Annotated in this window: 50 protein-coding genes and 3 tRNA genes (1 of these 53 running past the window's edge); 29 read left to right on the top strand and 24 right to left on the bottom strand. The window is 69.7% G+C overall.

The window, feature by feature from the left end; translation table 11 throughout:
• Positions 1-137: the 5' end (the start) of an N-acetylglucosamine kinase gene (locus ACFV9G_RS17625; protein ID WP_378728791.1), read on the bottom strand. It extends 826 nt beyond the left edge of the window; the window shows 137 of its 963 coding nt (coding positions 1-137); the start codon lies at positions 135-137; its stop codon lies beyond the left edge, outside the window.
• A 112-nt stretch (positions 138-249) separates the two neighbouring features.
• On the opposite strand from ACFV9G_RS17625, the gene ACFV9G_RS17620 reads away from it, so the two are divergent.
• The 6 genes from ACFV9G_RS17620 (at position 250) to ACFV9G_RS17595 (ending at position 6320) form a co-directional block, all read left to right on the top strand.
• Positions 250-1014: a sugar isomerase domain-containing protein gene (locus tag ACFV9G_RS17620; RefSeq protein WP_378728790.1), complete on the top strand. Its 765-nt coding sequence runs from the start codon at positions 250-252 to the stop codon at positions 1012-1014.
• A 51-nt stretch (positions 1015-1065) separates the two neighbouring features.
• On the top strand, positions 1066-2475 hold the full coding sequence (ngcE, locus tag ACFV9G_RS17615) for an N-acetylglucosamine/diacetylchitobiose ABC transporter substrate-binding protein (RefSeq protein WP_378728789.1): 1410 nt from the start codon (positions 1066-1068) through the stop codon (positions 2473-2475).
• A gap of 4 nt (positions 2476-2479) precedes the next feature.
• A complete protein-coding gene (locus tag ACFV9G_RS17610) occupies positions 2480-3505 on the top strand; it encodes a carbohydrate ABC transporter permease (RefSeq protein WP_378728788.1) in 1026 nt (341 codons plus the stop codon).
• Complete coding sequence (locus ACFV9G_RS17605; RefSeq protein ID WP_378728787.1) at positions 3502-4389, top strand: carbohydrate ABC transporter permease; 888 nt, start codon at positions 3502-3504, stop codon at positions 4387-4389. The genes ACFV9G_RS17610 and ACFV9G_RS17605 overlap by 4 nt, the downstream gene beginning before the upstream one ends.
• Before the next feature lie 66 nt (positions 4390-4455).
• Positions 4456-5634, top strand: coding sequence for an acyl-CoA dehydrogenase family protein (locus ACFV9G_RS17600; protein WP_378728786.1), 1179 nt, complete (start codon positions 4456-4458; stop codon positions 5632-5634).
• 80 nt (positions 5635-5714) lie between these two features.
• On the top strand, positions 5715-6320 hold the full coding sequence (locus ACFV9G_RS17595) for a GtrA family protein (protein WP_378728785.1): 606 nt from the start codon (positions 5715-5717) through the stop codon (positions 6318-6320).
• Here ACFV9G_RS17595 and ACFV9G_RS17590 read toward each other — a convergent pair.
• On the bottom strand, positions 6277-6876 hold the full coding sequence (locus ACFV9G_RS17590; RefSeq protein WP_378728784.1) for a Maf family protein: 600 nt from the start codon (positions 6874-6876) through the stop codon (positions 6277-6279). The two genes, ACFV9G_RS17595 and ACFV9G_RS17590, sit on opposite strands and share 44 nt — an antisense overlap.
• A gap of 143 nt (positions 6877-7019) precedes the next feature.
• On the opposite strand from ACFV9G_RS17590, the gene ACFV9G_RS17585 reads away from it, so the two are divergent.
• The 3 genes from ACFV9G_RS17585 (at position 7020) to ACFV9G_RS17575 (ending at position 8050) form a co-directional block, all read left to right on the top strand.
• Positions 7020-7403, top strand: coding sequence for a DUF805 domain-containing protein (locus tag ACFV9G_RS17585; RefSeq protein ID WP_378728783.1), 384 nt, complete (start codon positions 7020-7022; stop codon positions 7401-7403).
• Between the two features lie 50 nt (positions 7404-7453).
• Positions 7454-7535 (top strand) — tRNA-Leu (locus ACFV9G_RS17580).
• A gap of 110 nt (positions 7536-7645) precedes the next feature.
• Positions 7646-8050, top strand: a complete 405-nt coding sequence (locus ACFV9G_RS17575; RefSeq protein ID WP_378728781.1) for a hypothetical protein — start codon at positions 7646-7648, stop codon at positions 8048-8050.
• Positions 8051-8053: 3 nt separating this feature from the next.
• On the opposite strand, the gene bcp is transcribed toward ACFV9G_RS17575, so the two are convergent.
• Positions 8054-8524 (bottom strand): thioredoxin-dependent thiol peroxidase, encoded by a 471-nt coding sequence (gene bcp, locus ACFV9G_RS17570; RefSeq protein ID WP_141806014.1) that lies wholly within the window; start codon positions 8522-8524, stop codon positions 8054-8056.
• An 81-nt stretch (positions 8525-8605) separates the two neighbouring features.
• Here bcp and ACFV9G_RS17565 point away from each other — a divergent pair, with 81 nt between their 5' ends.
• Together ACFV9G_RS17565 and ACFV9G_RS17560 are read left to right on the top strand one after the other, a co-directional pair.
• Positions 8606-8863 (top strand): DUF3618 domain-containing protein, encoded by a 258-nt coding sequence (locus ACFV9G_RS17565; protein WP_378728780.1) that lies wholly within the window; start codon positions 8606-8608, stop codon positions 8861-8863.
• Between the two features lie 54 nt (positions 8864-8917).
• On the top strand, positions 8918-9220 hold the full coding sequence (locus ACFV9G_RS17560; protein WP_045549525.1) for a co-chaperone GroES: 303 nt from the start codon (positions 8918-8920) through the stop codon (positions 9218-9220).
• Between the two features lie 70 nt (positions 9221-9290).
• On the opposite strand, the gene ACFV9G_RS17555 is transcribed toward ACFV9G_RS17560, so the two are convergent.
• From ACFV9G_RS17555 to ACFV9G_RS17520, 8 genes are all read right to left on the bottom strand, one after another.
• On the bottom strand, positions 9291-9890 hold the full coding sequence (locus ACFV9G_RS17555) for a class F sortase (RefSeq protein WP_378728779.1): 600 nt from the start codon (positions 9888-9890) through the stop codon (positions 9291-9293).
• Positions 9883-11124 carry a hypothetical protein gene (locus ACFV9G_RS17550; RefSeq protein ID WP_378728778.1) on the bottom strand — a complete coding sequence of 414 codons (1242 nt, stop codon included), beginning with the start codon at positions 11122-11124 and terminating at the stop codon, positions 9883-9885. Before ACFV9G_RS17550 ends, ACFV9G_RS17555 begins: the two co-directional genes overlap by 8 nt.
• Positions 11125-11227: 103 nt before the next feature.
• On the bottom strand, positions 11228-12070 hold the full coding sequence (locus ACFV9G_RS17545) for a DUF1524 domain-containing protein (protein ID WP_378728777.1): 843 nt from the start codon (positions 12068-12070) through the stop codon (positions 11228-11230).
• A gap of 187 nt (positions 12071-12257) precedes the next feature.
• A complete protein-coding gene (locus tag ACFV9G_RS17540) occupies positions 12258-13514 on the bottom strand; it encodes a hypothetical protein (protein ID WP_378728776.1) in 1257 nt (418 codons plus the stop codon).
• A 361-nt stretch (positions 13515-13875) separates the two neighbouring features.
• Positions 13876-14949 (bottom strand): hypothetical protein, encoded by a 1074-nt coding sequence (locus ACFV9G_RS17535; protein ID WP_378728775.1) that lies wholly within the window; start codon positions 14947-14949, stop codon positions 13876-13878.
• 19 nt (positions 14950-14968) lie between these two features.
• Positions 14969-15733 (bottom strand): heme ABC transporter ATP-binding protein, encoded by a 765-nt coding sequence (locus ACFV9G_RS17530; RefSeq protein WP_378728774.1) that lies wholly within the window; start codon positions 15731-15733, stop codon positions 14969-14971.
• On the bottom strand, positions 15733-16767 hold the full coding sequence (locus tag ACFV9G_RS17525) for a FecCD family ABC transporter permease (RefSeq protein ID WP_378728773.1): 1035 nt from the start codon (positions 16765-16767) through the stop codon (positions 15733-15735). Before ACFV9G_RS17525 ends, ACFV9G_RS17530 begins: the two co-directional genes overlap by 1 nt.
• Positions 16764-17903, bottom strand: a complete 1140-nt coding sequence (locus ACFV9G_RS17520) for a hemin ABC transporter substrate-binding protein (protein WP_378728772.1) — start codon at positions 17901-17903, stop codon at positions 16764-16766. Before ACFV9G_RS17520 ends, ACFV9G_RS17525 begins: the two co-directional genes overlap by 4 nt.
• 149 nt (positions 17904-18052) lie before the next feature.
• Here ACFV9G_RS17520 and ACFV9G_RS17515 point away from each other — a divergent pair, with 149 nt between their 5' ends.
• The 4 genes from ACFV9G_RS17515 to ACFV9G_RS17500 all read left to right on the top strand — a co-directional run bounded on the left by ACFV9G_RS17515 (position 18053) and on the right by ACFV9G_RS17500 (position 23796).
• Positions 18053-18718, top strand: coding sequence for a heme oxygenase (biliverdin-producing) (locus ACFV9G_RS17515; RefSeq protein ID WP_378728771.1), 666 nt, complete (start codon positions 18053-18055; stop codon positions 18716-18718).
• 31 nt (positions 18719-18749) lie between these two features.
• Positions 18750-20798, top strand: coding sequence for a hypothetical protein (locus tag ACFV9G_RS17510; RefSeq protein WP_378728770.1), 2049 nt, complete (start codon positions 18750-18752; stop codon positions 20796-20798).
• A gap of 148 nt (positions 20799-20946) precedes the next feature.
• The gene (locus ACFV9G_RS17505) at positions 20947-23160 is read left to right on the top strand and encodes an Ig-like domain-containing protein (RefSeq protein ID WP_378728768.1); all 2214 of its coding nucleotides are present in this window, start codon (positions 20947-20949) and stop codon (positions 23158-23160) included.
• A 72-nt stretch (positions 23161-23232) separates the two neighbouring features.
• On the top strand, positions 23233-23796 hold the full coding sequence (locus ACFV9G_RS17500) for a TetR/AcrR family transcriptional regulator (protein ID WP_378728767.1): 564 nt from the start codon (positions 23233-23235) through the stop codon (positions 23794-23796).
• An 18-nt stretch (positions 23797-23814) separates the two neighbouring features.
• Here ACFV9G_RS17500 and ACFV9G_RS17495 read toward each other — a convergent pair whose 3' ends face one another.
• Positions 23815-25563: an ABC transporter ATP-binding protein gene (locus ACFV9G_RS17495; RefSeq protein WP_378728765.1), complete on the bottom strand. Its 1749-nt coding sequence runs from the start codon at positions 25561-25563 to the stop codon at positions 23815-23817.
• On the bottom strand, positions 25560-27329 hold the full coding sequence (locus tag ACFV9G_RS17490; protein WP_378728764.1) for an ABC transporter ATP-binding protein: 1770 nt from the start codon (positions 27327-27329) through the stop codon (positions 25560-25562). Before ACFV9G_RS17490 ends, ACFV9G_RS17495 begins: the two co-directional genes overlap by 4 nt.
• Positions 27330-27540: 211 nt before the next feature.
• Between ACFV9G_RS17490 and ilvD the strand changes: the two genes are divergently transcribed.
• Complete coding sequence (ilvD, locus tag ACFV9G_RS17485) at positions 27541-29223, top strand: dihydroxy-acid dehydratase (protein ID WP_378728763.1); 1683 nt, start codon at positions 27541-27543, stop codon at positions 29221-29223.
• 336 nt (positions 29224-29559) lie between these two features.
• On the top strand, positions 29560-29991 hold the full coding sequence (locus ACFV9G_RS17480; protein WP_378728762.1) for an Ltp family lipoprotein: 432 nt from the start codon (positions 29560-29562) through the stop codon (positions 29989-29991).
• On the opposite strand, the gene ACFV9G_RS17475 is transcribed toward ACFV9G_RS17480, so the two are convergent.
• From ACFV9G_RS17475 to ACFV9G_RS17455, 5 genes are all read right to left on the bottom strand, one after another.
• Entirely contained in the window at positions 29975-30193 is a 219-nt protein-coding gene (locus tag ACFV9G_RS17475) for a hypothetical protein (RefSeq protein ID WP_378728761.1), read from the bottom strand. The genes ACFV9G_RS17480 and ACFV9G_RS17475 overlap by 17 nt on opposite strands.
• Before the next feature lie 418 nt (positions 30194-30611).
• Positions 30612-30687, bottom strand: a tRNA-Lys gene (locus ACFV9G_RS17470).
• A gap of 83 nt (positions 30688-30770) precedes the next feature.
• Entirely contained in the window at positions 30771-32345 is a 1575-nt protein-coding gene (locus tag ACFV9G_RS17465) for a phytoene desaturase family protein (RefSeq protein ID WP_378728760.1), read from the bottom strand.
• A gap of 10 nt (positions 32346-32355) precedes the next feature.
• Entirely contained in the window at positions 32356-32778 is a 423-nt protein-coding gene (locus ACFV9G_RS17460) for a hypothetical protein (RefSeq protein ID WP_378728758.1), read from the bottom strand.
• Entirely contained in the window at positions 32775-33239 is a 465-nt protein-coding gene (locus ACFV9G_RS17455) for a MarR family winged helix-turn-helix transcriptional regulator (protein WP_378728757.1), read from the bottom strand. Before ACFV9G_RS17455 ends, ACFV9G_RS17460 begins: the two co-directional genes overlap by 4 nt.
• A gap of 76 nt (positions 33240-33315) precedes the next feature.
• Between ACFV9G_RS17455 and ACFV9G_RS17450 the strand changes: the two genes are divergently transcribed.
• From ACFV9G_RS17450 to ACFV9G_RS17440, 3 genes are all read left to right on the top strand, one after another.
• The gene (locus ACFV9G_RS17450) at positions 33316-33696 is read left to right on the top strand and encodes an MmcQ/YjbR family DNA-binding protein (protein ID WP_378728756.1); all 381 of its coding nucleotides are present in this window, start codon (positions 33316-33318) and stop codon (positions 33694-33696) included.
• A 285-nt stretch (positions 33697-33981) separates the two neighbouring features.
• Positions 33982-34566, top strand: a complete 585-nt coding sequence (locus tag ACFV9G_RS17445) for a hypothetical protein (protein WP_378728755.1) — start codon at positions 33982-33984, stop codon at positions 34564-34566.
• 133 nt (positions 34567-34699) lie between these two features.
• Positions 34700-37438 (top strand): BTAD domain-containing putative transcriptional regulator, encoded by a 2739-nt coding sequence (locus ACFV9G_RS17440; protein ID WP_378728754.1) that lies wholly within the window; start codon positions 34700-34702, stop codon positions 37436-37438.
• An 8-nt stretch (positions 37439-37446) separates the two neighbouring features.
• Here ACFV9G_RS17440 and ACFV9G_RS17435 read toward each other — a convergent pair whose 3' ends face one another.
• Positions 37447-39072, bottom strand: coding sequence for a long-chain fatty acid--CoA ligase (locus ACFV9G_RS17435; protein ID WP_378728753.1), 1626 nt, complete (start codon positions 39070-39072; stop codon positions 37447-37449).
• Between the two features lie 115 nt (positions 39073-39187).
• Between ACFV9G_RS17435 and ACFV9G_RS17430 the strand changes: the two genes are divergently transcribed.
• Positions 39188-40252 (top strand): DUF1152 domain-containing protein, encoded by a 1065-nt coding sequence (locus ACFV9G_RS17430; protein ID WP_378728752.1) that lies wholly within the window; start codon positions 39188-39190, stop codon positions 40250-40252.
• Between the two features lie 123 nt (positions 40253-40375).
• Here the strand turns inward: ACFV9G_RS17430 and ACFV9G_RS17425 are convergent, their stop codons facing one another.
• On the bottom strand, positions 40376-41806 hold the full coding sequence (locus ACFV9G_RS17425) for a PLP-dependent aminotransferase family protein (protein WP_378728751.1): 1431 nt from the start codon (positions 41804-41806) through the stop codon (positions 40376-40378).
• 78 nt (positions 41807-41884) lie between these two features.
• Here ACFV9G_RS17425 and ACFV9G_RS17420 point away from each other — a divergent pair, with 78 nt between their 5' ends.
• Positions 41885-42508, top strand: a complete 624-nt coding sequence (locus ACFV9G_RS17420; protein ID WP_378728750.1) for a YitT family protein — start codon at positions 41885-41887, stop codon at positions 42506-42508.
• Positions 42509-42530: 22 nt separating this feature from the next.
• On the opposite strand, the gene ACFV9G_RS17415 is transcribed toward ACFV9G_RS17420, so the two are convergent.
• Positions 42531-42607, bottom strand: a tRNA-Arg gene (locus tag ACFV9G_RS17415).
• A gap of 467 nt (positions 42608-43074) precedes the next feature.
• On the opposite strand from ACFV9G_RS17415, the gene ACFV9G_RS17410 reads away from it, so the two are divergent.
• Entirely contained in the window at positions 43075-44856 is a 1782-nt protein-coding gene (locus ACFV9G_RS17410) for a hypothetical protein (RefSeq protein WP_378728749.1), read from the top strand.
• Positions 44857-44863: 7 nt separating this feature from the next.
• Here ACFV9G_RS17410 and ACFV9G_RS17405 read toward each other — a convergent pair whose 3' ends face one another.
• Together ACFV9G_RS17405 and ACFV9G_RS17400 are read right to left on the bottom strand one after the other, a co-directional pair.
• Positions 44864-45739 carry an N-acetylmuramoyl-L-alanine amidase gene (locus tag ACFV9G_RS17405; protein ID WP_378728748.1) on the bottom strand — a complete coding sequence of 292 codons (876 nt, stop codon included), beginning with the start codon at positions 45737-45739 and terminating at the stop codon, positions 44864-44866.
• Between the two features lie 26 nt (positions 45740-45765).
• On the bottom strand, positions 45766-47190 hold the full coding sequence (locus ACFV9G_RS17400) for an aminopeptidase P family protein (RefSeq protein ID WP_378728747.1): 1425 nt from the start codon (positions 47188-47190) through the stop codon (positions 45766-45768).
• A 124-nt stretch (positions 47191-47314) separates the two neighbouring features.
• On the opposite strand from ACFV9G_RS17400, the gene ACFV9G_RS17395 reads away from it, so the two are divergent.
• From ACFV9G_RS17395 to ettA, 5 genes are all read left to right on the top strand, one after another.
• Positions 47315-48481 carry a PrsW family intramembrane metalloprotease gene (locus ACFV9G_RS17395; protein ID WP_378728746.1) on the top strand — a complete coding sequence of 389 codons (1167 nt, stop codon included), beginning with the start codon at positions 47315-47317 and terminating at the stop codon, positions 48479-48481.
• Complete coding sequence (locus tag ACFV9G_RS17390) at positions 48478-50328, top strand: dynamin family protein (protein WP_378728745.1); 1851 nt, start codon at positions 48478-48480, stop codon at positions 50326-50328. Before ACFV9G_RS17395 ends, ACFV9G_RS17390 begins: the two co-directional genes overlap by 4 nt.
• Before the next feature lie 42 nt (positions 50329-50370).
• Entirely contained in the window at positions 50371-52023 is a 1653-nt protein-coding gene (locus ACFV9G_RS17385) for a GTP-binding protein (protein WP_378728744.1), read from the top strand.
• 148 nt (positions 52024-52171) lie between these two features.
• A complete protein-coding gene (locus tag ACFV9G_RS17380) occupies positions 52172-52699 on the top strand; it encodes a single-stranded DNA-binding protein (RefSeq protein ID WP_378728743.1) in 528 nt (175 codons plus the stop codon).
• 59 nt (positions 52700-52758) lie between these two features.
• On the top strand, positions 52759-54441 hold the full coding sequence (gene ettA / locus ACFV9G_RS17375; RefSeq protein ID WP_378728741.1) for an energy-dependent translational throttle protein EttA: 1683 nt from the start codon (positions 52759-52761) through the stop codon (positions 54439-54441).
• 53 nt (positions 54442-54494) lie between these two features.
• On the opposite strand, the gene ACFV9G_RS17370 is transcribed toward ettA, so the two are convergent.
• Positions 54495-55820: an MFS transporter gene (locus ACFV9G_RS17370; RefSeq protein WP_378728740.1), complete on the bottom strand. Its 1326-nt coding sequence runs from the start codon at positions 55818-55820 to the stop codon at positions 54495-54497.
• A gap of 227 nt (positions 55821-56047) precedes the next feature.
• On the opposite strand from ACFV9G_RS17370, the gene ACFV9G_RS17365 reads away from it, so the two are divergent.
• Positions 56048-56527 (top strand): MarR family winged helix-turn-helix transcriptional regulator, encoded by a 480-nt coding sequence (locus tag ACFV9G_RS17365; protein WP_378728739.1) that lies wholly within the window; start codon positions 56048-56050, stop codon positions 56525-56527.
• Positions 56528-56567: the final 40 nt, after the last annotated feature.

The raw sequence follows: 56567 nt of genomic DNA, 5'->3' as shown, positions 1-56567 counted from the left end.
GTGGCAGCGTCGATTCCGGCGGAGGTCGGGTTGCCGCTGCCGGCCTTCCCGATGCCTCCGCAACGTCCGTCGGAGGAGACCACGACGGCGCGAGTGCTGGTGCCTCCCGCGTCGAGTCCCAGATAGTTGTGAGTCATTGACACCGTTTCGTAACAGAAAACCATTGCCAGGCGTACTCTCTCCAAATAGTTTTCGTGCGCAGGGCTCGGCATACGGTCGCGGCCCGAGTTTGCAAAGTGGGTGGACTAATTGACCAGTGACGTGTTCGCGACCTTCGATGAGCAGGTTCGCACACGCCTGTCCGAGCTGCAGTCCGTGGCCCAGTCCGGCGGCCTCGACAAGGCGGTCGAGGCGATGGTCGGCAGCATCCGCAACGGTGGTGTGCTGCAGGCCTTCGGCACCGGTCACTCCCAGGCGTTCGCGATGGAGATCGCCGGGCGCGCCGGTGGCCTGATCCCCACCCACGCCATCGCTCTGCGCGACACGGTCCTCAAGGGCGACCGGCCGGCGAGCGATCTCAAGGGCGGCCTCCTCGAGCGTGACACCAACATCGCCAACGAGCTCTGGGAGCTCCACGAGTTCCACCCCGAGGACGTCTTCCTCATCGCGTCCAACTCCGGTGTCAACGGCTCCATCGTCGGCATCGCGCTGCGCGCGAAGGAGGAGGGCCACACGGTGATCGCGGTGACCAGCCTCGAGCACACCAACGCGGTCACCCCCAAGCACCCGAGTGGTAAGCGCCTGGCCGAGATCGCCGACGTGGTGATCGACAACCTGGCTCCGTTCGGCGACGCCACGGTCCCGCTCGCCGACGCCGACGGCGTCGCCGCCGGTGCCGTCTCCTCCATCACGGCGGCTTACATCGCCCAGCTCCTGACCCTCGCCACCGCCGCGAGGATCCAGGAGGCAGGCGAGACGCCGCCCCTCTATCTCTCCGCCAATATCCCGGGTGGCGATGAGCACAACGATGCGTTGAAGGCTCGCTACGGCGAGCGCATCGGAAGCATGGCCTGAACACCCGTAATGAAGAAGTAACGAGGAACCCACCCGAAAGAAGGCAGCACGATGTCCCAGCAGCTTCACCGGCTCGACCGCCGGACCCTTCTGCGCGGCACCCTCGCCGGCGCGGCGCTCGTGTCGTTCTCCGGAGCGCTCGCCGCGTGTGGCGCGCCCGGTAGCGACAGTGACAACTCCGGCGGCGGCACCAAGTCCGACACCAACCCGTTCGGGATGCCCAAGGACGGCACCGTCGACGCGGTCATCTTCGACGGCGGCTACGGCTACGACTACGTCGAGTTCGCCGCCGGCATCGTCGGCAAGGAGTTCGCGGACGCCGACCTCAAGGTCAGCGCCACGACCAAGATCGCCACGGAGCTGCAGCCGCGCTTCGTCGGTGGCACGCCCCCGGACCTGATCGACAACTCGGGTGCGGACCTGATCGGTTTCAGCTCGATCGCCGCCCAGCTCGAGGAGCTCGACGACGTCTTCGCGGCCGACAGCTACGAGGGTGTCAAGATCGAGGACACCCTCTACCCGAACGTGAAGGTGCCCGGCACCTACAGCGACCGGTTCGTGGCGATCAACTACGTCATGACCCTCTACGGCGTGTGGTACTCCGCCTCGCTCTTCGAGGAGAACGGCTGGACCGCGCCGAAGACCTGGGACGAGGCGCTCGAGCTCGGGGCCAAGGCCAAGGCCAAGAAGAAGTACCTCTGGACCTGGGGCAAGGAGGCGGCGACCTACTACCGCACCCTGGTCATCGACTCGGCGGCCAAGGAGGGCGGCGACGAGGTGCGCCTCGGCCTCGAGAACCTCGAGAAGGGCATCTGGTCCCACCAGGTCATCCAGGACATCCTCGGCAAGCTCGGTGAGATGGTCAGCCAGGACATGTTCATCCCGGGCGGCGCCGGCACCCAGTTCACCGCCGCGCAGGCCAAGTGGTCCAACGACCAGCAGGCGCTCCTCTACCCCAGCGGTGGCTGGATCGAGAACGAGATGAAGGACGCCACCAAGGCAGGCTTCGAGATGACCGGCATCCCGGAGTTCGTGCTCAGCGACAGCCCGGCACTGCCGTACGAGGCCGTCCGCGCCGCGGCCGGCGAGGCGTTCATCGTCCCGAGCAAGGCGAAGAACCCCGCCGGCGGCAAGGAGATCCTCCGCGCCATGCTGTCGAAGGAGGCCGCGACCAACTTCGCCAAGACGAAGCTCGCGCCGACCATCGTCAAGGACACCATCCCTGCCGACGGGTTCGGCTCGGCGGCGCTGAAGTCGCAGAGCGCGATGCTCGACGCCGCCGGTGAGAACACCTTCAACTTCCAGTTCTACGACTACTACGGCACCAACGCCGACGAGCTCGTCGTGTGGAACTCGTTCCTCTCCGGTGACCTCGACGTCAAGGGCCTGACCAAGGCCGTCCAGGGCATCTTCGACAAGGTCGCCGACGACTCATCGATCGAGAAGCTCAAGGTTTCCTGACACCATGCCAGACCCATCCACCACGATGGCCGTGACGGCCGGCGGCCCCTCCGAGGAGAATCCTTGGGGGGCCGCCCCCGGCCGGCGCCGCCGCAAGCTCACCCTCGACCGGGCACTGTTCATGACGGTCTTCCTCGGCCTCCCGGTCGCGGTCTTCGTCATCTTCGTCGTGGTCCCGATCGGGCAGGCCCTCTTCTACTCGCTGACCGACTGGACCGGCTTCTCGCCGGTGATGAACTTCGTCGGCCTGGACAACTACGCCAAGCTGCTCGACGACGAGACCTTCCTCAAGGCGCTGCGCAACAACATACTGCTCACCCTCGTGGTGCCGCTGGTGACTCTGGTCGCGGCACTGGCGATCGCGGTGGTCGTGACCACCGCCGGTCCCAGCACCGGGCAGGTCCGCGGTCTGAACGGGTCCGGCTTCTACCGGGTCGTCTCGTTCTTCCCCTACGCCGTCCCGGCCGTCGTCATCGGTCTCCTCTGGGCGCAGGTCTACGACCCTGCCGCCGGCCTGCTCAACGGCATGCTCACCGGCATCGGCCTCGACGGGTTCAAGGACTACGCCTGGCTCGGGGAGGTGCGTGCGGCGATGCCGGCCTCGATGTTCGTGATCATCTGGGCGAGCATCGGCTTCTACACGGTGCTCTTCGTGGCCGCCATCAAGGGCGTACCCGCGGAGATCTACGAGGCCGCCCGCATCGACGGCGCCGGCCGCTTCCGCACGGCCATCTCGATCACGCTCCCCTCGATCCGCGACAACGTGCAGACGGCCTACATCTACCTGGGGATCCTCACCCTCGATGCGTACGTCTTCATGGCGGCCCTCGCCCCCGGCGGCGGCCCTGCCAACAGCACGCTGACGATGAGCCAGCACCTGATGAACACCGCTTTCAAGAAGAGCCAGTTCGGCTACGCCACCTCGATGGGCGTGGTGCTCGCCCTGGTCACGCTGCTCTTCGCCGCCCTGGTCTTCGTCGTCTTCCACTTCGCTGGCGGACGGGACAAGAAGGGAGAGGTAGGCCGATGAGCGCCGTCACTCTCGACAAGCCGGTCGCCACCCACTCCGACGGGCAGCGACGTACCCCCGGCGACGCACTGGTCGCAGGCACCTCGCACACGATGCTGATCATCTGGTCGGTGATCGTCATCGTGCCGTTCTGCTGGGTGGTGCTCTCCTCGTTCAAGACGTCGAAGGAGATCCTGTCCTCGCCGTTCTCGCTGCCCGCGGAGTGGAGCTTCGACAACTACGCCAGCGCCTGGACCAAGGCCGGCATCGGGACCTACTTCTTCAACACGGTCATCGTCGTCGGCACCGCACTGGTGCTGGTGATGCTGCTGGGGGCGATGTGCGCCTACGTGCTGGCCCGGTTCGAGTTCTTCGGCCGCAGGGTCATCTACTACACGATGCTCGCGGGGCTGACCTTCCCGGTCTTCCTGGTCATCGTGCCGCTGTTCTTCGTGCTCCAGGGCTTTGGGCTGCTCAACACGCTGCCCGGGCTGATCCTGACCTACGTCGCCTATGCGCTGCCGTTCACCGTCTTCTTCCTCTACGCCTTCTTCAAGACGCTGCCCGACGACGTCTACGAGGCGGCGATGATGGACGGTGCGGGCGAGTGGCGCACGTTCTTCCAGATCATGCTGCCGATGGCCGCACCCGGGATGGCCGGGGTGGCGATCTTCAACTTCCTGGGGCTGTGGAACCAGTTCCTGCTCCCTGTGGCGCTCAACACCGACCGGGACAACTACGTGCTCACCCAGGGGATGGCCTCGTTCTCGTCCCAGGCTGGCTACAACGTCGACTTCGGCGCGCTCTTCGCCGGGGTGGTGCTGACCGTGCTTCCGGTGCTGGTCGTCTACCTGATCTTCCAGCGGAGGATCGCGGGAACGGTCTCGACGGGCACGTTCCGCTGACCCTGATCTGATTCGGATGTGACGCGGATCTCGCGCCCTAGGTTAATAAGCGCTAACCTAGGGCGCGTGACCGCCTTTCTCCAGCCCGAGCACGAAGAGTTGCGTGCTGTCGTCCGTGACTTCGCCCAGAAGGAGATCGCGCCCCATGCCTCGCAGTGGGACCGCGACCATCACTTCCCCGTCGATGTGGTCCATAAGATGGGTGAGCTGGGCCTGTTCGGCCTGACCGCCCCCGAGGCGTACGGCGGGGGCGAGGGTGACCTCGTCGCGCTCTGCGTCGCGATCGAGGAGCTCGGCCGCGTCGACCAGTCGATCGGGATCACGCTCGAGGCCGCCGTCGGCCTGGGCATCAACCCGATCCTCACCTACGGCACCGACGAGCAGAAGGAGCGCTGGCTCCCCGACCTCGTCGCGGGCAAGAAGCTCGCTGGGTTCGGCCTGACCGAGCCGGGTGCCGGCTCGGATGCCGGCGCGACCGCCACCAAGGCCGTCCTCGACGGCGACGAGTGGGTCGTCGACGGCTCGAAGCAGTTCATCACCAACTCCGGCTCCTCGATCACCTCGGTGGTGACCGTGACCGCCCGCACCGGCGAGCGCGCCGGCGGCAAGCCCGAGATCAGCACCATCATGATCCCCTCGGGCACGCCCGGGTTCACCGCGGAGAAGGCGTACGACAAGCTCGGCTGGCACGCCTCGGACACCCACCCGCTCTCCTTCGACGGTGCCCGGGTGCCGGCCGACCACCTCCTCGGCGAGCGTGGCCGTGGCTACGCCCAGTTCCTGGCCACCCTCGACGACGGCCGCGTCGCGATCGCCGCGCTCGCGGTCGGCTGCATCCAGGCCTGCCTCGACATGGCGCTCGAGTACGCGGGGGAGCGGCAGACCTTCGGCGGCCCGATCGGCCGCAAGCAGGGCGTCGCCTTCCAGATCGCCGACCTCGAGGTCATGCTGCGAGCCTCACGCCTGCTGACGTACGAGGCCGCGGCCATGAAGTCCGGGCTCGACTCGGGTGCCGTGACGATGAAGGAGTTCAAGCAGGCGGCCGCGGCCGCCAAGCTGTACGCCACCGAGTCGGCCGTCACCGCGACTCGCATCGCCACCCAGGTCTTCGGCGGCTACGGGTTCATGGAGGAGTACCCGGTGGCCCGTTTCTACCGCGACGCGAAGATCCTGGAGATCGGCGAGGGCACCTCCGAGGTGCAGCGCATGCTGATCGCGAGAGGTCTCGGCCTTCCCGTCGAATAGGCGCGAATCCTACGGCACGCTGAACGAAACCCGCGAAGTAATCAAGAGCCATCTCACCATTCACCGTTTACTCTGGCCACATGGTGTTCGGGGGACAGCTGCTGGGACGGCTGCGTCGCACCCGCGTCTTCGGTGAAGCGGTCCGCTTCATGATGGTCGGCGGAATCGCGACAGCAGTCGCCTTCGTGCTGTTCAACGGACTGGTCCACGGCTTCTTCCTGGGTGCGGGGCCGATGAACGGTCAGCCGATCCCGGCCTACATCATCGCCAACACGGTCGGCATGCTGATCAGCTACGACCTGAGCCGCCGCTGGACGTTCCGTCACCGTGTCTCCGACCACCCCGACGGCGGGTTCACGGCCTACGTCGTGATCAACGCGGTCACGATGGTGCTGCCGGTCGCCTGCCTGTACGTCACCCGCAGCGTGATCGGCTGGGACAGCGCCATCGCCGACAACCTCTCGGCCAACGTAGTCGGCGTGCTGATGGGTCAGGTCGCCCGGTTCTTCCTGTTCCGGAAGTTCGTCTTCGGTCGCCCGATCCGCTACACGCAGGTCTACGGCAGCGTCGAGGAGGAGGCGGCAGCGCTCAGGGCTGCCGAGGGCGGGCCGCTCCTGGTGGCCCCGGAGCCTCGCGAACGGGTCAGCGGTTCCACAGATCGGGCCAGGCGTGACCGAGCCGGCTGAGCAGGTCGCGTAGCAGCGGCAGGCTCAACCCGACCACGTTGTGGTGGTCGCCCTCGATCCCGGTCACGAACGCTCCGCCGAGCCCGTCGATCGTGAACGCACCGGCGACGTGCAGCGGCTCACCGGTCGCGACGTACGCAGCGATCTCCTCGTCGCTCACATCGGCGAAGTGCACCGTCGTGGCAGCTGTCTGCGACACCTGCTGACCGGTCGCGGTGTCGATCAGCGCGTGCCCGGAGACGAGTACGCCGCTGCGCCCCCGCATCTCCCGCCAGCGCTGGGTCGCCTCCTCGGGATCGTGCGGCTTCCCCAACGGCTTCCCGTCCAGCTCGAGGACGCTGTCGCACCCCAGCACGAGCGCCCCCTCGGGCACCTCAGGTCGGCCGGCGACCGCGTCCCTCTTGAGCTCGGCGAGCCCGAGCGCCAGCTCTGTCGGTGGCAGCCCGTCGAGCCTGCTCTCGTCGACACCGGAGACGATCACCACAGGCTCGACACCTGCGCTGCGCAGCGTCTGCAGCCGGGCGGGGGACTTGGAGGCAAGGACCAGCGTGGTCATGGCTCAACCCTAGGGGTAGCGGTCCTTTACCCCGGAGTCCGTCCCGACTAGGTTTCGCACATCCAACCCATCTCAATGAGGAGAAATCCGAAGTGACGGATTACCCGCCGCCCCCGCCCCAGCAGCCGTACGGTGCTGGCCCCGTGGGCGAAGTTACGCTGAGCCAGCCGCTCCGCGGCGCGTCGCCCCGCGACGCCATCGTGCGCTTCTTCAAGAAGTACGCCTCCTTCGAGGGCCGCGCCAGCCGGTCCGAGTTCTGGTGGCCCTGGGGTGCTGCTGTGGTCGTCAACATGGCGATCAACCTGCTCCTCGGCGCGGACTCGACCGCCGGCTCCATCATCGGCGGCATCTTCGCGCTCGCCATCCTGGTCCCGTCCCTCGCGGTCGGCGCCCGACGCCTGCACGACACCGGCCGCTCCGGCTGGTGGCAGCTGCTCTGGCTCCTCCCGTGCATCGGCTGGATCGCGCTGATCGTCTTCTGGGTCCTCCCGGAGAAGCCCGAGGGCGACAAGTACAACGTCGCCTGACCGGCGGCTAACCACGAGCGACGATCAGTCCCTAGACTGATCGTCGCTCGGCCGAAGTGGTGGAATTGGCAGACACGCAGCACTTAGGATGCTGTGCTCTAGGGCGTGCGGGTTCAAGTCCCGCCTTCGGCACACAGAGTCCGGGTCCGACCCGGGGCGTCCCAGGGTCGATCCTGATGGACAACAGACCCTTGACCCTCAAGGATGGAAGCACAACACCCCATCTGAGGAGAGATGAAGTCATGTCGTTCAAGGACAACGCGGCAAACTGGCGCGATGGCGTCCAGAAGGGCGTCGAAGGCGCCAAGCCCGCCGTCGAGGACGCCAAGGTGAAGTCAGCACCTCACCTTGTCACCGGCGGCGAGAAGACGATCGAGAAGGCCGGCGAGTTCCGGGCTCAGATCGAGGCCAAGCGGGCCGCGATGGCGTCCGCACCTGACGCCGAATCGCCGCGCAACCAGGCCCTGTCGGGCCTGCTTCAGGTCGGCGCCGCCGCGACCGATGTCGCCGCCCAGGCGGGCGAGTGGCTGAAGGAGACCGGTTCCAAGTGGGGCACCGACACCGGCCCCGTGGTCGTCGAGCCCAAGGAGATCCCGGGGGACGTACCTCCCCCGCCGGACTTCAAGAAGCCCGACGACCAGCAGTAAGGACTACGAGGCGAGGCCGAGGTCGCGGCGGAGCTTGGCGACGTGTCCGGTCGCCTTGACGTTGTACTGCGCGACCTCGATCTTGCCCTCCTCGTCGACCACGAACGTCGAGCGGATGACGCCCTCGACGACCTTGCCGTAGAGCTTCTTCTCGCCGTAGGCGTCGTACGCCTTGTGCACCGAGAGGTCCTCGTCGGAGGCCAGGGTGATGGTGAGCCCGTCACGCTCGCGGAACTTCGCGAGCTTGGCGGGCTTGTCCTTGGATACGCCGACGACCTCGTAACCGGCGGCCTTCAGCGAGTCGATCGAGTCGGTGAAGTCGCAGGCCTGCTTGGTGCAGCCGGGGGTCATCGCGGCGGGGTAGAAGTAGACGATCACCTTGCGGCCGCGGAGGCTGCTGAGCGAGACCTCCGCGCCGGTGTCGTCGGGAAGAGTGAAGTCGGGGGCCACATCGCCCGGCTCGAGACGCGTCATGACGCCAACCTACCCAACTGATCCGGCGAACCGCAGCGGTGGAGCACGCAGTGGACGTACGCCGGTTGCTAAGGTCTGCGCATGTCCAAGGACCAGACTTCCTCGCTCGAGTCCGAGATCGAAGAGATCCGCGACCGGCTCGCAGGCACTATCGACGAGCTGATCTACCGGGGCAGCCCCAAGACGATCGTCCAGCGCCAGGTGGCGGCCTTCAAGGCGGTCTATGTCGACCCGGTATCCGGGGAGCCGAGGATGGGCAACATCGCCAAGACCGTCGGCGGGGTGGTGGGCACGGTCGTGCTCATGGCCACGCTGCGTAAGATCTCCAAGGCCAACTGACCACTCCCCACCGGCAAGGCAACGACGGACGTGACCGACAAGACCCCCATCAAGATGCTCCACGACCGGGTGCTGGTCGAGGTCGGGTCCGACGCCGGTGAGCGTCGTTCCTCGGGCGGCATCGTCATCCCGGCGACGGCCGCCATGGGCGCGGCCCGGCGGCTCACCTGGTCACGCGTGGTCGCGGTCGGTCCGCACGCGCGCGCCGTCGAGATCGGTGACCGGGTCCTCTTCGACGCCGACGACAAGCCGGAGGTCGAGGTCGCCGGAGAGGTCTACATCCTGATGCGTGAGCGTGACGTGCATGCTGTCGCCGCCGAGCGGATCGCTGACGAGTCGACCGGGTTGTATCTGTAGTCATGCCGAGTCGGCTCGTTCTAACGAGCCGACTCGGCACGGATTTTGGTCACGATGAGCCGACTCGGCGCTACTTCTGGTGCTTGGGCAAGCTATTGAAGCGGTGTGCTCGCACGACGATGTTGCTGTCGTAGCTCGAGCCGTTCCAGTCGGTGCAGGTGATGATCACCAGCCGGCCGTCGCCGTGGTCCTGTCCGAAGATGCGCTGGGCCTGCTCGGCCAGCTCCTTGCGGCCGAGCACCTCGACGGAGTCGACCTGGTGCTGGAAGGTCCCGTCCTTGGTGACGACGTCGACCTCTTGCCCCTTCTCGATGTGGTCGAGCTTGTTGAGGCTGCCGCCGCCGGTGTGCACGGTGTGGCCGGTGACCACGGTCTGGCCCTGCGCCGAGCCGGGCTTGGCGCTGCCGACCCACCAGCCGATCTCGCGTGGGTTGCGCGGCGGGTCGAGCACCTCGCCCTTGAGCCGGATCGGGACGACCTTCGCCTTCGTGTTCAGCCCGGGCAGCTCGAGGCGCTGCGGAGCCCCGGGTGGCACCTCCACCGCGGCGCTGCCACTGGGCCACAACAGCCCGGCCAGCACCATCGCGACGGCGAGCACGACCAGCGCGGTCCAGAGGCCGCTCGCCGCCGCGGCGAGCCGCGGCGGCGAGTCAACAGGAGTGTCAGCCACGCCGCAACATGCGGACGTACGTCGCCGCACCGGCGCCCGCGGCCGCGAGGAGCAGCAGGGTGACGAGGGCGATGCGTCCGGCGCTGCCGTCGTCGTAGCTCTCCACGCCGGCGGTCACGACGGTCGGGACCGAAGCCGGCGGGTTGTCGGCCTTGGGCGGGTTGTTGACGACCGTCTTCGTGGCCGGGCTGTTCGGGCCACAGCTGCTGGTGCCGATGGTCAGGTGCGCCAGGCTGCCGCCGACGAACGCCTCGGCTGCCGGGAGAACCTTCGCGTCGAGCGCGGTCACCGTGATCGCGCCCGGGGAGCGGTCCTGGGCGTTGAGGGTGATGTCGAGGACGTTCTCTTCCAGCGGCGCGAGCTGCTCTTGGAGCGAGGTGAGCAGCGTGTTGAGCACCTGCTTCTGCAGCTGGTCGACCACGGGGTCGATCGGGCTGAGCGCACCGTCGAGCCCATTGGTCAGCTGCGTGCGTAGGCCCTTGAGAACGGCATCGGTCACGCCCGAGAGGTCGGTGACGACCTTCTGGTTCACGCCGGGCTCTACCGGCAGGTCGACCAGGGTGATGCGGTCACCACCGGGCACGACCACGTAGACGGAGGAGTTCGCGATCGTGCTGTCGCCGCTCGCGGTGTCGTCGTCGGCGGTGCAGCTGCTCTGCACGGCGCCGAGGTCGACGTAGAGACCAGCGCCGTCCAGCCCCTCGATCGCGGGCGCCAGGAGCTGCATGAGGCCGGCGGTGATCTGGTCCTGGAACGGCTTCAGCGCGTCCTGGACCTCGGTGTCCATCCCCTGGAACAGGTCGGACTGGATCACCCGCAGGTCGCTGAAGTCGAGGCTGGCCGCGTCGAGCGAGACATTGTCGCCGCCGCTGAGGCAGTCGCCGGACCCGGCAGCGACCAGGGTCGCGCCGTCTCCGGCGATGCCGGAGCAGGCCGCCGAGGTGGCGTCCTTGTTGGCCACCGCGTTCTGGGCCAGCGTGCCGACCTGAATCGCGTCCTGGCCTCCGAGCGCGGTGATGAGCGGCTCGTTGGTGCCTTCGGCGGACTCGGTGGTGCCGTCGTTGGTGACGGCATAGGTGCCCGAGTCGGTCGCCCCGGTGCCGGCGAGCTCGAGGCTGAGCGCGGTTGCGGACGCCTGCGACACCGTGGCGGCGCTCGCAGGTGCGGCTGACAAGGCAACCATGGCGGCCGCGGCCGCCACCGCGGCTCCCCGCGCGATGAGTGTTGTGCGCACGTGAACTTCCCTCCCTTTGACGTTCGTCACACTCAACGGAGGAGGAGCCGCGTACGTTACGGGCTGGGGTATCGCTTCTGACCTGCGGAATCCGGGTGTCAGGTCAGCTGTCGCAGACCGTGCCGTCCTTGTCGCCGTCGCGGTACCACTCGTACTCGGCGTCGCGGCCCTTGCGGTAGGGCCCGTAGCCCTTCGCGGTCGCCTTGGCGCAGGTGTCGAAACGGGGGTCCTCACCCGAGCCGTCCTCGGGAGGATCGCTCGGGGCCGGCCCGGCCAGCCGCACGGTTATCTCGGGGTTGTCGCAGTCGGCCGCGATGTCCTCGAGCGCGGCCTTCTCCGCCCGATCGACGAAGAGGCTCCAGCGGATCTTCACGGCGACCCAGTCGGCGATGTACGTGCAGTGGTAGCTCGTGGCGTCGGGCATCCAGTCGGCCGGGTCCTGGTCGCTCTTGCTGCGGTTGCTCGCGGCGGTCACGGCGATGAGCGCGCGCGGGTCACCGAGGTCGTTGGCGTAAGCCTCCCGCTGCTCGTCGTTCCACGCGTCGGCGCCGGACTCCCAGCTCTCCTTGAGCGGGACCATGTGGTCGATGTCGAGGCCACCGGGACGCTTGAGGTTGACGCCGTCGTACGCGGAGAGCCAGGCACCGCTGGTCACGTCGCACTTGCCACGCGACTTCTTCCGAGACTCCTCGAGGAGCACCTCGGTGCGGGCGTCCTGGCAGTCGCCGTCGGCGTCGACCCAGTGGTTGAACTTCTCCCGCTCGTAGCCGGAGGCGACCTCCTTGGCGACGGGGAGCTTCGCGATGGCCTCGGTCAACGGAAGGCTGACCTCCTCGCCGCTGTCGGCGCCGTATCCGGCTTGGACGGCGGTGTCGGGCTGGGAGACCTCGGCGCAGCCGGAGCAGAGGAGTACGACGGCGAGCAGGGTCGCCAGCGGGCGCAGCATGGGGGACTCCAGAGAGTTGGGGGAAGAGCTCTGGGGAGCATCGGGGGCGGCTCAACTTTCCCGGATCTCGCGGCGGGTGGCACGCAGGCGCGCCGCCCAGGACCAGCGACAAAACCGAACCCGGGCCAAGGCACGAAGCCTTGGCCCGGGGTACGGGTATTGCGGGTGTTGCGGGTGCTACAGCGGATCAGGCGTGCGCGCGGCGCAGCAGGAACCACCGGGTGGCGGCAGCAGCGGCGACGAGCAGCACGAGTGCGCCGGCGGCGAACCCGCCCTTGGCGGCCGGGGACGAGAGCAGGTTGAGCTCGGCGTTGGCCGGGGCGTTGTCGGGCTTGACCTGGACGCTCGTGTCCGGGTCGGACTTGTCGCCGGAGACGACGACGTCGACGTTCTTCTTGTCACCGCTGGCCGCAGCCTTCTCCTCGGAGGAGGTGAGCCCGTTGGTGCCGCAGGTGCTGGTGCCGATGGCGACCTTGGCGGCGGTCGGGGCGCCGACCTTCTTCACGGCGTCGAGGACGTTGATGTCCAGGGCGGACACCTCGAGCGACTTGGCGGTCTTGTCCTGCTTGTTCATGGTGAGCTTGACCAGGTCGGTCTCGAGGCCCTTGAGCAGGACGGCGAGCTGCTCCTTGATGTGCTCGATCAGGTCGACGCGGATCGAGACGTCCAGGACGCCCGGCGCGATCTTGCTCTTCAGGCCCGACTGGAGCAGCGTGTCGACGCGGCCGAGGACGGCGTCGGTCACCGGGGAGAGGTCGGGGACGACCGTCGTGTTCTTCTTGGGGTTGGTCGGCAGGTCGGCGACCTTGATGTCGCCCTTGCCGGGGACGTTCACGGTGACGGCGGCGTTCTTGAGCTGGGTCTTGCCCTTGAAGTCGGAGCCCTGCGCCATGCAGGTGCTCTCCGCGGCGTCGAGGTCGACACCGACCGAGAGACCGCCGACCTTGGTGAGCACGCCGGAGACGATGGTCTGGACCAGGTCGTTGACCGGGCCGAGCTTCACGTGGACGGACTTGCTCTGGTCGTTGAGCAGGTAGTCGGTGGTGGCGCCCAGCTTCTGGAGGTTGAGCTCGGCGAGGTTCACGGTGACGGCCTCGCCCGGCTTCACGCAGCTGGAGCCGTCGCCGATGGCGACCAGGGTCGCGCCCTTGCCGGCGAGGGCCGAGCAGGCGCCGGAGTAGACGTTGCCGTTCTGGAGGGCGGCAGCCGCGTCCTGGGCGAAGACGCCGACCGAGAGCAGCTGCTGGTCGCCCGCGAGGAGCGGCAGGGCGGGCTTGTTGGTGCCCGAGTTGACGGTCTTCTTGCCGTTGTAGGTGGCCGTGTAGCGACCGGTGTCCACCTTGACCTTGTCAGACACGTTGACGGTCAGTGCGACCGACGAGGCCTTGGCCTGGGGCTTCTCCGCCGCAGTCGCCGGGGCCGCGGTCACGGAAAGACCGATCATCGCGGTCGCCGCAACAAGGGCGGCTCCGCGGACCGAGAGTGGGGAGCGCAAGTGACTTCTCCAATGGTGTTGATAACTGTCGATGACAGGGCACGACGAGTGGAAGTCAGCCTCTGCAGCCCCCCGGTTGCTGTGACTCGCCGTGACGAAGCGGGGAGTCTAGCCAGGTAGATTCGTCGTCGCCTAGCGCTGAACCGATGCCCGAGGTCACACAATTTCGCCCGTAACTTCGGCGGTAACAGGTCGTGACGGGGGCCGATTTCGGGGTGGATTTTACGAAGGCCCCAGTGCCGGTCCCCGCTATGGACCGGGCGTTTGAAGTCTGTGCCCGATCTGTTCCACTGGGTCCGGATCGCAAAGATTAGGACTCAATCGCCGAGGCCGCCGCCCGCCGCCTCCGCGAGACCACGATCGAGAAGGTCACTGCGCCGATCAGCACCAGCAGACCACCGCCCGCGAAGGCGTACGCAGGGAGGTTCTGCTCCAGCCACGGCTCAGCGGTCGTGGCGGCGACGGGGTTCGCCACCCCGAAGGAGACCTCCGGCTGCGCACCGGAGGCGGCGCCGCTGAGGCGGAGGGTGTGGGTGCCGGCGACGGTGCCTGCGGGCAGCTGCAGCACGCCGGCGACCTCGCCGGCGGCGCCCGCCTGCAGTGGTCCGACCGCGGCGACGCCGTCGTCGAAGGTCGCGGTGACCTGCTCACCGGGGGTGAACCCGGCACCGGTGAAGGAGAGGACCCGTCCGATGACCGCGGTGGTGCGGTCGACCTCGGCTTTCGGCTTCCCGTTCGCGGCCGGCGCGGCGGAGGGGGCCGGGGACGCCGAGGCTCCCGGGGCGGTCGGGGTCGCGGAGGCCTGCGGGGTGGCCGGGGTCGCGCCGCTGCCCCGGAACGACACCGGGGTGAAGGTCTCGTTGTTGGCGTTGGCGACCCCGTGGGCCCCGACGGTGATCACGCCGCAGGTGACCTCCAGGCAGTCGATGGTGGCCGCCCGGCCGGCTCGGTCGACGGCCTGGAACCTCGCGCCGGGGATGACCAGCGAGGTCGACCAGCTGCCGTCGGCGCTCATCCTCCCGCCGTTGGCGGCCGAGCCGGTGTCGGAGCCGGGGAACGCTACGTACCGCTGGTAGCCGGCGTTGTTCTTCGCCTCGCTGTCGGGCACGTAGAAGTAGTCGCGGCCGGTCTGGCCGCCTCGGGAGGGCTGCCAGCTGCCCTTGACGGTCCCGAAGAAGACGTAGACACCGCCGTGGCCGTTCCGGATCGACTGGAACCCGTTGCCCGAGACGGTGACCGTGGTCGCTCGGGCGCTGTCGGCCACCGCCTGCCCCGAGGAGCCGGTGATGGTGACGCGGGCCATGGCCGAGGCGGGTGCAACCGGCAGGGTGACGAGGGCGAGGCAGGCGGCCGCCGCGGAGGCGGCGAGGAGGCGGGAGGTCATGGGATGTCCTGATCGGGAGTTACGGATGGATGCGGCTGGGGACGACCAGCAACCGGCCGTCGTGCTCGATGACGTCGACCGGATGCTCGTAGACCGTGCCGATGAGGTCTGCGTCCAAGACGTCACGGGGCGGTCCGTCGGCGACGATCTCGCCGGCGGCGAGGACGACGATGCGATCGGCGTACGCCGCGGCGACGGACAGGTCGTGCAGCACCGCCACGACGGCCGAGCCGGTGGTGGCGAGCCGGCGGGCCTCGGCCAGCACCTGGTCCTGGTGCCGCAGGTCGAGGGCCGCGGTGGGCTCGTCGAGCAGGACCAGCGGCGTGCTCTGGGCGAGCACCCGCGCGAACGACGTACGTCCCTTCTCACCGCCCGACAGCGTCGGGAACGTCCGTGAGGCGAGCGGCTCGATGTCGGTGCGGGCCATCGCCGAGGCGACGACCTCGTCGTCCGCCGCCTCGGCGGCGGTGCGTGCCCAGGGCGCCCGGCCCATGCGTACGACCTCGGCGGCCCGGAACCCGAAGGCGAGCCGGTGCTCCTGGGGGAGCACCGCGCGGCGGCGGGCCAGGGGAAGCTGCTTCCAGGCGCTCAGGTCGGTCCCGTCGAGCGTGACGCTCCCGGCAGAGGGGGCGAGGTCGCCGGCCATCACCGAGAGCAGGGTGGTCTTGCCGGCGCCGTTCGGACCGACGAGCGCGACCACCTCGCCGGCGGAGACCGAGGTCGAGACGCGGTGCAGGATCGGGTGGCCGGCGAGGCCGACCGACACCTCGGAGAGCGACAGCATCAGGCCCAGCCTCCTGCCGAGCGGCGGCTGCGGCGCAGCAGCCAGAAGAAGAACGGTCCGCCGACCAGCGAGGTGAGCATGCCGATCGGCAGCTCGGCGTAGGGGACGGCCGTGCGGGCGAAGAGGTCGGCCAGCGAGAGCAGCAGCGCACCGCCGAGCGCGGAGGCCGGCACCAGCACCCGGTGGCCGGGCCCGACGACCATCCTGACCAGGTGCGGCACGACCAGCCCGACGAAGGCGATGATCCCGGCGAAGGAGACCGCGGCCGCGGTCAGCATGGCCACGAGCACGATCGAGAACATCCGCAGCCGTTCGACGTTGACGCCGACGTGCCGGGCGGCCCGGTCGCCGAGTGCGAGCAGGTCCAGGCTCTGGGCCACGAGAAGAGCACCGAGCACTCCGACCCCGACGAACGGCGCAACGACGGCGACGTAGATCCAGCGGGTGCCGTTGAGCGAGCCGAGCTGCCAGAAGACGATCTCCTCGCGGGCCTGGGTGTCGCCCAGGAAGAGCATCAGTGCGAGCCCGGCGCCGGCGAGGGCGTTGACCGCGATCCCGGTCAGGACCAGGGTGACGACCTCGGTGCGGCCGTCGGCGCGGGAGAGCAGGTAGACCGACACCGTGGTCACCAGGCCGCCGAGGAAGGCGAGGACCGGGATGGTCCAGGCGCCGAAGAAGGTGAGCTGGTAGACGATCGCGATCGCGGCCGCGAAGGCCGCACCGCTGGAGACTCCGACGACGCCGGGCTCGGCCAGCGGGTTGCCGAAGACGCCCTGCATCAGCGCCCCGGCGGCCGAGAGCGCCGCCCCGACCAGCACCGCGAGCACGACCCGCGGGAAGCGCACCTGCCACAGGGTGACATCGCCCTGCGGGTGCTCGGGCAGCGGACCGAGCGGCAGCCCGATGCCGTGCAGGAAGGAGCCCACCACCTCGGCCGGCGGGATCGCGAGCTGTCCGCGTCCGGCGGCGACGACCACGGTGGCCACGAGCGCGACGGTGAGACCGCCGATCAGCGCGCCGGCGCGCAGGCTCACTCGGCCTCGTCCTCACCGAAGGAGGGCTCGGCGGACTCCGGCGCGTAGATGGCCACCGCGAGCGAGTTGAGCACCTCGGCCGTACGCGGTCCGTAGCCCAGGATCGCCGAGTCGGTCATGTCCACGAACCGCCGGTTCTGGCCGGCGGGGGTCTGGTCCAGCGCGGGCAGCCGCTCCAGCAGCCCGTCGACGCCGCCGGCCGACTCCAGCCCCTTGGTCATCATCAGCACCAGCTCGGGCTGGGCGGAGATGATGCCTTCGTCGGTGACCGGCTTCATCCCGTTCCAGTTGATCTCGGCCGCCACGTCGTAGCCGCCCAGTGCGGTGATCAGCGAGTCCGCTCCCGACTCCTCACCGAACATGTAGTAGACACCGGCCTGGCCGCGTACATAGAGAAAGACCGTACGCAGCCGGGTCTGCTCCGAGGCCGGCGCGACCTTCGCGATCTCGGCCTCGACCTCGTCGATCTCGGTCTCGGTGCGCTCGGCGAGCCGCTCGCCCTGCTCGGGGACGCCGAGCGCGGTGGCGATCTCCATGGTGAGCGGGCCGACGTTGGCGAGCGAGCGCTCGGAGTCCACGACCACGACCGGGATCCCGGCGTCGCGCATCTGCAGCACCACGTCCCAGGGCCCGAGGGAGGTGTCGGTGAGGATCACGGTCGGGTCCAGCTCGAGGATCTTCTCGGCGACCAGCTCGTGGCCCGTGCCGGTGACCAGCGGCAGGTCGGCCGCCTCGGTGAACTGTGTGGAGACGTCGCGACCGACCACCGAAGAGCCGAGGCCGAGGTTGAAGACCGTGGTCGAGATGGTGCCGTAGATGTCCATCGCCAGGATCCGGGAGGTGTCCTCGACGGTCACCTTCGTGCCCTGGGAGTCGGTCACGGTGACGGGGAGCTTCGGCTCGGGCGCGGAGTCGCTGATCGGATCGACGGCCTGCTCGGTGAGCGAGGCGTGGGTCGCACCGCTCCAGGCGCGCGGGTCGTCGAGCACCTCGGCCTCGGCCAGCGGGATCGCGGAGGTCGCGTCCGCATTCGTGTGGGAGCCGGTGCCCGGGAGTCCGGAGCAGGCGGTGGCCAGCAGCGCGATGGTGGCGACCAGGCCGACCGCGCGCACCAGGGCGCGAGGGGAGTGAAGCACGGGGGGAGGTCCTCTCGAGGCGTTACCAAACCTGGTAAGGGTAACCTTATTTAGGCTAGCCTAAGCAAAGTCTTGCTGACTTTCTGACAATGTGTCAATATCCTTGCCGGAACGCCATCGCTTTGCCGCCCGACCTGACTGGAGCACACATGTCCGCCCTCCTCGTCGACGAGACCTCCGCCGCCCCGCTCTCCGCGCTGATGCGTGAGGGCTCCCGGATCCAGCACACCGCCGCCGAGAGCTCCTCCTTCATGGAGGAGCTGTTGGCCGGCCGCGTCAACGAGCAGGGGTACGCCGACTACCTGCTGCGCCTGCGCAAGGTCTACGTCGCGCTCGAGTCGGTGGGCCGCGATCTCGCTGCCGCCGACCCGGTCGCCGCGGCCGTCCATGACGCCGCCCTGGAGCGCCTGGCGGCGATCGACGCCGACCTGACCGTCTGGGCGCCCGACGGCGGTGCCGTCGAGTCCGCGGCCGCGGATGCGTACGTCGCCCGGATCGAGGCCACCCGCGCCTGGGGCGGTCTCTATGCCGCCCACCACTACACCCGCTACCTCGGCGACCTCTCCGGTGGCCAGGCGATCGGCCGGCTGCTCGACCGGTTCTTCGAGCTCGACGGCGAGGGGGTGGCGTTCTACGAGTTCGCCGAGATCCCCAAGCCGAAGCCCTACAAGGACGGCTACCGCGCCCGCCTCGACGCCCTCGACCTCGGCCCCGCGGAGAAGATCCGCATCGTCGAGGAGGTCCAGGTCGCCTTCGGTCTCAACCAGGCGCTCTTCGAGGAGCTCGGCGCCAACCTCGACACCTACCGCAGGTGACAGGCCCTTAAACGACAAGGACAGCCCCCACATGAACAACCGCCGACTCTCCGCTGGTCTGGTGGCCGGACTGGTCGCGCTCCTGGGCGTGCCCCAGGTCCCCGCCCTCGCTGCTGACACCCCGGCCGAGGGGGTGGTCCTCGAGGGGGTGGCGCTGGAGTGGGCGGGCAACGTCGAGATGCAGTCGGCGCCCCCGTTCGGTGGGTCGAACTACTTCTCCGCGGGTGCCTCCGCCGGCGACCAGGCGACCTACCGGGGCGTCGCCGACGACGTCTCGATCGTGCACGTGGCCACCGACGGGACACGGTCCCAGGCGACGTACGCCACCCGCACCCGGCAGGTCGGCGGGTCCGTGCAGCAGCTGGTCCGGTTCGACGAGGGGCGGGCCGAGCTGGCCGCCGACGGGTCCGGGACCGTCGCCTGGGAGGGCGACTGGAGCGTCAACTTCTACGGCGGGCTGGTGCCGTTCACCTTCTCCGACCCGGTGCTGACGGTCGCCGCCGACGGGACCGGAGAGCTCCGCGCCGACATGTCCGGTTACGCCTCCTCGATGACCGACCCGGACAGCCGCGAGCCGATGGACCCGGTCGCGGACGTCACCGTCGCGACCTTTGCGGGCGCGGAGATCGACCCGGACGGGCGGATCACGATCGCTCCCGACTACGCCGGGCGCCGGGTCACCGTGCCCGAGGACCAGACGCCGCAGGTGACCACCGGCGCCGGCTGGGGCGCCTGGCCGCAGGAGTTCCTCGACTTCCACTTCGCCTCCGGGCTCTCTTCCTACTGGTACTCCTCGGGCGGCGCCGCCGACGCCATGAAGCCGCCGCTGCCGTTCGCGGTCGACTTCACCGGCTCCGACCCGGTCGTGACCGAGCCGACCCCGGAGCCGACGCCGGAGCCGACGCCCGAGCCGACTCCCACGCCGGAGCCGACTCCCGCTCCGTCCACGCCGGCCGACCCTGAGGGCGCCCTCGTGGTGAAGAACGCCGCCCTGCGCTGGGGGATCAACAACGAGTCCAACAACGCCGCCTTCGCGCCGGGGACCTACAACTTCTTCTCCGCCGGGAAGATCGCCGACCCGGGCAAGGGCGGCGCGACCCTGAAGCAGTCGGGCTGGAAGCAGAGCTCTGGCAACGTACGCATCGAGAAATACTCCGCCGACGCCTCGGCCTACCGGGCCGCGACCTGGGCCGGACTGGGCACCGACTCCACCGGGGCGAAGCTGACCACCTCAGGTGGCAGGTTCAGCAACCACCAGGTGGTGCTGAGCGGTGGCACCGGGCGGATCGATCCCTCGACCGGCTCCGGGTCGGTGCGCTGGAAGGGCTCGTTCACGGTGCTCTACTACTCCGGGATGACGTTCTTCTACGTCACCGACCCGGCGCTGACCGTCTCGAAGGGCACCGCGACCCTGACCGCGACGCTGTCCGGCTACGCCTCCTCGCAGACCGACACCACCCAGTGGGCCCCGGTGGCGCCGCGGAAGGTGGACCTCGCCAGGCTCGGCAAGGTCGACCTGGCCGGAGCCCGCGGCTTCACCGCGACACCGGTCTACCGCGGGGTGAAGGTGAGCGTGCCGTCGACGGCGACCGCGCAGGTGCGCAGCGGGTCGAGCTGGGGCGCGTTCCCGCAGTCGTTCGTCGACTACCAGACCACCGCCGGCTCGGGTTCCTACTGGTACTCCTCCGGTGGTGCCTCCGACGCCCACAAGGTCGCCCTGCCGGTGTCGGTCTCCTACGACGCGGCCAAGCCGGTGACCACCACGAAGCCGGCGGTCGAAGGCGGCGACGACGGTGGCGGAGGGACCGTCTCCAACCCCGTGGTCACGGCGCCGGCGGGCGCCTCGCCGAGCCCCTCGGTCGGCCCTGCCGTGAGCCCGGCGGTCCTGCCCGCGCTGGCGGCCGCGACGGCTGCCTTTCCGGCGCTGGCCGGACCGGTGGACACCCTGATGGGGCTGGGCGCCGAGCTGGCCTCGGGCGTGCTGGCGTGGCGTACGTCCTGGCCCTGGTGGCTCGGCACGGCGGCCCTTCTCGGGGCAGCGGTGATCGTCCTGCGCACCGTGCGGCCGCGTCGCGGCTGACAGGTTGTCAAGAAGTCCAGGATCTTCTAAGGTAAACCTAACTTAGGCAAGGCTAACCTTGCTTGGAGTTGGAGCCTCGGCTCGCTCTCGGCCGTGCCGGCCGGTCGTCCGGCATCCCCACCCTTCTTCGTACGAGAGGCATATCTCCATGTCCTTGAAGGCCAGAGCCCGTCGTGGGCTCGCGTTCACCCTGGCTGCCGGGCTGATCATCCCCGGGCTCGCCGCTCTCGCCGCAGCCCCCGCGCAGGCCGCGCCGGTCTCGGTCGACGACGTCCAGTTCCGCTGGGGCTTCACCAACGAATCCAACTCCCGGGCCTTCGCGCCCGGCACCTACAACCACTTCGCCGCCGGCAAGCTCGGCAACCCCGGCGCCGGCGGCCAGACCCTCAGCGCTGCCGACCAGGGCGCGACCTGGGCCAACGGCGCCGCCGCCGGGTGGAAGGCGACCGACGGTGACGTGACGATCGAGAAGGAGCAGGCCGACGGCAGCTACGCGGCGACCACCTGGGCCGGGCTGAGCACCGCGCCGGACGGCACCGCGATCACGTTCACCAAGTTCAGCGACCACCAGGTCGTGATCGACAGCGGCTCCGGCACCCTGGACGCCGCGGCCGACGACGCCTCGATCTCCTGGGACGGCGACTTCACCGTCGTCTACTACAGCGGCATGTCGTTCTTCTACGTCTCCGACCCGGAGCTGACCGTCGACAACGGCGTCGGCACGGTCACCGCGACGCTGAGCGGCTACGGCTCGGACATGAACGACACCGGCGCCTGGACCGAGCTCGCCCCCGCCGAGGTCACCCTGGCCACGCTGAGCGGCGTGGACGTGACCGAGACCGGCCTGGTCGTCACTCCCGACTACCTCGGCGTCGAGTACGAGGCGCCCGCCGGCGGCACCGCTCAGTCCCGCACCGGCGCCACCTGGGGTGCGTTCCCGCAGTCCTTCGTCGACTACCAGGTCGGCGTCGGCTCGGCGTCCTACTGGTACTCCAGCGGCGGCGCGGCCGACTCGCGCAAGCCCACGATCCCGCTCGAGGTCGTCGTCCCGGAGACCCAGGCCGCGGAGCCGGCCTCCGTCACCGTCTCCCAGACCTCCGTGCCGGAGGCGGGCCAGACGACGGTGACGGTGGAAGGCACCGGCTTCGACCCGGCAGCCGCGACCGGGGCCCGGCCGCCGCTGGCCGGGAAGCCCGCCGGTGCGTACGTGGCCTTCGGCAAGGTTGCCGATCTCTGGAGGCCGTCCGCGGGTGCGCCCTCGTCCAGCCGGGTGAACACCTCGGTGAACTGGGCCGTGCTGGCCGAGGACACCGCGACCATCGGCGGTCCGGGGGCCGGCGCGATCGAGCTGCGCCCCGACGGCACCTTCACCGCCGAGCTGACCATCGACAAGGCCGCGATCGACGCGAAGGCGACCGACCCGGCGCTGACCGACTACGGGATCTACACCTACGCCGGCAGCGGTGCCGTCCAGGCGACGTACGAGACCTTCACCCCGATCACCTTCACCACGGCAGCCGCCTCGACGCTGGCCACGACCGTGCAGGCGCGGCCGTACGGCACCGCCAGCTCGATCGGCGTGACGGTCTCGCCCACCGCGACCGGGACCGTAACCGTGAAGGAGGGCTCGACCAGCCGGGGGAGCGCCACCCTGAGCGACGGGCGCGCGACCGTCGCGCTGCCGACGAACCTCGCGGTCGGCACGCACAGCCTGACCGTCTCCTACGAGGGCAGCAGCACCGTGGCCGCGTCCTCGAAGAACGTCACGCTCACCGTGGCGAAGGCATCCTCCAGCGTCTCGACGTCGGTGCGCAACGGCAGCTACGGCACGTCCGGCTCGGTGACGGTCGCGGTCCGCTCCGCGGTCTCGGTCGGCGGGTCGGTCACCCTCAAGGAGGGCTCGAAGTCGTACGGCACCCGCACGCTGTCCAGCGGCCGGACCACCTTCACCCTGCCCAAGTCGCTCGCGACGGGTAAGCACACCTTCACCGCGACGTACAACGGCTCGGGCACCGTCGCCGCCGCCACCGCGAAGCCGGTGGTGTCGATCGCGAAGGCGAGCGTCGGCTACAAGACCTCGTGGACGACCAAGGTCAAGGCAGGCCAGCGGGTCGGGTTCAAGACCGTCGTCGTCGGCAAGGCCGGCGTCGCGAAGCCGACCGGCAAGGTCAAGGTGACCTTCATCCGCGGCAAGAAGTCGGTCGCAGGTCGGGCCACCATCAAGAGCGGCGTCGCCAAGGTGTCCCTGACCGGCGCGCAGTCCAAGCGCCTCGGCAAGGGCAGGTGGACGATCAAGATCAGCTACACCGGCAACGCCAATTACAAGGCGGTGACCGGGACGCGGACCGTCACCGCGAGGTAGGTCGCGGCGCCGGTGAGCCCTCGCCTCAGGGTGCGGGGGCTCACCGGCGCGGCTGCACTAGGGTTCGTACTCGTGCCCCGAATCGCCGCCGAGAACGTCCCCGAGCACCGCAGGCTGGTGCGCGAACGGATCTTCGCGGCGTTCGCCGAGCTGATGGCCGAGGGCAGCTACGACGCGATCAGCATGTCGAAGCTGGCCCAGCGCGCCGACATCGGCCGCACCGCGATCTACCACCACTTCAAGGACCGGGACGCAGTCATGGTCGCCTTCGCGACCCACGAGACCTCGGAGTACGTCGCCTCCCTGCAGGCCCAGCTCGCCGCGAGCGATGACCCGGCCGAGCGGCTGCGGATCTACGTACGCAACCACCTCACCCTCGGCGAGAAGTTCCACATGGGCTTCGGCCCCCAGGTCTACGGCGGCCTCCCCGAGGAGGCGCGCCAGGAGATCCGCGAGCACATCGTCGCCGTCGAGCAGGTTCTCGCCGAGATCCTCGAGCAGGGTGCCGAGCAAGGCATCTTCGCCGTCTCCGACGTCGACGCCACGCTCGCCCTCGTGCACTCGGTCCTCGGCACCCGCAACCTCCCCGCCGACCGGATCGAGGAGTTCGTCCTCCGCGCCGTCGGCGCGCCGTAGGCACTCGGCAGGGAACGCTCAGCCGGTCGGCTCGCCGACCAGCTGCCAGCCCGCCGCGGTCGTACGCTGCTGCCAGAAGTCCCGGTAGCGGCCCTCGGTCGCGAGCAGGTCGGCATGGCTGCCGCGCTCGGCGATCCGGCCGCCGTCCAGGACGAGGATCTGGTCGGCCGCGGTCACCGTCTGGAGCCGGTGGGCTATGACGATGACGGTGCGATCGGCGGCCAGGGCGGTCAGGGCCTCCTGGACGGCTGCCTCGTTCTCGGCGTCGAGCGCCGCGGTGGCTTCGTCGAGGAGGACGACGGAGGCGTCCTTGAGGAGTGCCCGGCAGATCGCGACCCGCTGGCGCTCGCCGCCCGACAGCGTGGAGCCTGCCTCGCCGACCCGGGTGTCCCAGCCGTGCGGGAGACGGGCGACGATGTCGTCGACCCGCGCCAGCCGCGCGGCCTCCGCCAGGCGAGCCGGGTCGGCGGCGGGGGCCGCGAGCAGGACGTTGTCCCGCAGCGTCCCCTCGAAGAGGTAGACGTCCTGGAAGACGATCGAGACGTCGGCCATCAGCGCCTCGGTCCCCAGGTCGCGTACGTCGACCCCACCGACCCGCACCGACCCGGAGGTGACGTCGTGGAACCGGGCGGCCAGCCGGAGCAGCGTCGACTTGCCGGATCCGGAGGGCCCGACGATCGCGGTCAGCGAGCGGGCCGGGGCGGTGAAGGAGACCCCGTCGAGAACCGCGGTCGAGCCGTCGTAGGAGAAGGAGACGTCGGTCATCTCGACCGCGCCGTCTCGCGCGGTCGCGGGGACGGCAGGCTCGGGGAGCGGGGCGATCTCGAGCAGGTCCAGGACCCGGCGCAGCGACCCCTGGGCGATTCGCAGCGCGCTGGAGAGCTCGCCGAGGTCGACCATCGACTCCACGAACCGGACGCTGAGCACGAGCAGCCCGACCGCGGTCGGGGCGTCGAGGCTGCCGCCGAGGACGAGGTGGACCGAGAGCGCGACCACCACGGTGAGCAGCGCCTGGACGGCGAGCAGCTGGAGTCCGCGACCACCGAAGCCGGTCACCAGCATCCGCCTGCTCGCCGCCCGCTGGGCCGCGAAGGCGTCCTCGACCAGCTCGTTGCCGTGGACGGTGCGGCCGAAGACCCGCAGGGCCTGCTGGTTGAGCGCGAACTCCACGACGCGCGCCGAGCCGTTGGCCATCGCGGCGTCGTAGCCGGCCTCGGAGCGTCCGATGATCACGCTCAGCAGGCGGGTCGCGGCGAAGACCAGGACGACGCCGGCCAGCAGCGCCACCCCGAGCCGCCACTCCAGGACCAGCAGCGCGGCGACCACGGTGACCGGGCTGACCACGGCGGCGGTCATCGGCCGCAGCAGGTGGCCCGGGATCGAGGAGATGTCAGCCGCGCCCTTGGACGCCATCCTGCCGACCATCCCGGTGCGGTCGGCGTCGTACCAGCCGAGCGGGAGCCGGGCGACGTGCTCGCCGAGCCGGGCCAGGGTGCGGTCGAGCAGGTCGCAGGCCAGGTCGTAGCCGGCCAGGTCGGCGAGAGTGAGCAGCACGTGGTGGACCACCAGCAGCCCCAGGAGCGCCCCTGCCCAGATGGTCACCCCGTTCCAGTCCTGGGTGAAGAGGGCGACCAGCAGCGGCACCAGGGCGGCGAAGGCGAGGCCCTGGAGGACGCCGGTGGCGACGAAGGTGACGACCACCCGGAGCAGCCGTCGGCGGCCGTCGTGGTCGAGGAGGGTGCTGAGCATGCGTACGACGGAGATCATCGGGCCACCTCGGCGGTCTGGGTGTGGACGGGTCCTGAGTGGGCGCGCTGGTCGGCCCGCCACAGCCGGGCGTAGAGGCCGTCGGCGGCGAGCAGGTCGGCATGCGTGCCGGACTCGGCGACCAGCCCGGAGTCGAGGACGACGATCCGGTCGGCTCCGGTGATCGTGGAGAGCCGGTGGGCGATGACGAGGAGCGTACGTCCCGCGACCAGCCGCGACAGCGCCTGCTGCACCTGCGCCTCCGACTCCGGGTCGGCCGCCGCGGTGGCCTCGTCGAGGACGAGGACCGGGGTGTCGGCCAGGATCGCCCGAGCGATCGCGACCCGCTGCCGCTCACCCCCGGAGAGCAGCGCGTCCGCGCCGACCACCGAGTCCAGCCCACGCGGCAGGGCGTCGAGGCGGTCCAGGATCTGCGCGGCGGCCGCGGCGTGGCGTACGTCCTGGTCGGAGGCGTCCGGGCGAGCCAGCCGGATGTTGTCGCGGACGCTGGTGCGCAGCAGCGAGGTCTCCTGGAAGACGAACGAGACCCGCTCGTAGAGCTGCTCGCTGGTCAGGCTGCGCAGGTCGCAGCCACCGAGGTTGATGGACCCGAGCGTGGGGTCCGCGAAGCGGGGCAGCAGCCGCGCCAGCGTCGACTTGCCCGAGCCGGACGGGCCGACCAGAGCGGTCACGGTGCCGGGTTCGAGGGTCAGCGAGATCCCGTCCAGCACGAGCCGGCCGCCGGGGGAGTAGGCGAAGCCGACGCCGCGCAGCTCCACCCGACCGCCCTCCGGGTTCGCGGCGGTCGCCGGGACCGGGAGCTCCGGGGTGGCCAGCAGCTCCTGGATCCGCTGGGCGGCACCGGTCGCCTCGCGCAGCTCGCGGCCGGCGTACCCGGCGACGGTCACCGGTGCGGTCATGGTCAGCCCCAGCACCAGGAACGGGACCAGGTCGATCGCGGCGAGGTGACCCCGGCTCGCCAGGAGCGCACCCGTGACCGCGACGAGCGCGAGGGTCAGCACCGGGGTCAGGGCGAGCTCCATCAGCAGCATCCCGAGCGCCGAGTGCCGCATCCAGTCGCGGTTGAACCCACCGAAGCGCTGCGCGACCTCGGTGAACCGGCGATGCGTACGGCCCTCCCGGCCGAACGTCTTGACCACCGTGATCCCGTTGACCAGCTCCACCGCGGCCGAGCCGAGCTCGGCCAGCCCGCGGTCGTACGTCTGGTAGAGCTCGGCCGCGCCGCGCATCGAGATCCGCAGACCGGTGATGCCGAGGACGAGCGGGACGCAGGTGATCAGCGCCATGGTGACGTCGACCGAGAGCAGGTACGCCGCCACCGTGACCGGGAGCGTGATCGCTGCAGTCAGCTCCATCGCCGAGTGCGCGACCAGGTGGTGCAGCGCGGCCACGTCGTCCTGGACCGCCTTCTTCACCTGCCCTGAGGAGCGCTCGGTGAACCACGCCAGCGGCACCCGGCCCAGCCGGGCGACCAGGCTTCGCCGCAGCAGCACCGAGAGATCCAGGTCGGCGGCGTGGGAGAGCCACGACGCGGCCAAGATGGTGGCCAGTCGGATGCCGAGCGCACCCAGGCTCACCTGCACCACCAGCCAAGCCCGTCCTGCGTCGATGCTCGCGCCACCGGTGGCCGGTAACAGGATCCGAGCCAGCTCGACGATGCCGATCATCGGCACCAGCCCGGCGACCGTGGAGACCACGGTCAGCGCGATGCAGGCGAGGAGGCGGCCGCGTACGGGCCGCAGGATGTCACGCAGTGGCGATGCCATCAGGGCATGTCCTTGTCCAGGGGAAGATCGAGGTCCGAGAAGCCTGATCAGGCAGGCCGAAGGCCACCCCGGCGCTCTACTCACCCGCGCCTAGAATCAGGAATCATTCTCATTCTGACATGGCGGTCCGGGGTGCGGAGGACGCCACGCCCGGGATCCGGAGGGATGCCAGATCGGGCCGAGGGTGCGCATCCGCTACTACGCTGCTGGTATGACCGAATCACCCGACATCAAGCCTCGCTCACGCGATGTCACCGACGGCCTGGAGAAGGCTGCCGCCCGTGGGATGCTCCGCGCGGTGGGCATGGGGGACGAGGACTTCGCCAAGTCGCAGATCGGCGTTGCGTCCAGTTGGAACGAGATCACGCCCTGCAACCTGTCGCTGGACCGGCTCGCGAAGGCCGTGAAGAACGGCGTACACGCGGGTGGGGGCTACCCTCTCGAGTTCGGCACCATCTCGGTCTCCGACGGCATCTCGATGGGACACGAGGGGATGCACTTCTCGCTGGTCAGCCGCGAGGTGATCGCCGATTCGGTCGAGGTCGTCATGAACGCCGAGCGGCTCGACGGCTCAGTGCTGCTCGCCGGCTGCGACAAGAGCCTTCCCGGCATGCTGATGGCCGCGGCCCGGCTCGACCTCGCGAGCGTCTTCCTCTACGCCGGGTCGATCATGCCGGGCAACGTGGACGGCAAGGACGTCACGATCATCGACGCGTTCGAAGCCGTCGGGGCCTGTCTCGCCGGCAAGATCACTCGCGAGGAGGTCGATCGGATCGAGCGGGCGATCTGCCCGGGCGAAGGTGCGTGTGGGGGCATGTACACCGCCAACACGATGGCCTCGGTCGGCGAGGCGCTGGGGATGAGCCTGCCGGGCTCGGCAGCACCGCCGGCCGTCGACCGTCGTCGCGACGGCTTCGCGCACCGGTCCGGCGAGGCCGTGGTCAATCTGCTTCGCAAGGGCATCACCGCTCGCCAGATCATGACCAAGGAGGCGTTCGAGAACGCCATCACGGTCGTCATGGCGCTCGGCGGCTCCACGAACGCCGTGCTCCATCTGCTGGCGATCGCCAACGAGGCCGAGGTCGAGCTGACCTTGGACGACTTCAACCGGATCGGCGACAAGGTCCCGCATCTGGCCGACATGAAGCCGTTCGGCAAGTACGTCATGAACGACGTCGACAAGATCGGCGGCATCCCGATGGTGATGCGCGCGCTGCTCGACGCCGGCCTGATGCACGGCGACACCCTGACCGTGACCGGCAAGACGATGGCCGAGAACCTCGACGAGCTGGCGCCCCCGTCGCCCGACGGCACGATCATCCGCAACCTCGACGCTCCGATCCACAAGACCGGCGGCCTGACCATCCTCAAGGGCACGCTCGCCCCCGAGGGAGCGGTCGTGAAGAGCGCGGGCTTCGACGAGTCGACGTACAGCGGCACGGCGCGGGTGTTCGACGGCGAGCGCGCCGCGCTGGACGCGCTCACCGCGGGCCAGATCGTGGCCGGAGACGTCGTCGTGATCCGCTACGAGGGTCCCAAGGGCGGCCCAGGTATGCGCGAGATGCTCGCCATCACCGGCGCGATCAAGGGCGCGGGCCTCGGCAAGGACGTCATCCTGGTGACGGACGGCCGGTTCTCCGGCGGAACCACCGGCCTCTGTGTCGGCCACATCGCGCCCGAAGCCGTCGACGGCGGCCCGATCGCGTTCGTGCAGGACGGCGACCCGATCACCCTCGACGTCGCCAACCGCATCCTCGAGCTCGGTGTCGATGCCGGCGAGCTCGAGCAGCGCAAGGTCGGTTGGGAGCCGTTGCCGCCGAAGTACACCCGCGGCGTCCTCGGCAAGTACGCCAAGACCGTGCAGTCGGCCGCGGTCGGGGCTGTCACCTGCTGAGGCGCTACCCCTCAAGATTAGCGATGAAGCGGCAATCCTGCCTGGACTAGATGACCAGAAACCGGCTCTCACCTGGAAGACCAGGTGAGAGCCGGTTTCGATGTACGGCATGCCTCGAGGGTCTGGTTGGTCAACGGTTGTTCGTAGGGAATCGTGGCGCAGTCATCCCCACATCCGCCGTATCGCGGCGAACATTCGTTATCCGGTCGTATCGAAGGCAGACACATGTTTCGTTATGCAACCCGCCCTTGTTCGATGCAATCGGGTGACAATGCTTAAGCAAAGGGCTACCGTTCGAATTTGAGGCGAATCTCGGACTCGACAAGGAGAGAGCCCATGAAGCACATCATCGCGACCATCGCCGTCGCCGTACCTCTGCTGTTCACCACGGCCTGCGCCGAGACCACCGATGGCACAGCCGCCGACGGGTCCTCGCAGGACGAGAACACCAAGAAGCCGAAGTACACGTCCTCCCAGGAGGCCGCCATCGGGGCGGCGCAGAACTACGTCGACACGATGCCGTTCTCCCGCAAGGGCCTCGTCGACCAGCTCTCGTCCCCCGCCGGTGACAAGTACCCGAAGAAGGACGCCGTCTTCGCCGTCAACCACATCAAGGTCGACTGGAATGCCGAGGCCGTCGAAGCGGTGGAGAACTACCAGGCCACGATGCCGATGTCCGAGCAGGCCATGTACGACCAGTTGACATCGCCGGCCGGCGACAAGTTCACCAAGAAGCAGGCCGACTACGCCATCAAAAAGGCGTACTGAGCTCGCTGGCAGACCGGCCACGATCGCGGGTGAGATCGCGGTCCCGGTCAGCCGCGGCCTGCCCGGTGAGCGCGACCGACGTCAGAGCCTCGGCCCACCGCCCGTACTGAGCGACCTCGATCGGGTCGGCGACCTCCAGGTCGCCGGCTGTGGTCTCGATCGTGACGGCCCGGTCGCGCTGATACCAGGTGGTGTCGTGCAAACCTGGGGAGCGGGGCGTGGCGCTGGGGGCTGTGCGAGTGGCTAGGGCCGGCGAGCCAAACGGATGCGCTGGCGCGTGTGACGGGCTTCGAGCCTGTGGCGGATCTGACCGCTTGTGCGAGCTCGAGGCGTTTGCTCCGTGACGGTGGGCAGCTCTCGTGTTGGGGCTGGACAAGAGCGATGGTCGCCACGGAGCTCGTTTGGGCGAGCGAGGTCTACGGCTCGGGTCTCGACGCCGTGCACACGTTCGGGCTCTCGGATGCGGACGGCGCGACGCTACTGCGTTCGGTGCAGCGGAAGCTCCGGCGATCTGCTGTGCTGACGCGATCGGCGTTGTAGCCGCCATTCCTTACGCTCGGATGGCAAGGGCTTGAAATGCAAGAAACTCCCGACCGTTTGTGCTGGTCAGGAGCCTTGTTTGGTACGCCATGTAGGACTTGAACCTACAACCCGCTGATTAAGAGTCAGCTGCTCTACCAATTGAGCTAATGGCGCATGTCTTGGAGCCCGTCAGGCGCGCTCGGCGACGAGAGGAACATTAGCAGCGGGCGCGGATGCGGCCCAAATCGAGGAGGGGGTCAGCGGAGCTCGAGGACCGCCTGGGCGGCGTTGTGGCCGCCCAGGCCGGAGACGGCACCGCCGCGCACGGCGCCCGAGCCGCACACGAGCACGGTGCCGAGGTCGGTGGCGACGCCCCAGCGGGCGGCAGGGGTGGTCAGGTCGGCGTCGTCGGGGGCCCAGGGCCAGGCGAGGTCGCCGTGGAAGATGTGGCCGCCGGGCATGGCGAGGTCGGCCTCGATCTCCTGAGGGATCTTGGCCTCGATGCACGGCTCGCCATCCGCGGTGCGGGCGACGACGGAGGAGATCGGGTCGAGCAGGTGGCGGTCCAGGGAGGCGATGGCACGCTCGACGGCCTGCTCCTTGCGCTCCGAACGCGTGGCGGGGTCCTCGAAGAGGGTCGCCGGGGCGTGCAGGCCGAAGTAGGTGAGGGTCTGGGTGCCGGGCGGGACGTCGCCGAGGATCGACGGGTCGGTCAGCGAGTGGCAGTAGACCTCGCCCGGCATCTCGGTGGGGACCGAGCCGGCGGCTGCCTCGGCGTACGCCCTCTCGAGCTCCGAGTAGGACTCGCCGAGGTGGAGCGTGCCGGCGAAGGCCACCTCGGGGTCCTCGCCGGAGCGCAGCCGGGGCAGGCGGGAGAGGAGCATGTTGATCTTGAGCTGGGCGCCCACCGGCTTGGCCGCGGCCGCAGGGTGGCCGAGGAGGCCGTCGAGGACGTACGGGGCCACGCCGGAGAGCACGTAGTCGGCGGCCACGGTGTGGGAGCCGGAGGCGTCGGTCCAGGTGACCTCGGCGCCCTCGCCGACGGCCCCGCCGCTGATCGAGGTGACGGTCGCGCTCGTGACGACCTCCGCCCCGGCGGCGTACGCGGCCTTGGTGATCGCTCCGGTGACCGCGCCCATCCCGCCGATCGGGACCCGCCACTCGCCGGTGCCGTTGCCGATCAGGTGGTAGAGGAAGCAGCGGTTCTGGATCAGGCTCGCCTCGCCCAGGCCGGCGAAGGTGCCGATGAGGGCGTCGGTGGCGACCACGCCGCGGACCAGGTCGTTGGCGAAGCGGCGCTCGACCGCCTCCCCGAGCGGCCGCTCGACGATGTCACGCCAGATCGGCGCCCCCACCTCCGAGCGGATCGCCGCACCCGTGGGCAGCGGGGACGTGAGGGTCGGCGCCACGACCTGCGCGAGCTCGCCGACCTCGGAGTAGAACGACTGCCACGCGGCGTACTCCTCGTCCGACCCGGTCACCGCACGGAAGCTCGCCGCGGTGGCCTCGCCCTCGGGGGTCTCCACGAGGAGGCCGGTGGCGCGGGAGCCGTCGAGGAAGGGGGAGTACGACGCGGTCTGCCGCGACGCGAGCTCGATGTCGAGCCCGAGGTCGGTGCGGATCTGCTCGGGGAGCAGCGAGACGAGGTAGGAGTAGCGCGAGAGCCGGGTCGGGAAGCCCTCGAAGGCCTGCGCCGAGATCGCCGCGCCGCCGACGTGGTCGAGCCGCTCGAGCACCAGGACCGAGAGGCCCGCCCGGCCCAGATAGGCGGCGGCGGTGAGGCCGTTGTGTCCGCCGCCGGCTACCACTACGTCGTATCTCTCCTGCGCCATGCCCTGCATCCTAGGAGGCGGCCAAGGCGGCGTTCGCGCGTTCGGTGAGGGTGGCCAGGACGCGCGCGGTCGCGGCGACGTCCTCGGGTGGGAGGTCGGCGAAGAACGTCTTGGTCAGCGGCTGCGTACGCGCCACGATCTCCTCCTGGACGCGGGCGCCCTCCGCGGTCAGCGTGAGACCGTCCGCGACCAGCCCGCGCGCGATCGCCGCGTCGAGATGGGACTCGACCTCGGCCGCGGAGACCTTGATGTTGTCGGCGGTCGAGGCGACGAGATCGGCGCGCGTGGCTTCGCCCCGGTGCAGGTAGTTGAGCAGGAGCGACTGCTCGAAGGTCAGGTCGTAGTCGTCGAGCAGGTCGAGGAGGTTCTTGCGGATCGCGAAGTAGGCGAGGCCCAGGTTGGCGCCGGTGAGCGGGGGCGCTGCGGTGGTCATGATCGGTCTCCAGGTGTGGGGTCGGTGTCGATGGGGGCGGTGAGCATCGCCTCGAGCGCTGCTTGCGCCTCGGCGGCACGGCGGCTGTTGCGCCCGCCGAGCGGTGCGGTGAGCTGGTCGAGCAGCCGGCCGGTCACCGCGATCGCCTCGCGGGTCACCTCGGTGCCCTCGGGCGTGATGGCGAGACGTACGGCTCGGGTGTCCTTCGCGTCGCGGACGCGCTCGATCCAGCCCTTCGTCTCGAGCTGACGGGCGAGCTTGGAGACGTACATCGGCTCCAGACCGGTGAGGTCGGCCAGCTGCTTCTGGGTCGGGGCCTCCGCGGCGCGGAGGCCGTAGAGGGAGGCGATGAGCGAGTACTGCGCGTGGGTGAGGCCCAGGGGCGCGAGGGCTCTGTCCATCGACACCCGCAGACGCATGGCGAGGCGCCACACGACGTGTCCGATCGTCTGCTTCTTCATGCCAGAAACCATACATGTTGATCGTAAACATGTATAGCAATTAGAAGTGTCGGCGGTCCCTGGCAGGATCGGAGGCATGGCTGAGCGTCCAGAGGTTCCCGAGGCGATGGTGGCGCGGCTGAGGGAGATCCTCGGCGCGTTCCCGAAGTGCCTCGAGGACGACGCCTGGGTGGGGGTGCGCTGGCGGGTCGGCCAGGCGACGATCGCACACGTCTTCGGTGGCGAGGACCAGCTCTTCCGGATCGTGTTCCGCGGTGAGCCCGACGAGGTGGTGGCCTTCGAGCACCTCGGCCCTCCGTACTTCAAGGCCGGCTGGGGTGGCAACGTGGTCGGGATGATTCTCGACGACGACACCGACTGGGACGAGGTCGCCGAGCTCTTGACCGACTCTTACTGCATCCAGGCTCCGGCCAAGCTGGCCGGTCTCGTCGAGCGTCCTTCGGTGGCGACCGAGTAGGGTCCGCCCAGGGCGCGACCGGCGCCGACAAGGGTGGCGCGCGCGAGGGCTGTGGGCGGCGTACGCCTGATCAACAAGCTTTCGCTGGTCACGCCCTGGTTTTCTCGTGGTGCCGGTGGTCCCGGTGGTCGTCCACTACTTCGTGCTGTGGAAATAGTCTCGAAGAGTTGGACCCGGATTGGGACCTTAGACCCTAGGCCGATTGCTTGGACTCCGGCATGTTGCCATGGTAAATCAGGGGGAACAATTTCCTTTCCAGTGCAACAAATTTCATAAGGAGTGCGAGTGCGTCGCATGGCCATGCTGGTCCTCGGGGGAGTCGTTGCGGCGGCCGGGGTCGGTTGCGGTTCGGACAGTTCCATCGACAACGGGTTCTACAGCAACAACCACCGCGAGAACCCCGCGATGGAGAAGAAGGTGATCACCGTCGACAGCACCGAGAGGATCGAGCAGAACCAGCAGCTCGGGCTGACGACTGAGGGGACCATCAAGGGCGAAGCACCGGGGATCCTGTTGAGGGTGATCGTGCACGACGTCTTCGAGACGTCCTTCACGGACGGCACCGAGACCCCGCCGGGGTCGCGGGTGATGGCCGTCGAGATCCAGGTCGTCAACGCCGGGTCGAGGGTCTTCAACGACAGCCCTGCCACCGGCACGACGGTCATCGACGCCTCGGGCAAGAAGTACAAGAGCCTGCCCAGCACGGTGACGGTCGACGGCGGCGAGGTGTTCCCGAACCCGTTCGGGCTGCAGCCGCGTGACCAGCGGACGGCCCTGGTGCCGTTCGTCGTCCCGGTCGGGGTGAACATCAAGCAGGTCGGGTTCCAGATCGACAAGGGCGGCGAGAGCGGCCTGTGGCGGGTTCCGTAGTACAGAAGCCCTAAATCTGGATTCAGCACCAACCTCCAGGCAACCTTCTGGCGGCATTACGCGTCACCATCTCTGTGGTGATGAGACGATGTTTCTTCTCGGACGTAATGCTGCGTGGTCAACAGGAGGTGTGGTGCGGGTCCGGGTCCTAGGTGCCGTCGAGCTGATCTGTGACGACGGCACGGTGCAGAAGCTGTCGCGTACGCGACGGACTCTGCTCGCCCTGCTCGCGGCCGGCCGTGGAGCGCCGGTCTCCTCCGACCTCCTGGTCGACGAGCTGTGGAGAGGTTCACCCCCGGCGACGGGGGTGAACCTGCTTCACCAGCGCGTCCGTGATCTGCGCCGGGCGCTCGGCGAGGATCGCCGCCAGCTGCAGAGCCGGGCCAACGGCTATGCGCTGGTCGGGGCGGACATCGACCAGGCCCGCTTCGAGGACCTGATGGACCAGGGCCGCGCCTCGGCCGAGACCGGGGAGCACGAGCGGGCCAGCATGCTCTTCGACGCTGCCCTCGGGCTGTGGACCGGAGGTGCGTACGGCGCGGTCGGTGAGTCGCCGATGATCGCGACCGAGGCCGCCCGGCTCGACGAGCTGCGATTGGTCGCCGTCGAGTCCCGCGCCGCCGCCGACCTGGCGCTCGGCCGGCAGGCCGCCGTCGTGGCTGATCTGGGTCCGGTCGTCCGGGCCAACCCGCTCCGCGAGGGCCTGTGGCTGCTGCTGATGACGGCGCTGTGGCATTCCGGCCGCACGGCCGAGGCCCTGGACGCCTACCAGCGCCTCTTCCGTGTCCTCCGCGACGAGCTCGGGGTCGAGCCCTCCAAGGACGTACGCGACCTGCAGTTGCGGATCATCGAGGGAGACGATCCCGAGCCCGCGCCGGCCCGGACGTACGAGGAGATCGTGCCGCGCCAGCTGCCGCCGGTCGTCGCCGCCTTCGCCGGCCGCGAGGACCATCTGACGGCGCTGGACGATCTGGTGGCGAACGGGGGCGACGGCGAGGGCGGTCGGTCCGTCGTGATCTCGGCGATCGCGGGCACGGCGGGGATCGGCAAGACGACGCTGGCGCTCTACTGGGCGCACCGGACCACGTCCCGCTTCCCGGACGGCCAGGTGTTCGTGAACCTGCGCGGCTTCGACCCGTGCGACGCGCTCGACCCGTTGGACGCGCTCGGGGTGGTGCTCGAGGCGTTCGGGGTGGAGCGCTCGCGTCAACCCCAGGACATCGACGGCCGTGCGGGGCTGCTGCGCAGCAAGCTCGCCGGCAAGCGGGTGCTGCTCGTGCTCGACAACGCCCGCGACAGCGAGCAGGTCCGCAGCCTGATTCCCGGCAGCCCGGGCTGTGTGACCCTGGTGACCAGCCGAAACAGGCTCTCCGGCCTGGTCGCGGAGGCCGGTGCGAGACCGATGGAGCTGGGTCTGCTCGACGACGAGGAGGCCTATGAGCTGCTGGCCGGGCGGCTCGGCGAGGACCGCCTGCTGGCCGAGCCGGAGGCCGTGGAGCGGATCATCGAGCTGTGCGCCTCGTTGCCGCTGACGCTCTCGGTCGTGGCCGCCCGGGCGGCGGTCCGGCCGGCCCACTCCCTCGCCGACCTGGCCGAGGAACTCGGCGAGTCCCGCCTGGACGGGTTCGGCGGCGGACGGGGTGACCTCCGGGCGACCTTCTCGTGGTCGGTCCAGCACCTGTCCGATGCCGCGGCCGGGCTGTTCCGGCTGATCGGCCTGCACCCCGGGCCGACCTTCACCGTCCTGGCCGCGGCCAGCCTGGCCGGGATCTCCCGGGTGCGGGCCCGGCGCCTGCTCGACGAGCTCACCGAGGCCAACCTGCTGACCGAGTGCGCGCCCGGCCGGTTCACGCTGCACGACCTGCTCCGGGAGTACGCAGCCGACCTCGCCACCGGCGAGCCCGCGGAGGCCCGCGAGGCGGCCGAGCTGCGGATGATCGACCACTACGTCTTCAGCGCCCGGGTGGTGCACAGCGCCTACGACCCCCACCAGCGCCACCTCGATGCGCTGGAGCCGATGCGCGACGGGGTCACCCCTGAGGTCATCGGCGACAGCGTCGAGGCGCTGGCCTGGATCGGCACCCAGCTGCCGGTGATCTCCCGAGTGATCGAGGTCGCCGTCGCTCGGGGACTCGCACCCGATCGGATCGTGCTGCTCGTCGGTGCCCTCGAGCGTCTGCTCGATCTCCAGGGACGCTGGATCGAGCTCGCCGCGCTGGCCGAGACCGCGCTCCCGGGTGTGCGCCGCAGCGTCTCCCAGGGCGGCGACCCCGCCGGGCTCGGCGTCATCCACCGCGCCGCCGGGGCAGCCTGCGGGCGGCTCGGGCGGGTCGAGGACGCCCTCGATCACCTTGGCCGGGCCCTCGACCTGGCGACGGAGTCCGCCGACCTGGTGGGGGAGGGAAAGAGCCTGCACCGGCTGGCCACCGTGGCGACGGCCTCCGGCGATCATGCTGGGGCAGCTGCGTACGCGGCTCGGTCGGCGGAGGTCTTCGCTCGCGCGGGAGACCCGATCCGGGCGGCCTGGACGACCGGGCGACTGGGTCTCTACGAGGCCCTCGACGGTGCGTACGAGGCCGGGCTCGGTCACTGCGAGGCGGCGCTCGCCGAGCTGCGCCGGGTGGCACCGGGCTATCGCAGCGAGGGCAACGTCATCGCCACCATCGGCTGGATCCACCAGCAGCTCGGCTCGGTCGACGAGGCGGCGGGCCACTTCGAGGAGGCCGTGACCAAGCTCCGCGCCGCCGGTGACCTGCCCGGCCTGGCCGACGCGCTCGGCCATCTCGCCGAAGCCCGCGCCGCCCTCGGCAAGGACGAGGACGCCCGCTGCGCGAGGGCCGAGTCCGCCTCGATCCTCGCGCAGCTGGGCTGACCGTTCCGCTATGCGGTGGGCAGCTTGTAGTCGGCGTACTCCTCGCGCAGGGTCTTCTTGGAGAACTTCCCGACCGAGGTCTTGGGCACCTCGTCGATGAAGACCACGTCGTCGGGCACCTGCCACTTGCCCAGGTTGTCGGCCAGGTAGCCGAGCAGCTCCTCCTTGGTCACCGACTCGCCGTCCTTGACCACCGCGAAGGCCAGCGGCCGCTCACCCCACTTCGGGTGCGGCACCGCGACGACCGCCGCCTCGGCGATGCTCGGGTGGCCCATGATGAGGTTCTCGATCGCGACGGTCGAGATCCACTCGCCACCGGACTTCACCAGGTCCTTGGTGCGGTCGACGATGCGTACGTAGCCCAGCGGCTCGATCGCCGCGATGTCACCGGTGCGCAGCCAGCCGTCGGGGGAGAAGGAGCCCGGCGCGTCGACCTTGTAGTAGCCCGACGCGATCCACGGGCCGCGGCACTCGAGCTCGCCGGTCGTCTCGCCGTCCCAGGGGAGCTCGTCGGTGGTCCCGGGCTCCACGATGCGGAGCTCGACGCCGACGGCAGGGATGCCCGGCGACGTACGGAAGTCGGCCTTCTCCTCCTCGGAGAGGTCGGCGATCTCGGCGCGCTCGTTGAACACGCTGCCGAGCGGCGACATCTCGGTCATGCCCCAGGCCTGGGTAATCGGCAGGCCGATCGCCTCGCGCCAGGCCTCCGAGAGCGACTTCGGCACCGCCGAGCCGCCGCAGACGACGACGCGCAGCGAGGACAGGTCGGCGTCCTTCAGGAGCGGGACCATGCCCATCCAGATCGTGGGTACGCCGGCCGCGATCGTCACCTTCTCGGCCTCGAGGAGCTTGATGATGCCGGCCGGCGAGAGGTCGGGACCGGGCAGGATCAGGTTGGCGCCGGCCAGCAGGGAGGAGTGGGCGAAGCCCCAGCCGTTGGCGTGGAAGAACGGCACCACCGGAAGCACGCGGTCGCGGTCGTTGGTGCCGAAGAGAGTGCCGGCCAGGGAGGCCAGTGCGTGCAGGTACTGCGAGCGATGGGTGTAGACGACGCCCTTCGGGTTGCCGGTGGTGCCGGAGGTGTAGCAGATCCCGGCAGCGGTGCGCTCGTCGGTGACCCGGCCCTCGATCACCGCCTCCTCGGCGTCGGCCATCAGCTCCTCGTAGGAGACGACCCGCGGGTCGTCGGGCAGCGGGGTCGGCACCCCGTCGTCCATCACGACGATGTGCTTGAGCGTGGTCAGCTGGGGGAGAAGCGGAGCCAGCAGGCCGAGCAGCGACCGGTCCACGAAGACGGCCTCGTCCTCGGCATGGTTGAAGGTGTAGACGAGCTGCTCGGGGAAGTAGCGGATGTTGCCGGTGTGCAGCACCCGGCCGGTGCAGGGGACGGAGTAGTAGAGCGCGAGGTGGCGCAGGGTGTTCCACGCGAAGCTCGCCACCCGGCCGTCCTCGGAGATGCCGAGCCGGTCGAGGACGCCGGCCTGCTTGCGCACCTCGGTGGCCAGGTCCTTGAACGTGTGGCGATCCAGACCTGTGGCGGTCTTGGTGACGATCTCCCGCGTCGGGAAGACGCGCTCGGCGCGCCGGATGATCGTGTCGATGGTCAGCGGTGCGTCCTGGATCAGTCCTTGCATGCTGCACATCGTGACCCAACGTGGCGCAGGTCACAACGAGTTCCCGCGAACTTCTTGACAGACGATGCGGCCGACCAGGTGGCGCCCCGGGTGCCGAGCGGTCAGAATCGACTGCGTGAGCACTCTCTTCGTCGCGGCCGGTGGTGGGGGTGATGCGCTCGGCGTGCTCCTGGCGCGTCAGGTCCTGGAACCCGAGCTGGACGATGGTGAAGTGTTCGTGTCGACCTGCGCCTGGGAGCGGCTCCGCATCGACCCGGTGCCCGGCCCGCGCTCGCGGGGCGACTTCATCGGGCTCCGCCTGGTCGAGGGCGTCCGTGCGGAGATATCGACCACGACCGACACCCTTCCTCCGGGCAGGTCCGTGCTGCCGCGGCTCGCCGGCGACCTGGACGCGCGCCTCTTCCTGCACGATCTCGCGGATGGTGCGATCGGGCTGGCCCAGCAGCTCCAGCATCTCGCTCGGGCCCTGGGCGCCGACTCGCTCACGGTCGTCGATGTCGGTGGTGATGTGGTCGCTCGGGGAGACGAGCCGGGTCTGCTGAGCCCGTTGGCCGACTCGCTCACGCTGGCGGCGGCGTTGCGCAGCGGCCTTCCCGTGCGGCTCGCCGTCGTCGGACCGGGTGTGGACGGGGAGCTTCCGGCCGAGCAGGTGATCGCCATCCTCGGCGGGCTCGGCGGGACCCACGTGGGGACGCTGGGGACCGCGGACGTGAACAGGGTCGGCGACTCGCTCGGCTGGCATCCCACCGAGGCGACGACGCTGGCCGCAGCAGCCGCGCGCGGACTTCGAGGCGCCGTGGAGATGAGGCGAGGACAGACACCCGTCCCGGTGAGCGAGGCGAGTGCCACCGTGTGGCGCCTCGACGTGGTCCAGACGCACGACTTCCCGCTCGCCGAGGCGCTGATCGAAACCCGCTCCCTGGGGAGCGCCGAGACGATCATCCGCGGCATCACGGTCGACGAGCTCGACTACGAGCGGCGACGGGCCCGGGAACGTCGCGAGATCCCGCCGCGAACCGTGACTGCTGCCGACATCGCCAACGCGAGCCTTGCCCGGGGTGCCTCGCACATCACCACCCGCCGGCTTCTGGAGGCGACCAGCGGGGACGTACCCAGCTACGAGTCGGCACGCTTCGACGGGCTCGGGCTGTGGGCTCTGGAGGCTCTCGCCCGGGGCTGAGCCGGGCTGTGTCGGGTGCAGCGGGTCGGATCTCGACCCGCGGTCGCGGCTTCGCAAGCTCAGCCGCGCGCTCGCTCGATCTCTTCGCGTCGCGACTCTGCTCGTACCTCGCAGGGTCGCGGCTCAGACGACGGCCTCGGAGGTAGTGAGGGCCAGGGCGGGGGTGGAGGCGGCGCGGGGCCAGACCTCGGCGAGGATCTCGACTCCGCGCCGGACGAGCTCGGGCCGGGGCGTGATCGCCAGCCGCAGGTGACGCTCGTAGGCGCCGTCGACCCCGAACCGTGGCCCGGCGGTGACGAGCAGTCCGTGCGGTCTGGCGGCGAGGGTGAGCTGGGAGCTGACCGGCGCGGGCAGGCCGACCCACGCGGAGAGACCGCCGTCGATCCGCGGCGGGAGCTCCCAGTCGGGAAGGTGCTCGCGCATCGAGTGGTAGAGCGCGGCACGGCCCGCGGCGAGCTGTGCGGCGCGCTCCTCGAGGATCTCGGGCAGATGCCTGAACAGGATCGTGGTGACGAGCTGCTCCCAGATCGGGGTGCCGAGGTCGGTGGCCGAGCGTCCGCTGGCGATCTGGGTCAGCAGCACCGGGTCGGCGCGGATCCAGCCGATCCGCAGCCCGCCCCACAGCATCTTGCTCGCCGAACCGATGTGGACGACGCGGGCCTGGTGCTCGCCGGCCATCGAGGCCAGCGGCGGGTACGTATGAGGACGGTCGATGTTCAGCTCGGCGGTGGTGTCGTCGGCCACGAGGAGGGTGTCGACCTTCGCGGCGGCGTGCAGCAGACGGAGCCGGTCCTCGGTCGACATCGAGCGAGACGTCGGGTTGTGGAAGTCGGGCATGACGTACGCCATCACGGGGGTGGTCCGGGCGATGGCCGCCTCCATCGCGGACATGTCCCAGCCGGCGTCGGTGGTCACCGGGCTCGTGATGATCCGGGCGCCGGCGAGGCTCAGGGCGTCGTACGCATTGGGGTAGGACGGGCTCTCGGCGAAGGCCCGGTCGCCGCGGCTGATCACGGTGCGGGCGAGCAGGGCGATCGCGCTCTGGCCGCCGGTGGTCACCATGATCTGGTCGGGATCGGTCGGTAGACCGCGATCGGTGTAGCGCGCCGCGATCTCGGCGCGGAGCTCCTCGATGCCCCACAGCGTGTAGCCGGGGCCGGTCATGTGGTCGGCCAGCCGCCGGGTCGCCTCGACCGCGGCCTCCGGGAGCCGCCGGGTGGCCGGCAGGGTGGCCCGGACCAGGTCGATCTCGCCGCCCTCGGTGAACGAGTCGGGTGCGGTGGGTGGCAGCTTCGTCGTCGTACCCGAACCCTGCACGCTCAGCGCGTAGCCGTGCTCCCGCAGGCGCCGGTAGGCGGCCGTGATCGTGGTGCGGCTCAGCATCAGCCGCTCGGAGAGCTCGCGCTCGGAGGGCAGGCGGATGTCGGCGGAGAGCCGTCCGTCGATCAGCAGCAGCTGGATCCGTTCGGCGAGGTTCTCGTACGCCGGGCCCTCTCCTTGCCACTGACCGAGCAGGCCAGCGAGCGCAGTGGCACCGATTCTTCCGCGAGGCATGAGGCCACCTTACGCCAATTGGCTCCTTTACCTTCGATTGGACCCGTGATTGGCTTTGCCATCGTGAAGGATCTCTCTGTGAAGTCGCTCTCCTGGTTGATAACTGGACTCTTCCTCTACGGCATCGCACTCGCCATGCTCGTGCAGGGCTCGCTGGGCCTGGCGCCCTGGAACACGCTGGCATCGGGACTCGTCGAGATCACCGGGATCTCCTTCGGGATGATGACCAACCTGATCGGGCTCGTCGTCCTGCTGCTCTGGATTCCGCTGCGCCAGCGGCCCGGCGTCGGCACTGTGATGAACGTCCTGCTCGTCGGTACCTCGGCGGAGATCGGCCTCTGGTTGCTCCCGCAGCCGTCGGGCCTGGTGGCTCAGGTCGCGCTCTTCACCGGTGGCCTGCTCCTGCTGGCCGCGGCCACCGGGATCTACATCGCGCCCGGCCTCGGGCCGGGGCCGCGCGACGGCTTGATGACCGGCCTGCACGAGCGCACCGGCGCCCCGGTCTGGCTCTGCCGTGCGGGCGTCGAGATCACTGTGCTGGCGGCCGGTTGGCTCCTCGGCGGCCTGGTCGGCATCGGCACGGTCGCCGAGGCGCTGCTCATCGGTCCGATGGTGCACCGCACCTTGCCGTTCTTCCGGACCGTGTACGCCGGGAGGTCGGCCGCCGCGGCGGTCGGTGCCGAAACACGCGCGAGTGCATGATTTAACCCACACAGATTTCCGGTGGCGCCCCCGACAGGATTCGAACCTGTGACCGTCGGATTAGAAGGCCGATGCTCTATCCAGCTGAGCTACGGAGGCGTGGCCTTCGTGAGCACCCCGCTGAAGGGGGTTTGCGCAGGCCGCGCACGATCTTACCGGTGCCCGTATCCCCTGTGTGCATCGGAATCCGAAACGCTGACCGGAGTGTTACCAAGGTGTGGGGGGTATTTGGGTGCACTGTCCCCGCACTGTCGACCTGGGTGTCCGATTGGCGGACCACGAGGGTTCGAGACTGGACGCGATCATCGGTAAGGTCCCCGGACATGACTATGGAGTCCATGTGCACCTCGTGCGGTGCAGCCGTCACCGGTATGCGCTTCTGCACAGGTTGTGGGACCCCCGTCAGAAGCGCTCATCAGCCGCCGTCGCAGGGTGCACCGGAGCCGGTCGCACCGCCGCGTCTGCCGCAGCGGGGTGCCGATCCTGAGCAGGGTGGTCTGTCGTTGCCGAGGCGTGGGCAGGTTTCCGCCACACCCGCGCCAGAGGCCGACACGAAGCCGGCCCCGTTGCCGCTCGAGCAGGTCAGGCGTACGCCGGGGGCCTCGATGGCGCCTCAGCTGAACATGTCCGCGCCCAGCGGTGAGCAGCCTGCCTTCGGTGGTGGCATGGCCCCGCCGCCGGCAGAGTCGGATGGTGGTGGCCTGTTCGGGCTGGCGGCGCGTACGCCGAAGTTCGAGCCGGAGCTCGCTTCCCAGTCGCAGTCGCTCTTCCTGCCCAAGCGCAAGCGCGTCGCGGAGGAGCCCGAGCCGACCCCGGCGCCGGATCCTGAGCCCGAGGTGCGGGCGGTCGCCCCGGCGCCGCTCCCGGACCTCCCGACGCGGCCGCCGGTGCAGGAGCGCGCGCCCGAGCCGCCCGCCCCCGCCCCCGCGCCGCAGATGCCGGAGCCGCAGGCGCCGCAGACCCCGGAGCCGATGGCTGTGCCTCCGCTGCCCGAGCGTCCGGCCGCGGCGTACCACCAGAGTGCGGAGCACCCGACCTTCGTCGAGCCCGCGCCGCAGTTCGGTGGCCCCGGCCCCGAGCCGACGTATGAGCCGACGTATGAGCCGGCCTATGAGCCGGCCTACGAGGCGACCCACGAGGCGATGCCGCCGGTGGATCGACAGGCTCAGGACAGCACCCAGGTCGCGATGAGCCCTCGGTTCGACGCCGTCGACGAGGAGGCAGCCGGAGGCACCCGTCCGCGTGACGAGTTCGAGCAGTTCGCGCCGCCGCAGCCGCAGTTCGACGCCCCGGCGCCCGAGTCGCGCTACGACGACGGCCAGCCCGATCTCGGCCAGCCTGATCTCGTCCAGCAGGCCCCGACGTACGGCGACCCCGCCTACGCTCCGCTCGCGCCGCAGCTCGAGCCGGACCAGGCGCAGTGGTCGCAGGGCTACGACCAGCCCTATGGCCAGCCCCATGACCAGCCGTACGGCCAGGGGCCCGACCAGGGCTACGACCAGGCGTACGAGCAGCCCTACGGGCAGCCGCAGGACCGGTCCCAGGACGAGTTCAGCCAGCCGTACGGTGACCCCTACGGCCAGAACGCCTACACCGACGCCACCCTCGTGGGGCAGCCGCCGGTCAGCGGTGGGCCCACCACCCCGGCCCCGCCGCCGATGGCGCCGCAGGGCTACGACCCGTACGGGAACGGCTACGACGCCCGCTACGAGCCGCAGCGCGGTCAGGGCGGTCAGGGCAAGGGACCTGGTGGTCTCGATCTGAAGCGCTGGGGCCTGATCGTGCTCGCGCTGGCCGTCGTGGTCGCGATCATCGCCTTCGTCATCGGGCTGATCAACAGCAACGACGACGCCAACGCCGAGACCGGCACCACCCAGGGCGCCACCACGACCGAGGGCGGTGCCGCGGCCGAGGCCAAGAAGATCGACGACCTCATCAAGACCTCGGCCAAGGACAAGGCGGCCATCGGCGCCGCTCAGGCCGACCTCGAGGCGTGCGAGAACATCGATGAGGCGATCCAGACCTTCCAGGACGCCGCGACGTCCCGCGAGAAGCTGGCTGCGAAGGTCGCCAAGATCGACACCGCCGTCCTCCCGGGGTCGCGGAAGCTCGTCAAGAACCTCGAGTCCGCGTGGATGACCTCGCAGAACGCCGACCTGGCCTTCGCAGCCTGGGGCGAGAAGCGCAAGGTCAACGCCGACGGCGAGTGCGTGGGCGGCAAGGGGAAGCTGGAGAAGGCGACCACGCTCAGCCTGGCCAGCCACGATCCGAAGAAGGCGGCCGCCAAGGCGTGGGGGCCGATCGCGGAGGAGTACGGCTACAAGTCCGTCGAGTGGACGAAGCTCTGAGCTGAGCTCAGCGTGAGCGGAGGTACGCCGCCATCGCCCGTTTGATGGCGGCGGCCGTCCGCGCCTGGAACCGGTCGGATTTCAGCAGCCGCGCGTCCTCGGCGTTGCGCATGTTGCCGGTCTCCAGCAGCACCTGCGGCACCGTGGTCAGGTTGAGACCGGCCAGGTCGTCGCGCTCCACGAAACCGCCTTCACCGAGGTAGTCGGCCAGCGGCATCCCCGTCTTCCACATCTCGGTGCGAAGCATCCGGGCGTAGCGTCGCGAGGGCTCGACGACCTCGTCGTTGGTGCCCGAGGGCACCGGGATCAGCAGCGAGTAGCCCCGCTCGGACGCGGCCGCCCCGTCGGCGTGGATGTCGATCGCGACGTCGGCCTTCGCGTCGTTGATGGTCTTCGCCCGCTCGTCGATGCAGGGCCCGACCCCCTCGTTGCTGCCGCGGGTCATGACCACCTTCGCCCCGGACTCGCGCAGGTCGGCGGCGAGCTTCTGGGCCACCGCCCAGGTGAAGTCGGTCTCCGGGTAGCCGTCGTCGGTCGCCGTGCCGGTCGTGTTGCATGGGCTCTGCGACCGTCCGTTCCACACCGGCTCGTTGATCACCTCCGGGGCGCCGGCATTGCCACCGTTGTGGCCCGGGTCGATCCCGACCACGGCTCCCTTGAAGATGTCGTCCGCTCCGCTCGACGCGGAGGTGGGGGCGGAGGCGGAGGGAGACGTCGTGGTTGATGGTGAGGCGGCGGGCTGCTGCCGTGGCGTACGTCCTGGGCTGCAGGCCATCAGGGCCGAAGCCAGGGCGAGGCTGCCCACGACCGCGGCCGCTGACCGAGGCACCTCGGTGAGCAGTCGCTGCCCTCGTGGAACTCCACGAAGGAAGCGTCGCTCCACCGAGTTACCTCGGTCAGCATCCAAAGTCACAGATGCTGACCCATCCACGCTTCGACGTCGTCGGCCGTACGCGGCAGGCCGGCGGAGAGGTTCACGGAGCCGTCCTTGGTGACGACGATGTCGTCCTCGATGCGGATGCCGATGCCGCGCAGCTCCTCGGGAACGAGCTTGTCCTCCTTCTGGAAGTAGAGGCCCGGCTCGACGGTGAGCACCATGCCCTCCTGCAGCGGTCCCTCGATGTAGGTCTCCTTCGACGCCGAAGCGCAGTCGTGGACGTCGAGGCCGAGCATGTGGGAGACGCCGTGGAGGGTCCAGCGGGAGTAGGTCTTGTTGTCCTCGGAGAGCGCCTCGTCGACGGACACGGGGAGCAGCCCCAGGTCGTCCAGCCCATGAGCGAGGATCTCCATGGCGGCGAAGTGGCCGGCCCGGAAGGTCACGCCCGGGCGGATCGCCTCGATGCCGGCCTGCTGGGCCTTGTAGACGAGCTCGTAGAGGTTGCGCTGGAGCGGCGTGAACTTCCCGGAGATGGGGAGGGTGCGGGTGATGTCGGCGGTGTAGAGGTTGTGGCCCTCGACGCCCATGTCGAGCAGCACCAGCTCACCGGGGACGATCGGGCCGTCGTTGTCGATCCAGTGCAGCGTGGTGGCGTGGGACCCGCCGCCGACGATCGAGTCGTAGCCGAGGTCGTTGCCCTCCGCGCGGGCGCGGCGGAAGAAGGTGCCCTCGATCCAGCGCTCGCCGTGCTTCAGGACCTGGTCCCACTCGCGCACCGCGTCGGTGAAGCCGCGCACGGTGATGTCGCAGGCCTCCTTGAGCTCGCCGAGCTCCCACTCGTCCTTGATCAGGCGCAGCTCGGAGAGCGCCTTGGCGAACTCCTCGTCGCGGGATGCCTCGGCCGGCGCGACCAGCTTGTCGACGTCGGCCGACACGCCGCGGTGCACCCGGGTCGGGGTCGAGCCGGCCAGGTCGGACTCGAGCTGGTCGACGTGGCGTACCTCGATGCCCAGGGAGTCGGAGAGCTCCCGGGCAGAGGGACGCGCACCGGCCCAGAGCGCGCCGTACTGACGGTCGCGGAAGAACTCGTCGGTGTCGCGACCGCTGCGCGGGCGGGCGTACAGGACCGAGGAGCCGTCGGGCTCGATCACGACGACCGCGTCGGAGGTCTGGTTGCCGGTCAGGTGCACGTGCGCGGTGTCGGCGCGGAAGCGGTAGTCGGTGTCGTTGGCGCGGACCTTGTAGGTGCCGGCCGGGACGACCAGGCGCTCACCAGGGAAGATGCCCGAGAGGCGCTCGCGGCGGGCGGCCGCCCACGGGGTGATCGGATGCTCGGGAACCTCGACCTCGCGGTCGTCCCAGCCCTCTCTCATGAACTTCGACCATGCCTCCGGAACCGTCTGGTCGTGGCTCTCGGTGTGGTCGTCTGCAGGAGTGGGGGCGCCGTTGTCCGTCATACCGGAATCGTACGCCGCGCCGGATCTGCAACGCTCGTGAGTTCCCAGGCCACGCGGGTGGCGAGGACGTCTCGATCGGTGTCTGGTCGCGCGTGCGGTCCGCTTGCCCGATAGTCTGGCGCGCATGGGGGCGATCCCGAAGGATCCGACAAGAGGCAACCGCACGTTCACCATCGTGGTGGGCGTGCTTGTCGTGCTGACCTCTTTGCCGGTTCTCGGCATCGTCCTGCTGAGCACCAGCGTCGTCGATGACCATCTTGCTCCGACCGGCGCGATCCTGGGAGTGCTCTTCGCGGCCATCCCGGTGGTGCCGCTGGTCTATGCCTTCCTGTGGCTGGACCGCTACGAACCCGAGCCGAAGTCGCTGCTCGCGCTCGGCCTGGGGTGGGGCGCCTTCGTCGCGGTCGCCGCCGCGCTGATCGTGCAGAGCGTCGGGGCGCTGCTCGCCGGATGGAGCCAGCCGACCCAGCTCGCGATCGTGGCTCCGGTCACCGAGGAGGCGGCCAAGGGGCTGTTCCTCTTCGTGCTGCTGGTCTGGCGCCGCCACCTCCTCGACGGGGTGCTCGACGGGATCGTCTACGCCGGCATGGTCGGCATCGGCTTCGCCTTCACCGAGAACATCCTCTACCTGGGCGGCACCTACAACGGCACGCCCGGCATGGGCGACAGCTCCGCGGGACACATCGGTGAGTTCACCGCCGTCTTCGTGATGCGCTGCCTGTTCAGCCCCTTCGCGCACCCGCTCTTCACCGCCTTCACCGGCATCGGCATCGGCATCGCGGTGGTGACGCGCAAGCGCTGGCTGAAGGTCGTGGCGCCGCTGCTGGGCTTCGGCATCGCGGTGCTCGCCCACGGCACCTGGAACGGTTCGACGCTGCTCTATGACGGGGCCGGTTTCCTGCTGGCGTACGTCGTGGTGATGGTGCCCGCGTTCGTCTCGATGGTGGTCTTCGCGGTCTGGCGGCGAAAGTCCGAGCGGATCGTGCTGACCCGGTCGCTGACCGACGCCGCCCAACGCGGGCTGATCCCCTACACCGACGTCGGCTGGGTGGTCGATCTGCGGCGCCGGGAGCAGGCGCGGAGGTTCGCGTCGACCCACGGAGGGGCTCAGGGGGTTGCGGCCATGCGTGAATACCAGCAGGCTGCCATCGAGCTCGGATACTTGCACTGGCGATTCCTGCGCGGCAACCCGCCGCCAGACTTCGCCGCCCGGGGGAGGGCATACGTTGACCGCATCAGTGAGGTACGTCCACACATCGCGTTCCCGAGCGGGCAGGTGATGACCGGATGAGTGAAGAAAACACAGACGACACCGCTCCGGAGACCCGGCCGGCGGCCTACGAGGCGCTGACGGCGGGGATGCTCGCGGAGAAGCCGACCACCGAGTTCGAGGCCGTTCGGGCCGAGATCGAGGCGTCCGGCGGCGAGAGCAACCGGATGGTGACCTCGCTCATCCAGCTCCACCAGGCGCTGACCGAGGTCACCCTGCCGCTGGACCTGCCCGGCATCGACGAGCAGCGGGCGGCCAGGCAGAACATGGTCGAGCAGCTCGAGGACTACGTCATCCCGCGGATGATGACCATCGACGCGCCGCTCCTCGCGGTCGTCGGCGGCTCCACGGGCGCCGGCAAGTCGACGCTGGTGAACTCGCTGGTCGGCACCAAGGTGACCACGCCGGGCCTGTTGCGGCCGACGACCCGCTCGCCGGTCCTGGTGCACAACCCCGAGGACGGCCGCTGGTTCGGCCAGGACCGCCTGCTCCCCGAGCTGGAGCGGGTCAACCACCCGACCAACGACCCCGGTGCGCTGCAGCTGGTCGCCAGCGACCGGCTCCACCCCGGCCTGGCGATTCTGGACGCGCCCGACGTCGACTCGGTCGAAGAGGCCAACCGGGTGCTCGCGGCCGAGCTGCTCGCCGCGGCCGACCTGTGGGTCTTCGTCACCTCGGCCGCGCGCTACGCGGACCAGGTGCCGTGGGAGTTCCTCCAGCTCGCCGCCAACCGCTCCACCGCGGTCGCGGTGGTGCTCGACCGCACTCCGACCGAGGCCGTCCAGACCGTCGCCGGCCACCTGGCCCGGATGCTCGCCTCGCGCGGGCTCAAGGACTCACCGCTCTTCATCGTCCACGAGGGCGAGGTCTCCGAGCACGGGCTGCTGCCGGCCGAGCACGTCGCCGAGGTGCGGGCCTGGCTCGACATGCTCGCCGACGACGCCACCGCGCGGCACCAGGTCGTCACCCAGACCCTCGACGGTGCGGTGCGGGCGCTGACCCTGGAGGTCCACCCGATCGCCGACACCGCGGACGGTCAGGGAGAGGCCGCGCAGCGGCTGCGTACCGATGCGGACATGGCCTACGACGAGGCGCTCAAGGCGATCATGGCGGCGACCGCCGACGGCACGCTGCTGCGCGGCGAGGTGCTCGCGCGCTGGCAGGAGTTCGTCGGGACCGGGGAGCTCCTCAAGGCGCTGGAGACGCGGGTCGGGATGCTCCGCGACAAGATCCTCGGCTCGATCAAGGGCAAGCCGCAGCAGGCCGAACGGGTGACCGCGGCCGTGCAGGGCGGCCTGGAGATGCTGATCCTCGAACAGTGCGAGGCGGCTGCCGAGAGGGCGGAGGCGGCCTGGCAGATGAGTCCCGCGGGCCGCGGGCTGCTCGAAGCCGGCCCCGCCGACCTCGGCCGAGCCTCGCGTGCGCTGCGGCCCAGGGCCGAGCGTGCGGTGCGCGACTGGCAGCAGGACGTGCTCGACATGGTGCGCAGCGAGGGCCAGGACAAACGTACGACCGCGAAGTTCCTCTCCTACGGGGTCAACGGCCTCGGCGTCGCGCTGATGGTGGTCGTCTTCGCCTCGACCGGCGGAGCGCTCGTCGGTGCCGAGGTGGGCATCGCCGGTGGCACGCTCCTGCTCGGCCAGAAGCTGCTGGAAGCGGTCTTCGGCGACCAGGCCGTGCGCGGGCTCGCGTCCAGGGCGCGCAAGTCGCTGGAGGTACGCATCGTGGGTCTCGTCGATGAGGAGCGTGCGCGCTACACGGGTCAGGTCGACGCGCTGCAGATCGACCATGGCGCACCCGAGCGACTGCGGCACGCTGCGCGGAAGGTCGGCGACGCTCGTTTCGCCAGCCAGCGCGGCGATGACTGAGACTTGTCACGCTGTGCCTGATCAAGATGCGAAGGGGGACCATTGAGCGGCCTGCTCGAAGGTGCGAAGAACCTGGTCAGCCGAGGTGGAGACCTCGGTGATCGGCTGGACGGACTGACCGCTGCGACCGTGGCGGCGACGGGGCGCCTCGACGACGGACTCGTCGAGGACGCGCGCACCGTGGTCAACAAGGCCCAGGGACGCCTCAAGCTCTCCGCCGACCACACGGTCGTCGGGGTCGCGGGGGCGACCGGGTCGGGCAAGTCGTCCACGTTCAACGCCCTGACCGGGCTGGAGCTCTCCGCCGTCGGTGTCCGGCGGCCGACCACCTCCTGGGCGACCGCCTGCGTGTGGGGTTCGGAGGGCGCTCAGGAGCTGCTCGAGTGGCTGGGCATCCCGGAGCGTCACCAGACCACCCGCGACTCGATGCTCGACACCCGCCGTGAGGGGCACGAGCTCGACGGCGTGGTGCTGCTGGACCTGCCCGACCACGACTCCACCGAGGTCTCCCACCATCTCGAGGTCGACCGGCTGGTCGAGCTCGCCGACATGCTGGTGTGGGTGCTCGACCCGCAGAAGTACGCCGATGCGGCCATCCACGACCGCTATCTGCAGCCGCTCCGGACCCACTCCGAGATCATGGTCGTGGTGCTCAACCACATCGACCGCGTTCCCGAGGACCGTCGTGAGTCGATGCTGGGTGACGTACGCCGCCTGCTCGACCAGGACGGGCTGCGCAACGTCCCGGTGATCCCGGTCTCGGCCAAGCTCGGCTGGGGGATCCCGCAGCTCAAGACCGAGATCGCCCAGCGGGCAGCGGCGAAGCGGGCCAACAAGTCCCGGCTCTCGGCCGACATCAAGACCGCCGCCGTGAAGCTCGCCAAGGCGTCCGGCGACGCCAAGCCGCGCTCCCTGGCCAAGCCCCGGGTGGAGGCCCTCGAGGACGCCATCTCCGAGGCTGCCGGGGTGCCGACCGTGGTGGACGCGGTCGAGAGGTCCGTACGCACCCGGGCTCGTGCGGCCACCGGCTGGCCGCTGGTCTCGTGGGTCTCCCGGCTTCGGCCCGATCCCCTGAAGCGGCTGCACCTCTCCCTCGGGGAGGAGGCGACCCAGCTGGCCGGGCGCGCCCGGACCTCGCTGCCGCAGACCACCGCCGTCGAGCGGGCGCGGGTCGACACCGAGGTGCGTCAGCTGGCCGACGAGGCCGGCGCCGGGCTCGCCTCGCCGTGGCGAGACGCGATCCGGCGGGCATCGGTATCGCGGATGGACGACCTCGCCGACAGGCTCGACGCCTCGGTCGGCGGAGTCGACCTGAACGCAGAGCGGCTGCCGCTGTGGACCGGGCTGGTCAAGGCGCTCCAGTGGCTCCTCATCGTCCTCGCCACCGTCGGGCTGGTGTGGTCGGTGGCGCTGCTTCTCTCCGGAGCTGCTCAGCTCGGCGACGTGACGCCGTCTGTGGCCGGGGTCGAGCTGCCTTACGTCCTCTTCCTCGGGGGTGTCGGGCTCGGACTGGTGCTGTGGGCCGTGTGTCACCTGTTGGTGATCACCACCGCACGACGGCGGGCGCGCTCGGCCGATGCGCGGCTGCGTACGGCGGTCGCCGACGTCTCCCGCGAGCTCGTCGTCGACCCGATCGAGACCGAGCTGGCGGCCTACACCGCCCTTCGGCACGGGGTGGCCAAAGCGCTGCGCTGACCGGTTGGCGGGCCGATCACTGTCCACAGGGACGGTTCGATCCGGGGTTGTCCACAGGCGGACGTACGCCGCCCGGAAACTGTCGGTGGTCGAGCGCAGGGTTGTCTCCGAGGCCCGCATCAGGCGGGCGAACACTGAGGAGACAACGATGAACAACTCGATCATCACCCTGCGCGGCAACGTCGGCGCCGACCCCGTCGTGCGAAGCGTCGGTGAGGTCTCGGTGGCGAACTTCCGGATCGCGTGCACGCCGCGGAAGCTCAACCGGTCCACTGGTGAGTGGAGCGACGGCGTCACGCAATGGTTCTCGGTGAGCGCCTGGCGGCAGCTGGGGGAGAACGTCGGGCGCTCGCTGCGCAAGGGCGACCCTGTCGTCGTCCAGGGGCGGCTGTCGGCGCGCAGCTACGTCAACAAGGACGGGCTCGAGGTCAACACCTTCGAGGTCGAGGCCAACGTGGTCGGCCACGACCTCAACCGCGGCATGTCCAGCATCTCGCGCAACCCGCGTACGTTGGCCGCGGTCGCCGCGCCTGCCTCCGAGCCTCGCGAGGACGATCCCGAGCGGGACCCGATCTCCGACTGGCGTGCCCCGGGCGCCGACCCGTGGGACCAGAAGCCGGCGACCCCCGACGATGGCGAGGCTCCCGCCGAGACAGAGGCGTCCGTGGCGGCCTGAGGTGAGCCGGGCGTGCGCCGGTTGTACCGGCGTGCCCCGACCTCATTAGGGTGGAGCCCATGGCCGACTACATCCTCTCCCTGCGCAATGTGCGCAAGGCCCACGGCGACAAGGTCGTCCTCGACAACGTCACCCTCTCGTTCCTGCACGGTGCCAAGATCGGCGTCGTCGGCCCGAACGGCATGGGTAAGTCCTCGCTGCTCAAGCTGATGGCCGGGCTCGACCACCCGAACAACGGCGACATCGTCCGTGACCAGGACGCGACCGTCGGGATGCTCCAGCAGGAGCCGCCGCTGACCGAGGGCAAGACCGTCCTCGAGAACGTCGAGGAGGCGGTCGGCGAGATCAAGACGAAGATGAAGCGCCTCGAGGACGCCTACATGGAGATGGGTGACCCCGACGCCGACCAGGACGCCCTGATGGCCGAGACCGGCGACCTCCAGACCTACCTGGACAACATCAACGCCTGGGACATCGACTCCAAGCTGGAGCAGGCGATGGACGCGCTGCGCTGCCCTCCGGGCGACGCGATCGTCGACAACCTCTCCGGTGGTGAGCGCCGCCGGGTCGCGCTGTGCAAGCTCCTCCTGCAGGAGCCCGACCTGCTGCTGCTCGACGAGCCCACCAACCACCTCGACGCCGAGTCGGTGCAGTGGCTGGAGGGTCACCTCAAGTCCTACAAGGGTGCCGTCCTGGCGGTCACCCACGACCGTTACTTCCTCGACAACGTCGCCGAGTGGATCGCCGAGGTCGACCGCGGCTCGATCCACGGCTACGAGGGCAACTACTCCACCTACCTGGAGACCAAGAAGGACCGTCTCAAGGTCGAGGGGCAGAAGGACGCCAAGCGCGCCAGGATGCTCGAGAAGGAGCTGGAGTGGGTCCGCTCCAACGCCAAGGCCCGCCAGACCAAGTCGAAGTCGCGTCTGGCCCGCTACGAGGAGCTCGCCGCCGAGGCCGACAAGGCCCGCAAGATCGACACCGCCGACATCAACATCCCGCCGGGCCCGCGCCTGGGTGACGTGGTGATGGAGGCCAAGGGCCTGGTCAAGGGCTTCGAAGGCCGCACCCTGTGGGACGACATCTCGTTCTCCCTCCCGCGCGCGGGCATCGTCGGCATCGTCGGCCCCAACGGTGTCGGCAAGACCACGCTGTTCCGGATGATCACCGGCTCCGAGAAGCCCGACGCGGGTGAGCTCAACGTCGGCCAGACGGTGAAGATCTCCTACGTCGACCAGAGCCGCGGCGGCATCGACCCCAACAAGAACGTCTGGGAGGTCGTCTCCGACGGCCTGGACTTCATCAAGGTCGCCAACTTCGAGATGAACTCGCGGGCCTACGTCGCCTCCTTCGGCTTCAAGGGCCCCGACCAGCAGAAGAAGGCCGGCGTGCTCTCCGGTGGTGAGCGCAACCGCCTCAACCTCGCGCTCACCCTGAAGCAGGGCGGCAACATGCTGCTGCTCGACGAGCCCACCAACGACCTCGACGTCGAGACCCTCTCCTCGCTGGAGGACGCGCTGCTCGACTTCCCCGGCTGCGCCGTGGTCACCTCCCACGACCGGTGGTTCCTCGACCGCATCGCCACCCACATCCTCGCCTGGGAGGGCACCGAGGAGAAGGAGGGTGAGTGGTTCTGGTTCGAGGGCAACTTCGAGTCCTACGAGGCCAACAAGATCGAGCGCCTCGGCCAGGAGGCCGCCCGCCCCCACCGTGTCACCCACCGTCGCCTCACCCGCGACTGATCAACCGCGCCGAGTCGGCGCGTTCTGACCGAAACCCACGCCGAGTCGGCTCATTATGACGAGCCGACTCGGCCGGTTTCTGCGTCAGGATGAGCCGACTCGGCGATCAGGGCGGGACGTACGCCGTTCACGGCAGGGGTGATCCGGCGTTCGAGGCGCATCGAGCCGGCGACGATGCCGACACAGCCGACCACCATCAGCGCGATGAACGCCGTCGACTGGCCGTGCTCGAGCAGGAACCCGGCCAGGATCGGGCCGATGATCGCCCCGGTCTGGAACGAGGCGGAGTTGATCGCGTTGTAGCGCCCGCGCAGATGGTCGGGGGCCATGTCGTTGGTCAGGGCGGGGTAGGCCGACTGCATCAGCGTCTCGCCGAGGGCGAAGAACAGCCCCTGGAAGGCGACCACGCCGACGATCGCGGCGACGGAGCCCGGCACCAGGCCGGTCGCCCCGAACACCACCCAGGCGAGGGCCCAGATCACCGCGGTCGCGATGAGCACCCGGGTGCGCCGCTTGCCGCTGACCCGGTTCATCACCCAGAACTGGGCGAGCACGATCACCGCGCAGTTCACCACGAAGGCGAAGCCGACCACCCGGGTCGAGACCTCGGAGATCTGGCGCGAGTAGGCCGGGAACCCGCTCTCGATCTGGCCGTAGCCCAGGGTCGAGAGCAGCACCCCGATCACCACCAGCCAGATGACCTCGGGACGGCGCAGGATCGTGGCGTACGACGCGGTCGCGTCGGGCTCGTCGGCGGCAGGGCGGGCGGCACGGCCGTGCAGATGACGCAGCGGGCCGAGCAGGACCAGGGCCGGGATCGTGAAGGTGGCGGCGTTGGCGAGGAAGGCGTAGGTGAACGTCTCGGGCCGGGTCACGTCGATGAAGAGCCCGCCGATGACGCCGCCGACGCCGATACCGAGGTTGATCAGCGCGAAGTTCACCCCGTAGTAGCGCTGCCGCAGCTCACCCTCGACCACGGTGGCGACCAGGGCGTTGGCGGCCGGCCACGACACCCCGGCCTGGACGCCCAGCAGGCACAACGCCGCACCGGCGAGCACCGGGGTGGTGGCGAAGGCGAGCATGACGTCACCGGCGATCGCGCAGACCAGGCCGCCGAGGATGACGGGGCGGGCTCCGTACCTGTCGATCAGGCTGCCCGCCGGGCCGGTGACCACGAAGCCGACGATGGCGATCAGGCCCATCAGGGTGCCGGCGAGGCCGAGGTCGAAGCCGCGTACCTCGTGCAGGTAGATGATCGTGAACGGCAGCGTCATGCCGCGACCGAGGAGCTGGATGGCAACCGTCGACAGGAGCCAGCGGCCCTCGCGTGGAAGTGCGGCTATGAAGTCACGGAGACCGAGAGCAGGGGGAGTCGACACCGCACAATCTTCGCCTTTACCCGGAGCCGTGGCGAATTGTTTCTCCGGCCCGCAGCACCTCGGGTCGAGCAGGTTGCCGGGCTAAGGTCCCGGCCGATTCTGCCGTTGGTCCCGGCGATTTCGGGGCTCTCGTCCCGGGTGTGCATCGAACCTTCGGTGACAACTCCCCGCCGTTAAAGGGTCCCAGTGCGTGGAACAGCGCGCAGAGAGGTCTAACGTAATGCCCCGTGGGTGATGAGACTCGGTGGCTGGACGAAGAGCAACAGCGCTCGTGGCGTGCGCTGATGATGGGGATGACCCTGCTCGATGACCGCCTGGACGCAGATCTACGCTCGCGTTTCGACATCTCGCTCCCGGAGTACGAGATCCTCGTACGCCTCTCCGAGAACGACGGTGCCATGCGGATGGCTCAGCTCGCCGACTCCCTGGCCCACTCGCGCTCCCGGATCACGCACACGATCACCCGGATGGAGCGCGCCGGGATCGTCGAACGCCGCAACTCCGCCGACGACGGCCGCGGTGTCGTCGCCACTCTCAGCGACCGCGGCTTCGAGCTGCTGCGCGAAGCCGCGCCGGTCCACGTCACCGGCGTACGTGACTACCTCATCGATCTGGTCAGCGAGGAAGACTTCGCTGCCCTGGGACGGGTGATGAACGCCGTCTCCGACCACCTCATCAGCGACCGCCCCGGCATCGAGATGCGCTGAAACCCGCCGAGGCGGCGCGTTAGAACGCGCCGACTCGGCG

The sequence above is a fragment of the Nocardioides sp. NPDC059952 genome, from assembly GCF_042730435.1.
Taxonomy (GTDB): domain Bacteria; phylum Actinomycetota; class Actinomycetes; order Propionibacteriales; family Nocardioidaceae; genus Nocardioides.
The sequence above is the reverse complement of the archived record's forward strand: the minus strand, read 5'-3'. Positions and strand labels throughout refer to the sequence as shown.

Bases quoted from the DNA above. Each gene is read 5' to 3' on its own strand.
- ngcE (WP_378728789.1), top strand. From the start codon at position 1,066: ATGTCCCAGCAGCTTCACCGGCTCGACCGCCGGACCCTTCTGCGCGGC.
- ACFV9G_RS17610 (WP_378728788.1), top strand. From the start codon at position 2,480: ATGCCAGACCCATCCACCACGATGGCCGTGACGGCCGGCGGCCCCTCC.
- ACFV9G_RS17605 (WP_378728787.1), top strand. From the start codon at position 3,502: ATGAGCGCCGTCACTCTCGACAAGCCGGTCGCCACCCACTCCGACGGG.
- ACFV9G_RS17595 (WP_378728785.1), top strand. From the start codon at position 5,715: ATGGTGTTCGGGGGACAGCTGCTGGGACGGCTGCGTCGCACCCGCGTC.
- ACFV9G_RS17590 (WP_378728784.1), bottom strand. From the start codon at position 6,876: ATGACCACGCTGGTCCTTGCCTCCAAGTCCCCCGCCCGGCTGCAGACG.
- ACFV9G_RS17575 (WP_378728781.1), top strand. From the start codon at position 7,646: ATGTCGTTCAAGGACAACGCGGCAAACTGGCGCGATGGCGTCCAGAAG.
- bcp (WP_141806014.1), bottom strand. From the start codon at position 8,524: ATGACGCGTCTCGAGCCGGGCGATGTGGCCCCCGACTTCACTCTTCCC.
- ACFV9G_RS17565 (WP_378728780.1), top strand. From the start codon at position 8,606: ATGTCCAAGGACCAGACTTCCTCGCTCGAGTCCGAGATCGAAGAGATC.
- ACFV9G_RS17560 (WP_045549525.1), top strand. From the start codon at position 8,918: ATGCTCCACGACCGGGTGCTGGTCGAGGTCGGGTCCGACGCCGGTGAG.
- ACFV9G_RS17545 (WP_378728777.1), bottom strand. From the start codon at position 12,070: ATGCTGCGCCCGCTGGCGACCCTGCTCGCCGTCGTACTCCTCTGCTCC.
- ACFV9G_RS17540 (WP_378728776.1), bottom strand. From the start codon at position 13,514: ATGATCGGTCTTTCCGTGACCGCGGCCCCGGCGACTGCGGCGGAGAAG.
- ACFV9G_RS17535 (WP_378728775.1), bottom strand. From the start codon at position 14,949: ATGACCTCCCGCCTCCTCGCCGCCTCCGCGGCGGCCGCCTGCCTCGCC.
- ACFV9G_RS17530 (WP_378728774.1), bottom strand. From the start codon at position 15,733: ATGCTGTCGCTCTCCGAGGTGTCGGTCGGCCTCGCCGGCCACCCGATC.
- ACFV9G_RS17515 (WP_378728771.1), top strand. From the start codon at position 18,053: ATGTCCGCCCTCCTCGTCGACGAGACCTCCGCCGCCCCGCTCTCCGCG.
- ACFV9G_RS17510 (WP_378728770.1), top strand. From the start codon at position 18,750: ATGAACAACCGCCGACTCTCCGCTGGTCTGGTGGCCGGACTGGTCGCG.
- ACFV9G_RS17505 (WP_378728768.1), top strand. From the start codon at position 20,947: ATGTCCTTGAAGGCCAGAGCCCGTCGTGGGCTCGCGTTCACCCTGGCT.
- ACFV9G_RS17495 (WP_378728765.1), bottom strand. From the start codon at position 25,563: ATGATCTCCGTCGTACGCATGCTCAGCACCCTCCTCGACCACGACGGC.
- ACFV9G_RS17490 (WP_378728764.1), bottom strand. From the start codon at position 27,329: ATGGCATCGCCACTGCGTGACATCCTGCGGCCCGTACGCGGCCGCCTC.
- ilvD (WP_378728763.1), top strand. From the start codon at position 27,541: ATGACCGAATCACCCGACATCAAGCCTCGCTCACGCGATGTCACCGAC.
- ACFV9G_RS17480 (WP_378728762.1), top strand. From the start codon at position 29,560: ATGAAGCACATCATCGCGACCATCGCCGTCGCCGTACCTCTGCTGTTC.
- ACFV9G_RS17465 (WP_378728760.1), bottom strand. From the start codon at position 32,345: ATGGCGCAGGAGAGATACGACGTAGTGGTAGCCGGCGGCGGACACAAC.
- ACFV9G_RS17460 (WP_378728758.1), bottom strand. From the start codon at position 32,778: ATGACCACCGCAGCGCCCCCGCTCACCGGCGCCAACCTGGGCCTCGCC.
- ACFV9G_RS17455 (WP_378728757.1), bottom strand. From the start codon at position 33,239: ATGAAGAAGCAGACGATCGGACACGTCGTGTGGCGCCTCGCCATGCGT.
- ACFV9G_RS17450 (WP_378728756.1), top strand. From the start codon at position 33,316: ATGGCTGAGCGTCCAGAGGTTCCCGAGGCGATGGTGGCGCGGCTGAGG.
- ACFV9G_RS17435 (WP_378728753.1), bottom strand. From the start codon at position 39,072: ATGCAAGGACTGATCCAGGACGCACCGCTGACCATCGACACGATCATC.
- ACFV9G_RS17425 (WP_378728751.1), bottom strand. From the start codon at position 41,806: ATGCCTCGCGGAAGAATCGGTGCCACTGCGCTCGCTGGCCTGCTCGGT.
- ACFV9G_RS17400 (WP_378728747.1), bottom strand. From the start codon at position 47,190: ATGACGGACAACGGCGCCCCCACTCCTGCAGACGACCACACCGAGAGC.
- ACFV9G_RS17395 (WP_378728746.1), top strand. From the start codon at position 47,315: ATGGGGGCGATCCCGAAGGATCCGACAAGAGGCAACCGCACGTTCACC.
- ACFV9G_RS17390 (WP_378728745.1), top strand. From the start codon at position 48,478: ATGAGTGAAGAAAACACAGACGACACCGCTCCGGAGACCCGGCCGGCG.
- ACFV9G_RS17380 (WP_378728743.1), top strand. From the start codon at position 52,172: ATGAACAACTCGATCATCACCCTGCGCGGCAACGTCGGCGCCGACCCC.
- ettA (WP_378728741.1), top strand. From the start codon at position 52,759: ATGGCCGACTACATCCTCTCCCTGCGCAATGTGCGCAAGGCCCACGGC.